Below are 57,671 nucleotides of genomic sequence, written 5' to 3' on the forward strand. Positions count from 1 at the left end.
CTTGAAATGCAAACGACAATCTTCCTCCGAACCGAAATGAGCCGTAAAACTGAATATGTTCATAATCCCTGCTTTTTGAGCGCTAATATACTAAAAATATTAGGTGTGTTTGCGGAGAATCAGTAATTTTTTAATTTATTCTTAATTCTATACATAAAATCCACGATCCGCCTGCTAAAGGGAAAACGAAACGTGTAGAAAAATGCCCCCCGCCACCAGTCAATTCGATACTGCCCAAAATCTCTCCAAGTGATTTTCTTAATGATATACCGGTTGTTGTTATTCATACACCCGACTCGTCTCCCAACCAATGCTTTCAGATAATGAGCCGATGGCGAACCAGCAAATTTCCCTAATACATCCAAGGATCTAAGTAATACAGATTCTATTTGCTTATACAAGTAATTATTCATGAATAAATCCGCATATATCATCATCACCAACTCGTGTTTACGAACGAGCTCCAACGTCTCTGCAGGCACAACCTCTCGAGTAAACATTGGCCGTACCTTTCCTTCCTTCCACATATAGCAGATAGTACGAGCGGTGGGAGCTGCCGAAAAATATTGCTCAAATACATTTCTCAACTCTACTATATACTTCAATCTTTGACTTTTTAGCATCCGCTCTTTATAAAGTAAAGCTTGGTAACTCCCTGCCTCTGTGATATTTTTCCGGTCATCTGCCACCTCTAGATAATATCCAAAAGTCGGTGGATAACCTGCATCTTGTAAAATCGTATTGATCACTTGATGGCAATGGCGGGTACCCCGCACATCAACAATAGCTGTTGAAGCATTCTCGTCGGCCAGCCCTTTCTCTCCAAAATAGGCCAAGATCAATGCTCGTTGCTCATCATGATATGTTTGAAGAATCTTTATTGCCTCCTCGGAATGGAGTAAAACTTCAAAAGCTTCCCTAGCCCGGCCACACTGTCCAACCATAGGCAACGTATCGACCAACCGGTCACACACATCATCGCAAATAAACTCAGATAACACATCACGCAGACTACTTGTCACCGCAATCATCTGATAATATGTTTGAAAAAAACATTCAAGATTATCCGTTGTTACCTCCCGAATTCCCGGGAAATAAAGGGAAGCTCGAGAAACATATAAATAGTCTAGTTCCAATTTAGGAAATTGTTTCGACAACCTCTTTGCTATTACATGGAGGATATAGCCATCCCGCGCCAAAAAAAATATTCTGTTAATCCCTCTTTTACTGGCGTCTGATAAAATACTGAAAACAAAAGGGACATAAAGTGGAGCTATCAAATCTGACGCAAAATCATTCACGACATCGTCTTGTAATGATAGCCGAACAGCCTTAGAAATCGCAGCCATGTGCTGACTGACAAACAAACCGGGAAAAATATCAGGTCGCAATAAACAGCACTCATATACAGAGAATTTATGCTTTATCAATTCCACCCTAATTCCCCACTGCTGAGGCATTTTATAATCACTATGCCTATTATCACCACAATGATACCATCGAGAGAAAGTAAGCTGATTCTCGTCCGCTATCAATTTATAAAGATTTCCCGATCGTTTAGTAACCCCATAGGTAGAAGACACATAGAGCCGATCGCCTTCTTTCCAAAAACCATGTGTCACCAACAAATCTTTCAAGAAAGAAGCAGGAAGGTACATGTCTGAGATATAATAAATATTCTCTCCTCTATCATGTAAATAATTTATCCGTTCCCATATCGAACGAACAGAGCACAATTGTTCTCGCTCTACTTCCATTTCAATCTCCGCTATTGCCTCATTCGATAAAGATGTTAAGCCTTTAAACGAACAATATTGATAGATATCCATCAAAGAGACCTCCTCTTTATCAGACAAGTTCCGAGCAGTTTGTTCTCCCTTCACTCGTATCAAAGCAAAATCGGCAAGCATACTTTCGTCGCAATTCTCTCCTAAAGTACGATAAGCCAACAAGTCGAACACATTTTTTGGAAAACCACATGCTCTAACAAAACATGTATCAAATAAATCAAATGAATAAGTTACTGAATTCATCTTTCAAAAATATAATCGGTCGAGCAAAAAATCCAAATATCACTTTCAAGCTGTAATTATCAAAAGATTTAAATGCAATCTGTATCAAATTATCACCTATCCCTACTAATTCCTAATTAAGACAAAGCAAATAGATTTTACATCATAAAATTGAATTTCAAACAGATATATTCTCAACCGTTACAAATTTTTTGTAATAAAACGCCATACATATAAAATAAATAATTGAGCTTACTACGCAAGTCAGTAATGCTCCATTCATATCCCATAAATACACCAAGAGACTAAATCCAAAAATCTTAAACGTACCACAAACAAAACTAGCATTTTTTATAAATTTACCTTCTCCATGAGATCCTAGATATCTGTTCAACATATCACCAACCCCATGTACACAATATCCTATCGCAAGCCACGAAGCATAAACACCAACTTGAGAATAGCTATCAGAGTATAAGAATTTGACAATAGGATGAATCAAAAGGATAAACGCTATACAACTCAGAATGGTCATTAATAAAGTCATCTTCAATACTTTATCTGGAATCCTAGATTGATGAGCAAACTCTTTAAAATACGTCGTTCCTATAATTGCAGGAAGCATAGACAAAGGACCTGTTACTGTTAATGCTAACGTGTAAAAACCAACATTGGTGTTGTCTTCGTTGAACATTCCCAAAGTAATGCCAGCGATATAGTTTGTTGCCACCATCACCAGCGAGCCATAATATAGCTGGATTCCATAATTTTTATTCTCTTCGTGCAGTTGTACAAATGTTGACCTTAAACCTTTAAAAGAGGGTTTAGTACTAATGATGACAATTACAGCGACAAGCGAATTAATTCCCCATTGTAATAATATCATTTTTGTGGACGTAGCTCCATAGGATGAGTAAATGATAAAACCTAAAGGAACATATAAGAGTACAGGAAGCAATGTGTTTATTGATATGCGCACTATATGATTATCCCCTTGTGCCGTAGTGTTTATATAATCATTAAAAAGAGGATATAGACAAACCGGCAATGAAACAAGAAACAAATATGCTAGCCGTGGATGAGTAATATGAAAGAAATAATTACAACCTGTTGCTATCAAAAGTATAATACTTGCAAAAATAAGGATTATTACCATACATCCTCTTATCTTCTTACTATTTTTCTCCTCACATGACAAAGCCAGTAGCCTACTACCTGACCTAGAATATCCAAATAACAACAATGATGCTATCAAGTTGATAATGTTCTGTACGTATCTCACATCCCCATAATCTATTGGGTCAAGGAATCTTGTATTAATAACAGAAGACAAGACTCCTAGCAATGTGCCTAATAATGTGGATGCATACAAGATAACGACTTGCTTGTTTTGCTTCGAAAGAGTATGATAGCTAAACATTATATCAGCTTTTTAAATCGGTACTTAAAGTATGCGACTTGCCCTACGAAATGTGCCTCTCTCAATCCTTTCCATCATTTTTGTGGGAACACTCGCTACTATACTATCGCCTAGAATATCATGAGTAGTAACTGCATTAGAAGCTACAAGAACAGATCACCGACAATTGGTGCCTGTTGATAGGATAGCATGATGCATCACCGATATTTACATTTTCACTTTCCGTTCCCTATTTCGCTTAATCAACCAATTCAAGCCAAAAGGCAGTAAACACTCAACAAGTTTATCACTAATTGAAAATCAATCACATAACAATTGAGCGGGTTTATTTTTCATGTTTAATTTGATCGTTTGAAGGGCTTTTACCCAGAAATAGACTTTCATAGTCCTTATTCCCTTCCAGTAACTGATGAAAAGCATGCGAGAGATAATCCATTGGAGACAAATTATTCAGTTTAGCCATTTCTATCAGAGTGTAATAAGTCGTAGCGACCATCATGTCGATAGTTGAGTAATTTCCCCCCATCCATTGATCATATAGTTCAACGCAGTGTTCATCATTTCACCTAAATGGATTCTTTTGTCTTTTAGCATCCGGCATGCCCTACCTAGTATCTTGTTTATCTCGGTGACATCTGCATGATTGCGTCTTTCTCTTATTTGTTCATTTGAATTTGGCTCTTACGTGACACCAACATAGACAATCTCTCCACCAAGGAGCGGTCCCCCGGTAGTCTATCACGGATAGGCTGTCCCGATCAACAATCTCTACCGGTACTTGCACCCGGTCTTGTTTATACCAACGTTCAATATGAGAATAAACGATGCCATTCATCTTATTTTTGACAATGACTAATAGCTATTGAGTGCTTACGAATGGCTCTACCTACGGTCTAAGCGGACAGATGTGAAAAACGCTTCCAATCACGATCTCAAAGCAGTGATAAGATAATCAAAATCTGGAAATGTAACTTTTAGCGTTTGCGTATCAAGCTTGGGAAACACCTTGACAAAATCTCTTACTTTGTGGTATTCTTTTCCATTTTCATTATAAATCCGAGACAATAGATCGCTCGGAAATCAAAGCTCCTCGTTTAAGGTTGCAAAAAACGGCCAACAAACAGAGATAGCGCAACGTTCCATCACTTATGTTGGAGACATGAAGGAACGCTCAAGCCCAGTCCCATCAAGCAGCAATTCTAAGTTATTGCCTATTACATTAAAGTCGAATCCTTTCACCATCGGATTGATCGGCACAAACGAACTCATTGCCTATCCCTCAGCTCGTTTAATAAATCATTTAAAATATAATCGTCACTCATCAAATGAAGTCCATACTTGCTATCATGCAACATAGAACAAGTACGCGTATCATAGAAGATGGCAAGCGCACGCTCCGGGGATATTTGCAAACGCTCCGCTAGTCGCATAATAATCCGGGCGACCTTTCTCCAAAGCACTTGCTCTCTCATACCGGCCTCCCTTCTCGTATATCATTAAGCCGCTCGCTATCAACAAAACGTAAATACTTATCGAGCAACGACTGACTCAATATACATATTTGATTATTAGGTGAGGTATATCGCAATTTACCCAATGCTTGATCAACCGTGATGATACAGAACAATCATAACTCACCTCCTCTCTCACCTCCGGATGCGGCGGCTTCCCAGTTTCGCAAGACCTCCACGACATCCTCCGCTACATGCCTCAGACTTTGGGTGTGCATGACATCATAACAATCCAACAGCAGGCGACGCACCAATCCGACCTTTTCCAAACGTCTACGCATTTCCATCGGAGAGATACTCATTTCCTTGGCAGAAGCTTCTATGGCCATCACCGCAAAATGGATCTTATCTCCTATTTCCGCTTGTCGAGTATCCATGAGTCTTATATTTATCCTTCTTTGTGGCAAAGATAATGACATTTACGATTCCTCCACACTGATCCCAATAATAATTCTTCACCTATCGCGGTTGTTCGCTCTCTTTCTGTTCCCGATTACGCCTAATCAGCCCATTCAAGCCTACATGCAATATACTCCAGCAAAAGAGATTCAAGAAAAACAAATAGGTTATATCCACACGCCATGCCAACGAGCTATTAAGCAGGATAAAGAAAGCGGAAATCGCAATGATACAAACCATCACCATCCGCACCCGCATCCCCGTGCGCAACAACTTATGATGAAAATGATTCTTATCCGGCAAGAACGGGTTCTTGTGCTCACGCAGGCGATGCAAGACCACACGGATCACGTCCAACAGCGGAACCAGCACCGTAGAGAAAGCGATCACCATGTACGGGTTGGACAATGTCGGAGAGACCTCGTTCGTCACGCTCATGTGGATGATCAGGAAACTGATCACGTAGCCCAGCGTAAGGCTGCCGGCATCCCCCATGAAAAGCTTATGCCCACGGTTGGCGTTGCCGAACACGTTGTAGCACCAAAAGGGCATAAGGATACCCAGCGTACAGATCGCCAACAAGGCGTAAACATACTGTCCACGAAGAAAGAATATAACGCTCAAGACCGACAAGGCGATACAACACAGACCCGAGGCCAAGCCGTCGATACCATCAATCAAGTTAATGGCATTTGTTATATATACCACGATAAACACCGTGAACGGCACCCCTACCCAAACCGGCACCGAGTAAATACCGAACAAGCCACCAAACGAGTCGAACCAGTTGCCTGACAGTACCAACAGAAACGCAGCGGCGATCTGCACGGCGAACTTATAGCGGTAGCCTACACCGACCAGATCGTCGCAAACACCCACCAGATAAAGTAGCGTCATGCCCACGAACAGGAACAGGTACTCATAAAGCATATTGAATGACAAGCTCGAGGTATCCATATCCCAAAAGTACAGACGAAAACCGATCACCAAGAACATCGACATCAGGATCACCGGAAAAAAGGACAGCCCACCCAGACGAGGAACCGGCATCGTATGCACCTTACGGGCGTCCGGGACATCATAGAGCCGTTTCTTATGGGAAATCACCAAGATCCTCGGGATGATCACCATGCCGAGCGATACGGCAAACAGGAAACCGAATAATAGAAACAAAGATGTTTGCATGATCCTAACGTATAAGATTAATTCTTTCCTTCATCCATCTTCCCCCGCATGTAAGCGATATACCGCTCCACGGCTTCATGGGCCAGTCGGCGGAACCGATCCTCGTCATCCAGATGTTCCCAAAGGAGGTCCAACAGACGGACATAGATGCTGAAATGCATGTCTATACCTTTTTTAAAGCGTTATAGGTACTGCCGCCCATACCTCCGGTTACGCAGACGATGGATTTGGTCAGCTTGGTGACTTTCAGCAGCGTGTCGATGTAATCACCCAGACGGGGAAAGAATTGTTGTCGGTACATATGTGATAATCGTATTAATTTCTCTGAAATCCGTACGTGTGGGGATACGGCAGTCCCGATACCTCCCGCTCGTGCCACGACCGGTAATCTTCCGCGGGGAAAACGGGGACGGTCAATCGCTTATAATCCGGCTCGTCGATCCGCAAGATATGCTTGCGGGCGTACGAACGCAGCGAGCGATCCGTTACGGACACCATCACGACCGGAAACGGATACCCGAACAGGCGCATCGGCGTGGTCTCGCTGTCCGGGAACGCACGACGCAACTGATAGGCCGAACGCTCGAAGGCGACCCAGTAAGGCCCCGTACAATACAAGTGCATGGAGGTATGGTTCGCACGCTCGCGCCCCATGATCTCGCGCAAATGGTCGTTCAGCAACGCCACCAAACGAACGCCGGAAGGAAGGGTAGACATCAAATTTGAATTATGAATTTTGGATTATGATTTAAACTGTCAACTGCCACTTCTCAACTGTCAACTGATTCGTGGCCCAGCCATCTATCATAGTCGCCCAGCCGGCGGATCAAGGATAATTTACTTTTCTTAGGCGAGGGATCGACTTGCCAAGGATCCACTAGCTCGTGTGCCATGCGACGGTAGAGAGCGTTATCCGTACAGCCGTACAAGGTGACCAGCAACAGGGCACGGGATTGCGGTGCTTTCACGACAGGCAATAAGCCGCGCATCGTGTCGTGCAAGCGAACGAAAGCCTCCTCATCGCCCGACAGCTTATAGGTCGGGAGGAGCAATGCGCACAGCTTGCAGCGCATCACGTCTGTCTCCGCACGCAAAGAGGCATATCCCCGCAGTACCTCGCCAGCCAATCGTCGATCCTCCTCACAGACACTGCCGGAAGCATGGTAACGTCCCAAGGCCTCGTGCAGGCCCTCCGACAGGCGGTCGTTGTCCAGATGGGTATAAACGTGCTTGCTCTTCGCGTTCAACTCGATCAACTCGTACTCACCCGCCTTTACCTCGAACAAGGGTACCCACATGCAATCCAGTATGCGTGCCATCACCTCCTTATGACCTCCGCCCGGCTGGATCACCACCTCGGCCTCCATCCCGGTAAAATAACCGGACGTGATGCGTACCCGATCCCCCTTCAACAAGCGGGTACTCTCCGGCACGTATACCGGGAGCTCGTTGGAGTAAGCCTCCGCCACCCAGCGCAAATTCGCCATCTCCTGATCCAAGAGGTGCGGAAAATAGGTCGTACTCCCGGAAGAGACACGGGGAAGGAAATTATACAAGGGGAGTGCCTGCTTCATGCGGAAGATTTCCTCGACCGAAGAACGGATAAACACGTAGTTGAACAGCAAAGGTCGCCTCGTGTTGACCAGCTTGCCACCCACCTTTCGTACCTCCACGTACGAGGGGGCGAAATACTCGAAAAGAGTCTCTCCCCGGCGTTCCCGCCGGGAAAGCTCCACGTCCAAGCCTTTGGAGGGACTGATCCGGTCACGCCGTCCACCCGCGGCGGTAGGAAGCGTGAGCACGTACCAGCGCACGGCTTTCAAGTCATGACGCTTGCCGACCTGTGTCAGGCCCCCCTTCGGACGATCGTTTCTCAAAATATGCGTCGGCATGATTCTCTTTTCCCTAAGATATACGAGGAGTTCCCCTCTGATTAAACGACAATTCAAAGCCCTGCCAAGCGTACCCTATTTACGCCTGACACACAGCACTTTAAGTTTTCAAATATGGCATTTCTGAAAATTACCATACCTAGTGAATATTTAGCTACTCGGGAAGTAGCGTAAAAGGAGGTGAAAATTACCCAGTTGTAGAGACGGAGCGTGCTCCGTCTCCCATCGTCTGACGGTAATTTAAATACCATTTTGAGGAGATGAGACGGGGCACGCCCCGTCTCTACAGGAATACACACAGGTTATGAGGCATGGTGGAATGATACCGGGAACAAGAGGTCATTTCACCCGCATCACCATGTCTATACGTTTAGGATAAAACGGGAAAATCAAAGAATAGAGAGGATCAAACGCCTACAATGAGTAAACAAGCGGATCTATTCGCTTGTTTTTAGTTATTTTTTACTATATTCGCGGCATGAAAGAATACGCTACTTCCCGAGTAGCTAATCTCTTACCCCACCTCGGATACCGGTTTATACACGCTCTCGAAGCAAGCCCGGTTCACCGCCGACAGACGTTCCAAGGAAAAGCTCTTCAAGTAAATTTGCGTGGTCTTGATAGACGTATGCCCCAACAGCTCGCTGATCATCTCGATCGGTACGTCCTGTTCCTTCAAGGTCGTGGCGAAAGAGTGACGGATCGTGTACGAGGTGACCGGCTCACCCACACCACAAGTCTCCGCCAGCGACCTCAAGTCGCGGTTAAAGCGCAGCAAGGCGCCGTTGTATTCCGCATAGGCCGCCTCACCCGTTTTCTTCCCGCTCAGAAACGGGAACAGGTAAGGCGAGTCCTTGTCCGTGCAAACCGCCAACTCATCCAACAAGAGCCGTACATCGGCCGGGATCTCCACCCGGATGAAAGACCCGCTCTTCTGACGGTGGTACGACAAGACCCCGTCCTTGACATTCTCTTTCCGCAAATGGGCGAAATCCACGAACGCCATCCCGCTGAACGAGAACATCAGGCAAAAACACAGCTGGGTTCTCCGCATCTCCGGCTCAACTCTCGGAGTCCCCATCAACGAGCGCAAGCTATCCAGAGGCAACGCCTTCTTCCGCTTGCTCTCCACGCCTGTAAACACCCCCTTGAACAGATTCGGGATATACGAAACCTCGCCAGCCTCCACCGCCAAGTTATAGATATGCCGGATTCGCCGCATATAGGTGGACACCGTATTGCGCATACAGCCCCGCTTCGACAGCCATGCCTGATAAAGCAAGAGCCTCTCTTTGTCTATATAGGCATAAGGGATTTCCTCCATCCCGCAAAAACACTTGAACGAGCGTAAAGCGTCCAGATAACTCTTCGCCGTGGAATAACGCCCCACCTCACGAAGGTGGGCTATATAAGCCAACATACCCCCCACCACGTCTTCTTTTTTCATATAAATCCTCCTTAAATCCTTGTTTATTCTGTTATCTTTTATTTAATCATGTCAACACCATTAACATTGGGACGAACTGTTCGTCCCGCACTTTATTTTATTAATCCGACCTTCACCGCCGTTAATCTAAGAAAAAGAATACATGAAAAATGAATTTAAAATGTCCCTTTTCGCAGCCCCGATCTCACCGGTCAAAGATAGCCTAACGGGACGAGTATCACGACCGGCTACCGTATATCCCAGTCGAGAAGTCACCTTACAGGAGGTGGTCCGACTCATCACCGGCGATCCGGCCCTCGAACGCCTCACCCGGCAGCTCCGCCTCCCGCTTGAGACGGGTGACAAGGAACGATTCAGCGAGCTGAAACGGCAAACGCTACCGTATGTCACGCCTTGCGGGACTTTCTCATACCGGAAAAGCGATCGGCTCCTGGCCCCGAGCGGATTGGTGGTTGTGGATGTAGACGGATTGGACTCTACCGCGGAGGCGGAAGCTCTCCGAAGACAGCTGTTCGACGATGCCTACCTATGCCCCGCCCTCTGCTTCATCAGCCCGAGCGAACGAGGCGTAAAGGCTTTCGTCCCCTATCCGGAACATCCCGGAAACGAGACACCCGCCTATATCTCCGAGCATATCCTAGGCGTAATGAACTACGTGGAATATGTGTATGGCGACGGAGAGACGCGAGGCTCCCAGAAAGTAGACCCGAGCGGCAAAGACATCGTCCGCTCCTGTTTCCTATGTCATGATCCCAACGCACTCTTCAGGATTTGAAATCATAACTCATAAATCATAAATTACATGTCAGACAGTTTATCCCGCTTAGTAGAAGCGGTTCGTTCGGCGGGTGTAGATATCGCCCCCGGATATTGTGAATACGTACGCTTGGCGTTTGCCATCGCCAACGATTGCGGCGAGGCAGGACGAGAAGGTTTCATCGCCCTGTGTTCCCTATCGGTGAAGTTTAACCGGGAGAAGGCCGAACGACTTTTCTCCAACTCCTTGAAAAAGGGAGACCACAGGATACACCTCGGTACGGCCTTCCATTTGGCCGAACTGGCGGGCGTACGCTTGGAGCCTCCAAGCCGCCCCCGCGATACGCACGCAAGTAATGCAAGTAATGCAAATAATGCAGCACCTGTTTCCCACACACGTGCGTGCGATAATAATGTAGAGATCGAGATCGAAGAGCAGGTCGATCCGTTCACCCACCTGCCCTTCTTCCCCGAGGGGCATGAGTGGCCCCGGATGTTGCGGCAGATCATGGCGTTCGGACAGAGCCGGGAGCAACGGGATGTACTCCTTCTGGGCGGGCTCACCACCTTGGGCGCCTCGCTCGCCCAGACGCTGCGGTTCCTATATGGAGGCAAATGGTTCTTCTCCAGTTTGCAAACCTTCGTCGTCGCTCCCCCCGCCTCCGGAAAAGGCGTGCTCGCATGGACGCGAATGCTCGTGCAACCGATCCACGACGAGATCCGGGCGACCGTGGCGGAGGAGATGAAAAGGTATAAGAAAGAGATGACCTCCTTCAATTCCTTGGGACGGGAAAAGGCGAAAGCCGAGGAGCCAGAAATGCCTCTCAACCGTATGTTTATATTCTCCGGCAACAACACCGGTACCGGTATCTTGCAGAATATCATCGACTCAGGCGGCGTGGGGATCATCTGCGAGACCGAGGCGGACATGGTCAGCAACTCCATCGCCTCGGATTATGGCCATTGGAGCGAGGTGATCCGCTGCTCGTTCGATCACGACCCGCTCAGTTACAACCGGCGGACAGACCGGGAGTATCGGGAGCTGCGGCACTCACACCTGTCGGTATTGATAAGCGGAACGCCCGGGCAGGTGAAGCCGCTGATCCCTTCCAGCGAGAACGGATTGTTCTCCCGGCAAATGTTCTATTATATGCCCCGTGTACTTCACTGGATCAACCAGTTCAGTCTACAGCGGACCGACACGTCGCTGGAGTTCCAGAAATTGGGCAAGGACTGGATCGCTCACTTGAGAGAGATCCAGAAACTGGGGGTGATCTCGCTTCGCTTGACCGACGCGCAAATCGTCTCCTTCAACGAGGTGTTCCAAACCTTGTTCGAGCGCTCCCGGAAGGGCACCGGCAACGAGATGAACAGCTCCGTCGTACGGATGGCCATCAATATCGGACGTATCCTGTCGATCGTCGCCCTATTGCGAATAACAGGGGAATGCGAGGAGGCGGGAGACTTCGCCGCCAGCCTGCGCAAGTCGCCCCGGCTCACGCCAGACCCGCAGACCTGCTCCGACAACATCAAGGACGGGATCATCACCCGCTGGGATCTCTCCATCCAAGAGGATGATTTCCAAGCGGTCCTTTCCTTGGCCGAGCCTATGTACCTACACGCCGTACACATACTCTCGTTCCTTCCCGCCAACGAGGTGAAGAACCGGGGCATGGCCGACCAAGAACGTCTCTTCATCACCTTGGATACGGGTTTCACCTATCAATCCCTCTTGGAAGAAGCCGAGAAGCTGAAGATACCCAAAAACACCGCATGCAGTTGCTTGCAACGTTGGCAGAAACAGAGAATCGTCCGAAAGGGAGAAAAACGAGGGGATTATAAGAAAACATAATCCCTCTTCCTCCTCTTCTTTTAAGTATGTACGCACGTGTGTGGGAAAACAGGTACTGCATTACTTGCATTATTTGCATTACTCGCATAAGTCGCACGCCCCACACGTACACCGGCATCGCCTCACGCCTACGCCCGTACAGGGCCACGCCGATATACGTGTGGGCTAACGTCAATATACGCATGAAGCGATGCCGATATACGCATGCGAAAGCGAACATGGAAGACCCTCGTTCAAGGACGGCCCAAATAGCGAAAGATCAGTTCCACTTGCAGGGAGGTGAAAATCCGCTGCCGGTTTTGGTAACCTGTCTCGTCCAGCTCATCGCTGAGCTTCTGATGATGTCGGACCCATCCCGCCAAGCGGTTGAGAGCGGAACTCGGACTGATATCGGGAGCATAGGCCATGGCCAACTCCCGTTTGCTATAAGGGCGCACCGGCCACCCTTCCTGATATTCGTTATTTGTCTGCATAAAATAGGTGTTTTTCAATTCATTTACAGGAATAAAGATACTGAAAAAGTACGAATCCGGCAACGATCCGATCCACTAATATTCATCTTTTATCACCTTATATACCCCGATTTCACACCGCCTCTACGAGACTCATTCCGGAGGAAACCGGAAGTCGTACATTCGTAATCGAAAACAGATCGATCCCATTTTCAATTATCAATTTTTAATTATTAAAACTATGGCATTAAATTACAGTGTGGCCCTTCGGCCCAACCCTTTGAAGAAAGACGAGCCGGCGAAAGCGTACGCCACGGCACAGGTCAATGGAGAGCTGTCGCTCAAGCAACTGAGTCGCCGGGTATCCATGCAAACCACCGTCAGCCGTGCGGACGTGGTAGCGGTATTGATCTCCACCGTCGAGAACCTGCTCGATGCCCTCCAAGAGGGAAAGCAGGTGGATTTCGGCGATTTAGGCAAATTCCGTCTACAGATACTCAACGAGGGGGCGGAGAGTCTTGAGAAATTCACATCTACAAACATCACCGGTGTCAACATCCAGTATATACCGGGTGAGGACCTGAAGAACATCTTCGCCGGACTGGAGTTCCAGCCGGTGGCCAGTCGCAAGGCTCAGCAAGCCGTGCTTCGTGCGGAGAAGGCTGGGGAGACCTCTGTCGATATCAGCAAGAAGCCCGCTTCCGGAGGGGACGACTCGGAATCGCCTGACGAGATCTAGCGTGTCACTTTTGGCTTGCACCCAATCGGTATGTCACTTTTGGCTTGACCCAAAAGTAACCAAAAGGTCAAGGCTGACGCTGACGGGCTACTTCGAGACCTGCGCTCGCTGTCGCATCCCAACTCGCTTCGCTCAAACAGGGACGCTCCTGTCGCTCACTTCGGCCGCCTCGCTTCACGCCCGTCCGCTGAGGCCGTCCAAAGGAAAGCGTCGCTTTCCTCTTATATCAGCCGGGATATCATTATTCATTGTTCACTATTAATTATTAATTATCATGAAGAAGTCTGTTTGGAGTACCATTCTCAAAGTGATCATCGCCGTTGCTACCGCCATCGCAGGGGCCTTCGGCCTGCAAGCTTGCCAATTGTTTTAGCAAGCCTCCCCCACCCGTTCCCACTCCCTAAAGAAGACAACCTCCCCAAAAGAGGACACCCTCTACCAGAAGGACAGTCTTTCTCAAGGGGCCGGCCTCTCCTCAAAGAGCCGGGAACGGCTCTCCATCCGGCCTTAGCGGGCGGGCGTAAAGCGAGGCGGCCGAAGTGAGCGACAGGAGCGTCCCTGTTTGAGCGAAGCGAGTTGGGATGCGACAGCGAGCGAAGGCCGACGAGTAGCCCGTCAGCGTCAGCCTTGAACTTTTGGTTACTTTTCTTTCAAGAGAAAAGTAACACACAAACTAAAAAAAGAATAAAAATGAAACAATATTGCTTTTACCAGAATTACAGGGAGGTTCGCCTCCTTGTAATTCATTGCAGCGCAACACGCTACGACCGGGATTTTCCCGTGGAAGCGCTTCGAAGCGCACATAAGGATCGTGGGTTCGCCGACATCGGCTATCATTACTATATCACCCGGGATGGTGAGCTGCACCGCTGCCGGCCGGAGAACCAGATCGGGGCACACGCCTCGGGCTGGAACGATCACAGTCTGGGTATTTGCTACGAGGGCGGATTGGATGAGCGAGGACTTCCCGCGGATACCCGGACGTATGCCCAGCGGTGTACCTTGATGGACCTGTTACGGCAATTACGAAGGGATTACCCGTCGGCACGTATCTTAGGACATTATCAACTCAGCACCAACATTCGCAAGGCTTGCCCCTGCTTCGACGCAGAGAAAGAATATGCGGAATTGTATTAGGCTTCGTGATATTTGAATAGGCAACAGATTTTTTCGTATGTTTGCGGACAATATAGAAAATAAACAAAAAGATACGACATGAACTACTACGAACTTAGTTTCACATACACCTCCCCTATCGAGAAAGAGATTATCAATGACGTGCTGGCCGCCGAGTTGGGGGAAATCGGTTTTGAGAGCTTTACGGAAAGCGAGAAGGGTTTGCTGGGATATATATCCGAGGCTTTATACGACAAAAAGACATTGGATGATAAACTGGTCGACTTTCCGCTAGAGAATACCCGGATCGATTACACCTCCAAATGGGTAGAAAGCAAGGACTGGAATGAGGAATGGGAGAAGAATTATTTCAAACCCATCCGGATCGGAAGCGAATGCATCATCCGTGCCTCCTTCCACGAGGCGGAGCCCGGCTATACATATAATATAATAATAGACCCGAAAATGGCTTTCGGCACCGGCAATCACGAAACGACTTATTTGATGATAAGCGAGATGCTGAAACTAGACCTAGAAGGCAAGGAGCTACTGGATATGGGATGCGGCACAGCCGTGCTGGCCATCTTGGCCCGGCTGAAAGGGGCGAAACGGGTAGCGGCCATCGACATCGACGAATGGGCTTATAACAACGCCCTAGAGAATATCCGCCTGAATCATACCGAAGACATACAAGTTGCCTTGGGCGGCGCCGAGAAAATCAAGGAATTCGGACTATTCGACATCGTCTTTGCCAATATCAACCGGAACATCCTCCTGAATGACATTTGTCAATATACAAACAGTATGAAACAGGGAAGCATCCTATTTATGAGCGGCTTTTATGTAGAAGATATCCCGGCGATAGAAGCTGAATGTCAGAAAAACGGGCTGAAATTGGATTCTTATAACGAAAGAAATAACTGGGTTGCCGTGAAGGTCTTAAAAGGATAACTTTTTTTAACAACAAAAGTTAAGACAAGGATAAACCTTAATCCAAATAAATACGTTATCTTAGTGGAAACTTCTAAAAAGAAAAAGTTATGAAAAGCGTAGATTCAAAATTATTACTTGGCCTTGTAGTAGGCGCGGCTGTTGGTGCCGCTGTAGGTTATTTGGCAGCGACAGATAAGAGAGAACAATTACTGGAAGAATTGAACGGTGTTGTCGGAAAAGTAAAAGAAGGTTTTAACTCCGCTCTTGCCAAATATAAAGAAGGAAAGCAAGAAGTAGTACAGGCAACAGAAGAAATCGTAGCTGAATAAGCTTTGTATGGAGAAAGATTCAGGAACAGTCTTCCGTGAGCTGAAAGAAGATGTATCGGCTTATGTGGAGTTAAAACTTGAGCTCCTAAAGTTGAGTACATATGAGAGAACGGGTAAAGTCATAGCCGTTCTCTCATATGGCTTGATATTATTGTTTTTGGCATTCTTCGCCATCTTGTTCATATTCTTGGCCTTGGGCTTCTTCCTAGGGGATTGGCTCGGCTCCTCCGGGTTCGGATTCGGTATCGTGGCGGTCTTGTACCTGCTACTTATCGGCATTATAATAATGAATAGGGACAGGATCAGCACAAAAGTATTAAATGAGGTAATAGCCGCCATGACGGCGAATGACGATAAAAATAATGCGACAAACGATGAACAACCAGCAAACCCCACTGGAGAAACTGATTTCTGACAAAGAACGCATACAGAGACAATGTAAGCGGCAGGAACAGAAATTGAATGAGGATTTCTCTTATATACAGGAGAACGCCGGAAGTTTGTTGTTATCCGGACTATCGTCTCTCCTTTTCCCTAGCAATAAGTCAACGACAAAAACAAACGACAAGAACACAGCTCCCGTAACGGCCGGACAACCCTCCATCGCTTTAGGGATCTCAGACTATTTATCCATAGCGAAAGGTATGATTCCCATCGCTTGGGATCTCGCTCAACCATTTATTATGACGTGGGGAATCAAAAAAGCGAAAAAATGGTTCTCAAATCTCTTATTCAAGAAAAAGAAATAACCTCCAACAATTAATTTATGTTAGAGGGCAGTTTTTTTCTCGCTATATTATAAGGCTCAATACAAAAAACATGACTACATTTGCAGTCGTTAAAGCAAGGATAAAATGAATATCTACTCCTTGCGATGGATAAGAGATAAAAATAAAGACTTATTATTAATAAACCCATAAAAAGTTTTATTACAATGATCAAACTAGGTATTAACGGTTTTGGCCGTATCGGACGTATGGTGTTCCGTGCTGCAGTTGCTAACTTTGGCAACGATATTCAAGTTGTAGGTATCAACGACCTTTTGGATGCTGATTACTTGGCATACATGTTGAAATATGACTCAGTACACGGTCGTTTCGACGGCGAAGTAGCTGTAGAAGACGGCGCTTTGGTTGTAAACGGTAACAAGATCCGTTTAACTGCTGAGATGGATCCTGCTAACTTGAAATGGAACGAGGTTGACGCTGACGTTGTTGTTGAGTCTACTGGTTTCTTCTTGACAGACGAGACAGCTCGCAAGCACATCCAAGCTGGCGCTAAGAAAGTTATCATGTCTGCTCCTTCTAAGGACGCTACTCCTATGTTCGTTTACGGTGTTAACCATACAACTTACGCAGGTCAAGACATTATCTCTAACGCTTCTTGTACTACAAACTGCTTGGCTCCTATCGCTAAGGTTTTGAACGACAAGTTCGGTATCGTTAAAGGTTTGATGACGACAGTTCACGCTGCTACAGCTACTCAGAAGACTGTAGACGGTCCTTCTAAGAAAGACTGGAGAGGTGGTCGTGGTATCCTTGAGAACATCATCCCTTCTTCAACGGGTGCCGCTAAGGCTGTAGGTAAAGTATTACCTGTATTGAACGGCAAATTGACAGGTATGGCTTTCCGTGTACCGACTTCTGATGTTTCTGTTGTTGACTTGACAGTAGTTCTTGAGAAAGAGGCTTCTATGGCTGACATCTGCGCTGCAATGAAGGAAGCTTCTGAAGGCGAATTGAAAGGTGTTCTTGGTTATACTGAAGACGCAGTTGTTTCAACTGACTTCCGTGGCTGTGCTAACACTTCTATCTTCGACGCTAAAGCTGGTATCTCTTTGGATTCTAACTTCGCTAAGATCGTATCTTGGTACGACAACGAGTGGGGTTATTCAAACAAAGTTTGTGAGATGGCTCGCGTTATCGCTGGTAAGTAATTTATTACCACTCTACATAGAAAAGGCTATCCTCTTTGAGGATGGCCTTTTTTTTCGTACGTTTGTATCATGAAATCATATGAACTTATCACGATTCTAGGGCCTACGGCTTCCGGAAAGACGACCTTCGCCGCCGCTCTCGCCGCCCAGTTGGATACGGAGATCATCAGCGCTGATTCCCGGCAGATCTATCGTTCTATGGATATCGGGACGGGTAAGGATTTGGCCGATTACAACGTGAATGGAAAACAAATCCCCTATCACTTGATCGATATCTGCGAGCCCGGCTATAAATATAACGTATTTGAGTATCAGCATGACTTTTTCCGGGTCTATGAGGATATGAAGCGGAGGGGTAAACTCCCGATCTTATGCGGAGGAACCGGGATGTACATAGAGGCCGTATTAAAAGGATATAAGCTATTAGACGTGCCTCAAAATCCTGAGCTAAGGGAATCCTTGAGGAATAAAACCTTGGAGGAGCTGGAAACCATCCTCGCCTCTTATAAGATATTACATAATAAAACGGACGTGGACACCGCCCAGCGGGCTATCCGTGCGATCGAGATCGAGGAGTATTATAAGACTCAGGCACCAGACGTAAATGAATATAATCCGATCAACAGCCTGATCATCGGTATCCACATCGACCGGGAATTACGTAGGGAAAAAATATCCAGACGCTTGCGGACCCGGTTGGACGAAGGAATGGTGGATGAGGTTCGTACGATCTTGGCTACGGGTGTTAAACCGGAGGACCTGATCTATTACGGATTGGAATATAAGTTTCTTACTTTATATATTATCGGGGAACTTTCTTTTGAGGAGATGGTCTCGCAACTCGAGATAGCGATCCATCAATTCGCCAAGAGGCAAATGACTTGGTTCCGGGGCATGGAACGCCGGGGTTGCGAGATTCATTGGATAGACGCCATCCTACCGACCGAAGAAAAAATAGCGACAACAATGCGAATTCTAAATAATCAGCTATGATAACAATAAACGATCTAAATAAAAGCGAGAACTTCTTCTTGATGGCAGGTCCTTGCGTAATCGAGGGGGAAGATATGGCGTTACGTATCGCCGAGAAAATAGTGGGTATCACGGAAAGACTGCATATACCCTATGTATTCAAAGGCTCCTATCGGAAAGCGAATCGCTCCCGTCTGGATTCTTTCACGGGCATCGGGGATGAGAAGGCGTTAAAGATCTTACGGAAGGTGGGCGAGACGTTCAATATTCCCACCGTTACCGACATCCATGAGACAACGGAAGCTGCCATGGCCGCCGAATATGTCGATGTCCTTCAAATCCCGGCTTTCCTATGCCGTCAAACTGACTTATTGGTAGCGGCGGCCGAGACCGGGAAAATCGTCAATATAAAGAAAGGACAGTTCCTTTCGCCGGGTGCCATGCAATTCGCCGTACAAAAGGTAGTGGACGCGGGAAATGATAATGTCATGATCACCGAGCGGGGAACGACATTCGGCTATACCGACCTTGTTGTCGATTTCCGGGGTATCCCGCAAATGCAAACATTCGGTTTCCCAGTCATTATGGATGTAACCCATTCCTTGCAGCAACCGAACCAAACCTCCGGCGTGACCGGTGGATTGCCCGCCCTTATCGAGACGATAGCGAAAGCCGCTATAGCCATAGGCACGGACGGCCTGTTTATAGAGACCCACCCGGAGCCAAGCCAAGCCAAATCCGACGGGGCCAATATGCTCAGACTGGATTTATTAGAAGATCTTTTGACACGTTTGGTACGTCTACGCCAAGCGATCCTATAAAAAATAAGGGGCCCTTACTAAAAAGGCCCCTTTATTTCTTATTTTTACGATCAATAATCTAATTATCCCATCTTGCTGATCTTCTTCAACCGATCTTCATCTATCAACTTAATCTTTCTACCGTCTAAAGCAATGATACGTTCCGCCACAAAGGTGGACAACGTGCGAATAGCATTCGATGTAGTCATATTAGATAGATTTGCCAGATCTTCACGAGCCAAATAGATGCTTAACGTAGCACCGTCTTCTTCCAGCCCGTAACTATCTTTCAGGAATAACAAAGATTCAGCCAATCGCCCACGAATATGTTTTTGCGTAAGGTTAACCGTACGTTCATCCGAGATACCGAGATCAATGGATAATTGTCGGATGAAAAACATAGCCAAATTCGGATTGCTCATTAAAAGGCCCGTAACCACTGTCATAGGAATCATGCAAACCGTAGAAGCCTCGAATGCGGAAGCGTTCGTCAAGTAATCTTCTTGAGCGAAACTAGCCCGGTAACCAAAATACTGCACAGGCTTAATCATTCGGATAATCTGGCTTCTGCCACCTACTCCATCCTTGTAAATCTTCACTTTACCCTTTAACAAGCACATCATGTCCTTTGGTTCGTCGCCCTCGCAATAAATCAACTCATTACGTTTGAAATGCTGGATCGTCGAATTACTACGGAGGATCTCACGTTCCTTATCAGTCAGAACCCTCCACACCTCTGATAAACTGGCCGATAAATCGACCTCTTCTTTTTGCTGTTTAACCACGACTGCTATATAACATACTTATGAAGCACAAATATACGATTTTTCTTTTGAAAAAATAAAAACTTTTGTACGATTAATTACACCATATTGTAACATTTTACTTTCTTTCACGTCTAAACTGAAATTTATTCATTATGTTTGTCTGAAAAGAATGTAAAATCGTTGAAAAAGTTATATTCGATACTTACCTTGATTTTAATCTCTATAAGTATTTTCGCAAAGAGCACTGATACTTATAGTGATAAGATCCTGTCTTTTGGCAAGGGGAATCGAGAAACGAGAGAACGGGCGGACTCGATCATGCACCTTGTTATCGAAAAGGCAACCCAATACCAAAATACGGTATCGAAATATGAGGCTGAGATCTATATCAAAGGACGTACAGAAATTTTAAAACAAAATATGTTAATACGTCTCGCCCACCATATCTTCCCTATCGACCGAAAAAATAAGGATATGCTTTTTGAGATGGTCAGCCAATCTAAATTTAACGCTCCGCAGAACTATCTTCATGATCTAAAGGCGGTCAACGGAAACAGCATACCCAACGGGAAAAAGCAGCAGGAGGCCTTGGCCTTCTTGAATTTGAACGTATACTCCCCCACCGCTTACGATGATGCCATCTTCATGCCGATAGCCAGCAACGCTTTTAAGTTTTATACGTTCAACTTGGAAGGGCTGGAGACTATCAACGGCTTGACGATTTACAAAATCCGTTTCCTGCCGAAGCAATGGAGCCAGAAATTGGTATGCGGGGATTTATATGTCATCGACCAGTCATGGACGATCGACAAGATCGATATGAACGGTCGTTACTCTTTCGCCGAATTCAACCTAGTCATGAGCTACGGACGGGATTTCAGGCGGTTCATCCTACCCGAGAAGGCGGATCTATTCCTCCGATACAGGGTATTGGGAAACGCGGTGGCAACCACCTACCATTCTTCCTTTAAGTATCAGGAAGTGGAATGGGTGGAGGAGGACAACGAAAGCCATAAGTGGAAATCCTTGGACCTGACCAATTATTACAAACTCTCGTCCGATACGGTTCCTATTATCAGGGATTCCACGTATTGGAATATCCATCGTGACAATCCCTTGAGTCCGGATGAAGCCCACTTATACAGTAAAGCCCAAGAGCAGAATATAAGTAAAATCGATACGGCCGATGATCTCCAGAAGTACGTTAAGCTAACGGAGCAGTTGACGAATACGGTCAATATGGATTATAAAACGACCCGTATTAAATATTCCGGCTTTCTAAATCCGTTCCAATTGGGTTATTCCGCCCGTAACGGCATCACTTACAAACAGCGATTCCGTATCAGCAAGACATTCGCCCGCGACAAACAAATTCGTTTCCGTCCGGAGATTGGTTACGTATTCAAGCGCAAGCAGATATTTTTCAAGGTCGGAGGCGATTGGGAATACTCGCCGCAGAAACGGGGAATTTTATCGGTAGAAGTAGGAAACAGTAATGAGAGTTATTCTTCCGAGATCACCCAAAAGATCAATGAGGAATTGAAGGATTCCACCTTCAATTTCGATGATTTAAACCTTGAGTATTTCAAGCATTACTATGCGGAAATAAAAAACTCCATTGAGTTATTCAATGGGTTTCAATTAACAACAGGCATCTCTTACCATCGCCGTATCCCCTCTAAAAAGAAAGTGGCGATTGATCCCGGGGATGATGTAGAGGAAATACTTAGCCAAAATTATAATGACTTTACGCCCACGCTCGGTTTCTCCTATACCCCCCGCCAATATTATCGCATGGACGGATACCGGAAGGAGTATGTCTATTCTTACTATCCCACGATATCAATCGAAATAGCGAGAGGTATCCCCGGAGTCGGGAAAAGCTCAGGAGATTACGGACGTATAGAGGCGGACGTGCATCAAAGCCTTATGCTTGGCCTGTGCAGACGATTGAACTATCATATCAGCGCCGGTCTTTATACACAACAGAAGTCTACCTATTTCGCAGACTTTAGGTATTTCACCCGCAGGAATTTCCCCGATACGTGGGATGATCAGATTGGCGGAGTCTTCAATCTACTGAAAGGCGAGTGGTTCAATGCCTCCGATAAGTATATACAAGCACATTTCATGTATGAAAGCCCTTTTATCTTATTTAAGGTTCTCCGCATCAACTCCACGAAAAAGTTCATGCAAACGGCCTCACGCTATATCCTCTCCGAACGCTTTTATTGGAGCCAGCTATGGACACCGGTCTTGCCTAGCTATACGGAAGTCGGATACGGGATAGGGAACCATATCTTTAATATCGGGATATTCGCCGGATTCGATCGCTGGCATTACCAAAGCATGGGATTCAAGTTTGCCTTCGAGTTATTTCAATGAATGGATAGCGGGCGGGCTACCAATACCCCTTTACAGCTCTTTATCCCCTCGGCGTAATCTCGTAAGGAGGATGCTTGGATGATTACCTTTTTAGCGGAAGAAGAGGCATGGATAAATGTCAGTTGTCCATCCTTCCAATAGGCGATCCCGACATGCGTCACGTCCAGCCCCTTGATAGAAGTAACAAAACAGAGGATATCGCCATTCTTGATTCCGGACGAACATTTCTCGATCTCCTGTTTAGGCACATAATAATGAGGACGTAGGTTTATCTCCATTTCCTTATCGGCCATCCTTCGAACTCTTTCCGGATGGTTCTTCAGTTGCTTATAGCTATCCGGATGCGTAGAGATAAAAGATAAATCCAAAGGTAGGGAGGCACCACCGATCTCCCGCCCCATATCTTTCACGATTCCTTTTCGCTCGTTCTCATAGAACCAGTCGGTCATATAATGCAAACGATCCGTGTAATCATGGATCGTGCCGTCTCTGTACCGGAGCTGCTGTAAATTCTCACAGAAGTTCTCAAAGGTAGGATTTTCTTCCCGTAGAGTGCAAGATAAAGCCAATACGGTCTCCGCGAATGTGGTACAATCCAGTTCCCGCAGATTGACCACCAAGCCCTCCGGCTCCTTTTCCAAGGTAGAGGCGACATAAGGAGTCCCCCGGAAGAAAAGGGCGGTATGGATCATTAGCTCGTCTAAGGGTAACGACTTCTTAGGCTCCATCTGAGTACAATACCGATCAAAAATAGCACGATCCTCATCCGTACAATACAACTTACGGGATGTAAGCTCTTGGGCGTTCACTAAAAACACCATACATACACACATCCAAAAACCGAGCAGTAGCATTCCCCTTCTCATAAGCTAATCCTTTTTCGTTTTCAGTAAATCCTCCAATTTCACCAGCTCGTCACGGAATTGGGCAGCCTCGATGAAATCCAGTTTCTTCGCCGCCTCTGTCATCTGTTTGCGAGTCCGCTCGATCGCCTTCTCAAGCTGCGTACGGTTCATGTATTGCACGACCGGGTCCGCTACCAAGCTTGGTTCCGGCTCTATATAAGCGTAAGGCTCCGCCGTTTGTTGTTTCTCGGCAAGCATGGATACACTGTTTTTCATGACTTGCTTCGGAGTAATGCCATGCGCCTCGTTATAAGCCATCTGTTTCTCCCGCCGGCGATTGGTCTCGTCCATGGTCTGTCGCATACTCGCCGTGATCTTATCGGCATAGAAGATAACCTTTCCGTTCACGTTTCGGGCGGCACGTCCGGCTGTCTGTGTCAAGGATCGGTGGGAACGCAAAAAGCCTTCCTTATCCGCATCCAAGATAGCGACCAACGAGACTTCCGGTAAATCCAGCCCCTCACGTAGCAGGTTGACACCGATCAGCACATCAAACAGGCCATTCCGCAGGTCGTCCATAATCTGTACACGCTCCAAGGTATCTACATCGCTATGTATATAGTTACATCGTACCCCCATGCGGGTCATATAAGTAGTCAGTTCCTCCGCCATACGCTTGGTCAAGGTAGTCACCAAGACCCGCTCGTTTTTCGCCGAGCGTTGCGTGATCTCCTCCATCAAGTCATCGATTTGGTTTAATGAAGGGCGGACATCGATAATCGGGTCCAGCAGGCCTGTCGGACGTATCACCTGCTCCACCACCACTCCCTCGCTCTTTATCAGCTCGTAATCGGCGGGAGTAGCGCTCACATAAATGCCTAGAGGCGTCAACGACTCGAACTCATCGAAGGTAAGCGGACGGTTATCCATCGCCGAGGGCAAACGGAAACCATACTCCACCAAGTTTTTCTTCCGGGCATAATCCCCGCCATACATCGCACGAATCTGCGGGATCGTCACATGGCTCTCGTCTACGACAAGCATGAAGTCTTTCGGGAAATAGTCCAACAAGCAGAAAGGACGATCTCCCGCCGCACGTCCGTCGAAATAGCGGGAATAGTTCTCGATACCCGAGCAATGCCCTAGCTCCCGGATCATTTCCAGATCAAAAGTGACACGCTCATACAGGCGTTTCGCCTCAAAGGGCTTACCGATCTCCTTCAAGAGATTCACCTGCGTACCCAAATCCACATCGATCTGGCCAATCGCCATATTAATACGATCTTGGGTGGTCACGAATAAATTAGTAGGATAAATATTCAACTCATCCTGCTCATCATACTCCTCGCCTGTCAACGGATTGAAAGAGGAGATACGGTCTATCTCATCATCCCAGAACTCGATACGATACGCCATACCGTCGAAAGTCTCGATCGCCGGGAAGATATCCACCGTATCGCCATTCACACGGAAACAGCCGCTTTTGAACTCCAGCTTATTATTCACGTACAGGGCGTCTACAAACCGGCGCAACAACTTATCCCGGTCGATACGCATACCCCGTTCCAGATGCGTCACTTTCTCGGCGAAAGCCGTAGGATCCGCCATACCATACAAGCAGGATACGGATGAGACCACGATCACGTCCTTACGACCCGACAATAAGGAAGCCGTAGCCCTCAAACGCAGCTTATCGATCTCCTCATTGATCGCCAAGTCTTTCTCTATATAGGTATCGGTAGAAGGTAGATAGGCCTCCGGTTGGTAATAATCATAATAAGAGACAAAGTACTCTACCGCATTATTGGGGAAAAACGCTTTAAACTCACTGTACAACTGAGCGGCAAGCGTCTTATTATGACTGAGTATCAAGGTCGGTCTCTGAACTTCCTTTATCACGTTAGCGATCGTAAACGTCTTACCGGAACCGGTAACACCTAAAAGTGTCTGGAAAGGAACGCCGTTCTTGATCCCTTCCGACAATGCCGCAATCGCCTCGGGTTGGTCACCCGTGGGACTGAACGAAGACGATATTTCAAAATTCATTCTTTATCCGATCTGTTGTTTAGGCATTATCAACCATAATATGACGTAAAGCAGTATACCGAATCCGGCGAAAAGAACCATCAATACCCATACGATCCGTACGATCGTCGGATCGATATCCAAGTATTCCGCAAGACCGGCACAAACGCCACCTATCATCTTATCATCCGAACGAGTCAATCTTTTCTTCTCTTCCATTATCCTCTATTTTAACAATTAGACAGTATACACGCAAAGATAATTTTTTCCTTCTAATAAAATAACAACTCCAGTCGATAATTCTTACAATTACGACAATGCCCATTGCAGGCTCTTTATAATGGGCATTATAAAGCACTTACAATGGGCATTCAACACCGCTTACAATTGCGGTTAAGCAGCCTATCGTTCCAGCAACTCTTGCAAATATTTACGAGTTTGGATCACATAATCATGGCGAGTACCATTCAGCTCACATTCAATTGTTATAGCGCCCTTGAATCCTTGTTTTTTCAACTCAGCGATCACAGCGGGGAAATCTACATCGCCCGTAGGGATCGGTACCTCACGGCCCAGCTCATACGGATTGCCAGGATCCGGATACTTGCCATCCTTCGCATGGAACTCCTTAATCAAGTTACCAAACAACTTGACCGCATCCAAGGAGTTCGACTTGCCATACATTAGTAAATTCGCCAAATCACAATTGATAAACAAATTACCCGTACCGATATCCCGGATCGCACGAATTAAAGTGATAGGAGTCTCCTGCCCTGTCTCGAAATAAATCATGACATTACGCTCCTTCGCATAAGTAGCCAAGCCACGCATCACCTCGATGAAATCCTTATACTGCACCGAAGACGGATCCTCTGGAATAAATCCAAAATGCGAGTGCATAGCCGGAATACCTGCCTGCACACAAAAATCGATCATTTTACGGTATACGTCCAACTTCTCGGAACGCTCATCGGTAGGTACCAGGCCGATCGTGGCCGGTCCTTGACGAAAATTCCACGTACTTTTACTTCCCGGCACACCAACCAACGTAGTTACCCGGATCCGATGCTTCTTGGAAGCGGCCTTCACCTGCTCCGCCAATTCCTTCGTAAATCTTTTTTCACTATAATTTAACTCACAAGAACCAAAGCCCTGCTCATGCAGGTCTTTGAAGCTCTTGTCTATATCGCATACATCATATTGGATGACACCGATCGTGATCTGTTCCTGCGCCTTCATGACTGGACCAATCAAGGCCATAGCCACCGCGCACGTCCATATATAATTCCTAATGCTCATATTCCTTATTATTCAATCTAAGAATCAATTAATTATTGTTCCATAGTCGGATTGAACGTACCTCCCCAATTATTATTCTGCTCCAAATTCGGGTTCTCGTCCAAGTAAGTTTTCTTGATCGGGAAGAAATAGAAGCTTTCCTCGATCACGAACTGGCGCTCAGCTGCCTCCGTATAAGGAACTTGATGGATTACGTAGCGGAAATCACCGGTAGTCAACTCATTCTTGGCGATCCGGTCGCGAGCGATGTTCAAGTCCATATCCGAGCCATCCGGGTTGACTGCGATCGCCTCGATACCATGTTTTGTCCAACCGGCCAACATCATCATATTACGCGTACGGCGCAAGTCCCAGAAACGATGTCCCTCATAGCACAACTCGATATGACGCTCATCCAAAATCGCCTGACGGATCTCCTCACGGCTACCCACCTTCAAGCCATACAAACCATCAGCTCCAGCCTCTATACCCGCACGCTTGCGGATCTGTTTCAACAAATCGATAGCTACATCTGAATGCCCGTTCTCATTAGCGGCCTCCGCATAGATGAACATCACTTCGGCAAAGCGCATCAAGATATAATCAATATCGAACGTCATCACCTTGTCTTGTGTCAAGGAAAGATCGGACACTTTGTAATTATACATTCCAGAAAAAATATCATTGTTGGCCGCATTGACACCCGCATTCGGATTGACACCATATTGATCGTCCGCATTGCTCACACCCAAGGCATTATACATACGGTTGTCGGCAGGTCTACCAGCAACCGGCCATTCGCGTCCGTTATACAAACAAGCCCTGTTGAAACGCGGATCGCGATTCTTCCAGAAAGCCTTCAGCAAAGCCTGCTCGTCGCCCACGTAATACTTACCCGTAGGATCGTCGTAACGCTTACCATCCAACATCGGGAAATCCTTTACGAATTCCCAAGTAGGATTATGATAAGGTTTATCACGGCTCACGGAAGCCGGACGCGTCCCATACTCCCAAGTAGCGACACGGTTCGGATTTGAATAAATAACCGGGAAGATTACCTCCGGACCTTTTTCTTGTAACCAAATATCCGCCGGATTCTCAGTCAATGCGATGCCATTCTGCACACAAAAATCATACGCCTCCTTAGCCGCCACGTAAGCCTCTTTCCAGTATGCGTTATCATACATACGTTTCGGATTGAACTGAGGAGAAGCTTTCAGTAACAAGGTCTTTGCTTTCCAAGACTTTGCGAAACACTGGTCTATACGCCCATAATCACTGGAACTACCAGCAATCTTGGCAGGCAACAAGGAAATCGCATGATCCAAATCCTCTATCATAAACTGGAAACATTCCGGCGTAGAGTTACGTTTCACGTACAAATCATCCTTATCTTTATCTTGCGGCACTTTCAAATAAGGTACGCCACCATGATGCAACACCATCCAATAATACATATAGGCACGCATGAAATAGGCTTGTCCCAACATGAAATCCACAGCATCCTTATCCTCTATCACGCTAGACTCCAGTTTAAAGATCGCCTCATTGATATGGCGGATCTTGGTATAGTCCCATTTTTTATAACTATCCCCGGTCTCCGTGATCGTACCCAAATACCAAGGAATACCCGTCACTTGATCCGAATTTTGGTCGGCAGAAACACTCCATCCCTCAAAACACTCCTCATACAGATTGTTCACGTAAGCCTGAGCCAGATTAAGGTCTCCCCAAACCATAGACTCATCGTAGGTCTCTAGGTTGTCGATATCCAACGTGTCACAGCCTGTTGTCATTCCACCTAACAAAAAGGCTGTACTAATTATCGCGTATTTAAATTGAATCATTTTCATATCTTCCTATATTATATTTAGAATGAGAAATTAAGACCAAAAGAGAACGTTCTCATCAAAGGATAAGAATCATAATATTCCTGTTCCGGATCCAAGAACTCGGTCACAGCTGAAATACAGAATAAGTTAGTAGCGTTCGCAAATACCTGAGCATGCGTGATTCCTAACGGACGAAGAATAGCCATAGGCAAATCGTAACCAATATTCAGATTCTTCAAACGCAAATAAGCGCCATTACGCATCCAGTAACTCGTATTACCCGCTCCAGACTCATACCAACTCGTACCCGTGATACGTGGATAAACTCCATCCGGATTAAGTTCCGGATCGTACACTTTATCACTCGTCCAAATCGGGAAATAAGGACGAATCGTACCACCATGTTGATAGAAACCTTTATCTACGCCACCTACGAAGCGATCATATTTTCCGACTCCTTGAAAATGCACATCCAGCGTGATTCCCTTCCACTTGATACTACCGCCAAAACCATAATTGATACGCGGCGTACCATTCTCACTCAACAAATTATACTCATCATTGCTATCAATCCGTCCGTCTGGTCCCTCCGAGTAGCCATCACCTCTCGTATCCTTATACAAGATACCACCCAGATAGGGATCTCGTCCGAATTGCTTGAAACCTTTCGCCTTCAAGGCTTCCACCTCAGCCGGATCCGTCAGCAAGTGATCGGCGATCAGACCCGTCAAGATTCCCTCAGCCTTGCCCAATTTCGACAATGCATGCAGGTTACCCCCTTCTCGATAAGTGGCATCCTCATCCAATACATCCCAACGATCACGTGCGAATCCCAGATTCAAATAGGCGGAGTAAGTAATCTCGCCATTCGCAGCCTTATCCATCCAAGTCAAGGCCAACTCACCGCCTCGCCAAGAACGTTCGGCATAGTTTTCCGGAGCCAAAGCCTGTCCGTACGTGCTTGGGAGTGTCACCGTACGCGGTCCGAGGATATCTACCTCTTTCCGATAAAAGGCATCGAACGTTCCAGACAAACGATTATTGAAGAAACCAAAATCCAAACCACCATTATAAGTAGTAGAGGTTGCCCATGTCAAGGCATAGTTCGGAGTCGCTCCAGCCACAATCGTATTTGCCAAGTTATTACCGAAGATATATTTTTCACCCAGTTTGTACTTTTGCAAATAAGAGAACGCATCCACCTTGTCTACCGGGTTCTTGCTCAAATCCATATCGTTACCCGTCGTACCATAAGAGGCACGGATCTTCAAATTACTCAACCAATCGGACGTCGACTCCATAAACGACTCTTGGCTGATACGCCATGCGGCGGACACTGAGGGGAAAAAGCCCCAACGCTTACCTTCCGGGAAGAGGGTGTTACCATCGTAACGGAAAGAGAACTCGGCGATATACTTCTGATCGAATGTATAGTTGAAACGGCCGATCCAAGAAAGGCGCCCTCCGGTCTTCTCCTTCGCCTCGCCCCAGCGCCGCAAAGCATCGGACGAATAGTTGAACATCTGGTCTAAATTCGTAAGCGGAGACTCACCTTTGGCCGATACCTCCTCGCCACCATTAGATGCCTGCTCGAATACCACCATGGCTGCCACATCATGCTTACCGAACGTATTGGCATAATTCACGAACCAGTTGAATTGCTCGGTCCACAATTGTTTAGTCTTATACTCCAGATTCTCGTAATTCTGCGAGAAGTTGAAGGTATTATATTCATTCAGATTCAATGGAGCCGGCAAGAAACGATTGCCTTGCGGATCCGCTTGCTGGAATTTATAGTTTTTCTGGAAGGTCATAAAGCGCTTCCGGTTGTAATCGTGGCCCAGATAAGAGGCCATCACTTTCGTGCTCAAACCTTTCGTTATGAAATCAAGGTTGATATTAAACGAAACGATACCGTTCAAGTTACGCCGACGTGTCTTCAAATAACGGTTTCCAACCACTTGATCCACGGGATTCCATCCCTGCCAAGAACCATAGTCTTGATAGATCGGATAGTCCGTGATGGTGTTAGCGGGCGTTCCGTCTAAGTAAGAGTAAAACGGCGTTGTCTTCATTGCGTTGAAGGTACAACGGTATAAATCGTACACCGCTTGGTCGTCATCGTCTGAGAAAGGCCAGTAGAAACGCTTATCGTTCGATTGATTCGCATCCAAGTTCACATTCATGGTTATATACTTGGTCAAATCGACAGAAAGGTTCGAACGTAAAGAAAATTTCTTATTCGCCAATGACACATACGATCCCTCCTCGGCCAAGAACGATCCCATCACATAATACTTTACCTTGTCCGTACCACCGTTCACGCTCAAGGAGTGTTTCGTATTCCAGGGATTCTGCCAAATATAATCGTTCACGTTATAGTTGATCTTATTGTCACGGAAATAGGCATACTCCTCCTCGCCATTTGGAAGCGGCGTACCTTGGAAACGAGCTACCGCATTCTGATAGTCCAAATCATCAATCGCATCCCAACGGTCGGCAAACAATTCCTGAGTCGGTTTACTAAACGCATAAGAACCTTGGTAATTAAATATCGGTTTCTGATTTTTCGTTCCTCCCTTGGTCGTTACCAACACGACACCATTTCCTGCAGCGGAACCATAGATTGAGGCGGTAGCCGCATCTTTCAAAAAGCTCATTTGGTCTATTTCATAAGGTTCCAGCAAGTCAAAAGCCTCTTTATCGCGAATCACCCCATCAATAACGAACAAAGGATCACCGAATCCTCCACGCATACGGATCTCGGATTTAGCTCCCATCAAACCAGAGTTACCCGTGATCGTAGCTCCCGGCGCACGTCCGGCCAAAGAGTTTGAAAGGTTTGTACTCGGGATCACTGATAGATCATCTGCTTTCACGTTCGATATAGACCCGGTCATGTTCACTTTTTTCTGCACGCCATAACCTACGACAACGACCTCATCCAACTTCTGTGTATCCTCTTTCAAACGGATTTCCAACGTACTTTTCCCTGCCACAGGAATCTCGCGGTCTAGATATCCGATATAAGAAACCACCAAGATTGCGTTTTCAGGGACATTGATTAACGTAAACCTACCATCCATATCGGTAATCGTTCCGTTTGTCGTCCCTTTTACAAGAATGTTCGCACCAATCACAGGTATACCGGCTTCATCAATAACGGTACCCGTAAATCTTATATCACCCTGATTTACAGAATAATTATGGGGGGGGGGGGGTATTTTGCACACCATACAACGGAGAGAACGCTCCTAACACTAAAAGCACCGTTGCTAAGTAATATTTATTATTCATAAAACTAGATTTAAGTCTCTTTTGCACTTGAATTATACTATAGATTGTTTCGAAAACATCTCATCTAAATGAGATTACCCACACGCTATTCTATCCATCTCTCACCATACCTAAAATTTTAGATTTAATTTATTAAACATCAAGGTTAACTCGCCTCAAAATCTTGTTTGTATTGAGAAGCATTTTTTTCGGCTGCAAATATAAATAAAAACCACAAAAAAACAAACAACACGATCAGGATCAACAATCCGATCCCAATCCGCGGATAGTAATTACACCCACGAACAAATCTGGCAATTAAACAACGAGAAAAAACCGGCTTCACACTTTCAGAAAGAATATAGCAAGGTTCACCAAAGAAAAGGCGAACAAACACAAAAGTGAATACACACACATATTCCTCTATCATCTCAAGCTAAATTACACACAAATTAGTTGTATTTAAATTCAGACTTTGAAGTGAAATTAAGCCTACTCATCCTCTCATTTTTTCAATTCATATAATAATAGGATTATCGTCCGGAGACAGGTCTTGTAATTCCTTGGACTCTAAAAGTACAGGAAAATACTCACACAACATTCCCGCATTGATCTCTTTCAGTAAATACTTCTCATTCCCCCAATGCGGAAAGAAGCGATACCCCTGAATGATCGACATCGGAACAGGAGCAAAGCAATAATACGATGACTAATATACAATATTTCATATCCTATTTTCCATTTTACAAGTTGAACCAATAATTCATCTTAATCATGAACGTATTCGTAGCGGGGAGTCCCCACATACGATCCAGATTACTTCCCCAGCCGGGCGAGTACCAGTTATCCCGGTTGGACATCCGGTGTTCCCATACGAAATAAAGCGTGGAGCCGGGCAAGTATTCCCAGCGGGCTACCAAGTTGGAACGGAACTCGTTGAACCGGAAATCCGGGTTGTTGAAAGCCATCCGCCCCTCTCCCTCACCGAGCGTGTAGACACCATCCGCATACGTCAAATGATCCGGATCGATACGCAGGAAACGGTTCTCAAAGGTATGCGACTTCGTATCCGCCGCTAATTTAAAATCATCGTATTTAGCGATAGAGGTGAACGGGGCGCCATAGAATTGAATGGAAATATCGGGGGTCACGTTCACTTGTAATTTCAGCGTGAGACCATAGGTCTTCTGATCCATGTGGCCCATAACATAAGCAGGGGCAGAGCCACGTGCGCCAAGCGGATGCGTCGTAGCCACATATTGCATCTCATCCGTATTCCATGCGTAATCCAGTTGCCCGGACAAATAGACATGGTTTCCCAAGCGGAAGGTCAGGCTCGGCGAGATCGTATTGAAGCGATTTCCCTCGAAATTATGATCGCCCTCGTATTTGAGCATGAACATCATTCGTTTCGCCTTATCGGTATTGAACTTAGCGGAAGTTAAGAAATAAGAACCGAAGCGAACATCCGGTCCCCCTCGCAGCAAGCGGCTATCCAGCCAATTCCAAGCGAAGGTTTCCTTGACATCCCATTCATACCGGTTCATCGTCATACTTTGCCAACGCAAGGAAGCGTTGTTGCTAAAAGGAGTACCGCCGTAATTCCACATATTCTTTTGGGACAGGGTAAAGGCGTTGTACCGGAATATCTTCCAGATATCGGTCTGCCGATACATGATCTCCGTCTCATTCATCAGATAATCTGTCTCCTTCATATATCCCATATCATTCAAGTCGAAACCGGGTGACGACCAAGTAAAGGTCTCCGAGAAGTTCCATTTGGCGTTTCCTTTCCGTCCCACTTTCACATAACCACCCGTTCCGGTCAGGGAGCGACGGGTAGGATCCACCCCCAGATAATCGGCGGAGGAAGCCCTTTGATAATAATGCGCCACGCTATTCTGCAAGGCCGTGATCGCTCCGGCGCTACCATGCAAGGAACTCAACATTCCCTTTACATCTATATAATAAAGGCGATTCTTGAAATACTGGGTAAAATCAATACCCGCCGTGAAAGCGTTACGCACCATAAAATCTTCCAGATAAGGCTGATCCAAGGCACGGTTTACCGAAGTCACCATACCGCCCAGCAAGGTATTCCCCTTCCAGTTCTTTTGCACACGGGCCACGGTATAGTTTGTCAAAGGCTCCACGACTTCCACATCCTCCACCCCATTACGGGTAACCTTGGAGGAGGAACGTGCCGTCACACTCTCGATCACTCCGATCGTCAAGCCCCGTTTATTCGTACCCGTCAGTTTCAAAGCACCAATAATCGGCACATTCTCTTTCGTCTCGGCATAACTGCCTACGTTGTCTATACCCCGTGGCGTATAAGAGGGAGAGGCGCCGATCCTACGGGTATAAAACATCATATCGCTACCGTTCGCGAAATCCAAGATATGTTTTCCTTCCAAGAAGAAGGGGCGTTTCTCATCGTAAAACGTCTCGTAAGCCGTAAGGTTCATTACGGAGGGGTCCAACTCCACTTGTCCGTAATCCGGATTGATCGTCATATCCAACGTATAATCCGAGAGGGCGAACTTAGCGTCCAAGCCCACGTTTCCTCCCCAGCTATGTCCTTTTTGATAAGGGCTGCCATCTATCCGGGGTTCCTGCCTGTATTTACCCATTACATACGGCAAGAACTCGATGCCGCGAGGCTTGGGAACAGAGTCCATGCCGCTCATGTTACCGAACGAAAAGACATGTCCGTTATTCTTCAAGGGAATCATGCTCCAATTTTGCACCTCGTTATTCCTACGTATGATACGGCGTACGTGCAAGCCCCAAACGCCATCCTCCGATTGCTGGTTATAGCGCAACTGGCTGAACGGGATACGCAGCTCGGCGGTCCAACTGGAATCCGCCCGATCAATATGCGTCCGGCCCTCCCAAACGGCGTTCCAGCTCTTATTGACATCCAACTTGTCGGTAACGATTAAATCGGTCTTATTCCCTCCCAGATTGATATTGAATTCCGGCGCCGCCCGATAATCATGGTAGGTGTCGAAAGCGACGCTGATCAAATCGCCCAGACTATTATCATCCCGGTTCCCGATAAAACGATTCATCTTATCCGGCACGGCGTCCTTACAATACACGCCTATATAGATATATTTATCATCATAGAAAAGTTTCACCCGGGTCGGAGATTGGGTGATCGCCCGCTCATAGGGGATAATCTGTACGAAACGATCCGACCATTCGCCTTGCTTCGTCCAAAAGTCCTCATCCAGCTTACCGTCAATCGTAGGTTTCACTCCCGATACTTTCCGGATATTATAGGTACGCTTATAAGCTTTCTCAAAAGGGACGATCGAATCTTGCTGGGCTTCGCACAACAACGAGATTCCTAAAAACACGAGTAGAGTCAGATATTTCATAATGGTCTAGACTATAAGATAACAATAAGCCTCAAAGATACACACTTCTTTTCAGAAAAGAACACATCTTCCTTAGATTTATCGCAACGAAGCCGAAGGCATACGATATCAAGTACTCACTGCACCCCGTTTTGCAGTATTACCGCGACGCACGTGCAGCGCTACTGCAACCCACGTGCAGTAACACTGCAATGCGGATTGCAGTACAATAACAATAGCGTCACGATAAAACTCAACAACCGCCTCCCAACGCCCGATACAGCAATATCTTCTTCCGGCATAAATCGGTGACGATATCGATATGCTCCAGCTCGCTATCCAGATAACGCTCCTCGGCGGAAAGAACCTCCAAGAAACCGGTATAGCTTAATTGGAACATCTCGCCGGCATTCACCACGGAACGTTGGTGGGCAAGGGATTCTTTCTCTTTCAAGCGGATACGCTCCGTTTGGGTCTGGCTGGCGCAATAGAGATCGAGCACCTCGGTGTAAGCGTTCAAAGCGGTCTCGTGGTATTGGGATAAAGCGATACGCTGGGAAGCCTTCGCCTCGTTCCACATCGAACGGATCTCATTGCGACGGAAGATAGGAGCCGTGATACCCGCCGCCAAGTCGTACACCAAAGAGGCCGGCGAATGAAACCACTTACCCACGTCAAACGCGTTGAAACCGCCACTGGCGCCAAGCACCAACGAGGGATAGAAAGCTGCCTTCGCCGCTATCACATCCGCCTTGGAGGCGATCAGCTCCATCTCGGCGGAGCGTACATCCGGACGCAACGTCAAAAGGTTCGCCGGAATCCCTTCCGACAAGGGAATCGGCAACTTACGCAACTCATCGAATCCCATCCGGCGAATCTCGAAGGGGAAAACACCCAACAGGCAAGCGATCGCCCGCTCCTTCTCACCGATCAACTGATCGTTTTCCAGCAACTTACTCTCGATCGACAGCACACGGGCATAAAACTGATCGACCGCCAACTGCGTCTCCGCCCCTTCCTTCTTCAACTGGCGGGTCAGCTCATGGGAACAACGGGCACTGGCCAGCGCGTTCCGCAACACCTCCTTACGCCGGTCCAAGCCGATCAACTCATAATATTGAATCGCCAAATCGGAGATCAACATCGACTGGGCAAAACGGGTAGCCTCCACGGAAGCCATCCAGCGAGCGGCGGCGGCCTGCTTCTTCCGGGTCAGTTTGCCCCAGATATCCGCTTCCCATTGAAAGCTCAAGCTCAAGCCGAAATCCCGGTAAGGGTCCGGTATATGCTTATCCTTTGGCAAAGAAGGCACGTTCGTCTCGCTATTCCCCACACCATCCATCGTATATTCACCGAAACGGTTCACGGAGGCTCCGATGTTCAAATTCACGTCCGGCAGCAAAAGCCCTTTCGCCCGTTGCAAGGCCGCGCGGCTCATGGCGATGCGCTCCATGCTCTGCCGGAAGGAATGGTTATTGCGTAAAGCCACATCCACATAGCCTCGCAATAAGGTATCTTGGAAAAAGACATCCCACGACAGCGGTTTCACGAACGTAGTGTCGTTCATTCCCATCTCGCCGGATTCCGGAAGCGAGATCCGCTCGTCCATCGATAGCTCGGGAGTCTTACAACCGGCCAAAGCAATCAGAGCCAAGGCGCAGCCTATCATTATATATCTCATCTTATTAATACACATACTCGTCTTCTTTAATTTGCTCTTTCTCTTTTCTCTTTTTAAAATAAGTAGCCAGCGACTCGAAGATCACGTAAAGCCCCGGGATCAAGAAGATACCGACAAACGTACCGATCAACATACCTCCGGCCGCCGCCGTACCGATCGAACGGTTCCCCAAGGCACCGGCTCCCGAGGCGATCGTCAACGGAATCAAGCCACTGATAAAAGCGAAGGAGGTCATCAAGATCGGGCGCAAACGACTGGTAGCCCCTTGAATAGCGGCCCCCATCACGCTGATACCTTCCTTACGGCACTGGTTCGCCACCTCGATAATCAAGATCGCGTTCTTTCCCAGCAAACCAATCAACATCACCAACGCCACCTGCGCATAGATGTTATTCTCCAGACCTACCACGTACAGCAAGAAGAACGAGCCGAACACACCCGCCGGAAGCGACAGGATGACCGGAAGCGGAAGCAATAAGCTCTCGTATTGGGCGGCAAGCAACAGATAGACGAATGCCAAACAAATAGCGAAAATTACCAACGTTTGCCCACCGGACTCTTTCTCCTCCTTCGCCACACCGGACCATTCGGTATCATAACCACGGGGCAATACCTCGGAAGCGATCTCCTCAACAGCCGCCAAAGCCTCACCCGAGCTGACACCCGGGGCGGCCTCGCCGGTAATCATGGCCGAGGTAAACAGGTTGTAACGGGTAATCTGGCTCGGGCCATACACACGCTCCATCGTCATGAAGTTGGAGTAAGGCACCATATTCCCCTCCTTATTCTTAGCATACAGGCTGAACAAATCCTCCGGATTCATACGATACTCCGGCGCCGCTTGCAACATGACTTTGTACATCTGGCCGAAACGGACGAAGTTGGAGGAATAGAAACTACCTACATAGGATTGCAAGGTTTCCATGGACTCGTTCACGTTGATGCCCAACTTAGCCGCCTTCGCCAAATCCACCCGGAGCAGATATTGCGGGAAATTCGGGTTGAAGCCGGAAGTGACACCGGTCAGGCGAGGATCAGCGTTCAGCTTCGCCACGAAGTTCTTGGCGACCTCATCCAGCTCGGCGAACGTACCGGCGGTCTTATCTTGCAGACGAAGCTCGAAGCCGCTCGCGTTACCGAATCCCGGAACCGTAGGCGGCAGGAAGAACTGGATGTCCGCATCCTTGATATGGGCGACACGATCGGCATACACGCTCATCAACTCCGCCGCCGTCTGCTCCCGTTGATCCCAAGGGGTTAGGTTAATCATACCCATACCGAAGCTGGCACCCTCCGTCTCGGTCATCAAGCTATAGCCGGCCAAGGTAGAGATCGTCTCCACCTCTTCCAACGGCAACAAAGCCGCTTGCACCTTGTTCAAGGCAGCTTCCGAACGCTCCAAGGTAGCTCCGGGAGGTGCGTCTACGTTCACATAGATCATACCTTGGTCCTCGTTCGGGATAAAGCCGGAAGGCAACACGAACGTCATGCCCCACGTGGCCAGACAGAAAAGGATCAAGGTTGCGTACGTCAGCATCCGACGGTTCAAGAACCATCTTAAATTCAAGCGGTAACGACGCTCCAAGAAATCATAACGGCTATTGAACCCATCAAAGAAACGAGCCAGCAGATTTTTCTTTTGCTTCTTCGAGTGGGATACCGGTTTCAGCAACAAGGCGCAAAGAGCCGGAGACAACGTCAAGGCGTTCACGCCGGAGATCACGATCGCCACGGCAAGCGTCAACGAGAACTGGCGATAGAAGATACCCACCGTTCCATCCATGAAACCGACCGGGATAAACACGGCGGACATCACCAGCGTAATAGCGATAATCGCCCCTCCGATCTCACCGATCGCTTTTTTCGTCGCCTTCAACGGGGGCAGCTTCTCGTTGTGCATCTTCACGTGGACCGCCTCTACCACCACGATCGCATTATCCACCACGATACCGATAGCGAGCACCAAGGCAAACAAAGTCAGCATATTGATTGAGAAACCCAGCATCTGCATAAAGAAGAACGTACCGATCAACGATACCGGAACGGCGATAGCGGGTATCAACGTAGACCGGAAATCCTGCAAGAAAAGATACACCACGATAAATACCAAGATAAACGCCTCCAGCAAGGTCTTGAGCACGACCGATATGGAAGCGTCCAAGAAACGGGATACGTCGTACGAGATATTATATTCCATACCCGGGGCAAACGTCGTTTCCTTCAATTCCTCCATCTTCGCTTTGATCTGCTGGATCACCTCACGGGCGTTCGAGCCCGGACGCTGCTTGATCATGATAGAGGCCGAGGGCTTTCCGTCCGTCATGGAGATCATATTATAATCCTCGGAATCAAACTCGATCGTAGCCACGTCTTTCAGGCGAAGCACGGAACCGTCCGGCAGGGCTTTCAAGACGATCTCGCCATATTCCTCCGGCGTGCTGAACTTACCGCTATATTGCAAGACGTATTGCAATTGCTGCGGGATCTTGTCGGAGCTGATACCCGTCTTACCCGGCGCCGCCTCGATATTCTGCGAGCGGATCGCCTCCGTAACCTCTTGCGGCGACATATTATAAGCCGCCAATCGGTTTGGGTTCAGCCATACACGCATCGCATAGTCGCGGCTACCCATGATCTCCACGAATCCCACGCCGTCGATGCGCTTCAACTCACGCAAGATATTGATATCGGCAAAGTTATATACGAATTTCTCCGTATGGGTACTATCCGAGCTCATGATGTTCAAGTACATCAACATACTGTTCACCTCCTTCTCCGTGATCACGCCGGCACGGATCACCTCTTCCGGAAGCTCATCCAGCACGGTGGTCACACGGTTCTGCACATTCACGGAAGCTACGTCCGGGTCGGTACCGACCTTGAAATAGATCGTAGTCAAGGACATACCGTCGTTCGTACAAACAGAGGTCATATAGGTCATTCCGGGCACGCCGTTGATGGCACGCTCCAGCGGGGTCGCCACCGTTTTCGCCATCACGTCGGCGTTCGCTCCGGTATAACGGGCGGTAACGGTAACGGATGGAGGCACGATATCCGGGAATTGGGTGATCGGCAAGGAGTTGATCGCCAGCAATCCCAAGAAGACAATTACCACCGAGATCACGCCCGATAAGATAGGGCGTCTGATAAATATTTCAAACATAGGGCTTACTTATTATTCTCGATTTCATTAGACGATTCCAATTGGCGACGGATCGTGGCTCCATCTACCATATCGGGATTGATAGTCATGCCGTCCGTGATCATCTGAACACCCTCGTAGACGATAACGGTCTGGTCCGGCAAATCCTGTGTCACGTAATAAGAACCGTGGCGGGCCAACGGCTCGAAGCTGCGTACGCTCACCTTTCCATCTTCCGCTACCGTATATACATAGGTGAAATCCTGAATCTCGAAAGTGGATTGCTGGGGAACCAAGACCACGTTCTCCATCTTGGTCAGCATCCGGATCTTACCGGATACGCCATGTCGCAGCAAACGTTCCGGGTTCGCGAAACGGGCACGGAAAGCGATCGATCCGGTACCCCGCTCAAAGTCGCCCTCCACGGTCTCTACCTTCCCTTTATACCGATAGGTGGATTGGTCGGAAAGGATCAGTTCCAGATTATTATACTCCGGCTGGTCGATACCGCTCAACTGCGTCCGTTTATATTCCAGATACTCCTTCTCGTTGATCTTGAAATAAGCGAACATATCCGATACGTCCGTCAAGGAGGTCAATAAGCTGCTCGGCGTAACCAAACTTCCCACCTTAAAGGGGATGCGGTCCACGTATCCCTCGAAAGGAGCCGTGATCGTCGTGTACGAGAAATTAGTCTCCGCACGTTGCAAACGGGATTTGGCCTGTTGCACCTGCAAGCGTGCCACGTCCGCCTCGGCCATCGCCTGCTCCAGACGGATCGGCGAGATGATATCTTTCTCCACCAAACGCTTGATGCGGTCTACCTCTACCTCCGCCATCTTCAACTCGGCTTGGGCCTGTTTGTGATTGGCTTGCGCCTCTTTCACCTCCTCGTACAATTCCGCCGAGGAAAGCTTGAAAAGCACCTGTCCTTTCTTCACATGCTCGCCCTCGTCCACAAGGACGGCCTCCACGAACCCTTCCACTTTCGGTTTCACCTCCACGAACTGTACGGCTTGTACATCCGCTACATACGACTGCGGCACCTCGATCGTGGTCGTGGTTAACCGCATCACCGGCGTATGATCTTTCTTCCCGGACTTTTTCTCCCGGTTTTGGCTACAAGATACCCATACACAAGCCGTTAAGCATAGTAAGGGTAAATAGTTAGAAAACAATTTTATCCTCATAAAACTTATAGATTTATAATTATTTGAATACAACGAAAAGCACATGGCGAATCACCCCATGCGCGACAATAAGAAACAGGTAAGTTCTACTAAATCAGATAGGAACAGAACCAAACGAAATTCTGTGCTTTGTGTAGGTTATAAAATAAAGGAAGCTTGGCGCATTGCCGTAGTTCCAAGGAATGAATTAATTCATGTAAATCCAGAATCGTAAACAGGTCCCATATCAAATCGATCTCCAAGGCACGGATTTGCACTTGCTCTTGACGTACCGTTCGCAAGGAGGCGTTATCGTCAAAATCCAACAATACATCGGGCGCCTCTTGATCGACCATTTCCATTGAGGTAGTGGTAATATTCTCCGGAAAGAAATCGCTTCCAATGGAATAAAACTGTAACAGCACCAACATGATCATAAGCATGATACGCTGGTGAAGCCCAAAACGATTATTCACTGTTACATTTAGCATCTTTTATCCAATGGAGGCGCAAAGATAAACAATCTTTTTGGGAAGAAAAAACATTTCACCCGCATACGAGTATTGGTATCGCCCCACGCCAGTATAGGCATGAGGCGATGCCGGTATAGGCGTAGGGCTACACCAATACCGACACAGGCTCACGCCTATACCAGCACTTAAATATATGCCTTTACCTTCTCCCGATCCGTTTGCACCGTCTCGAATTCGGAGGAGACGATACAGCTTCCCATCGGGACATTTTCATTGCGGTATTCCATTTTACTATATACGATACTTCGGGCGGACGTATGAAACTCTTTCGCTCCTGTCTCCGCCTCTATTTTCCCGATATTATTCTCACGTACGCCACATCCCGGCATGATGATGATCCGTCCGTCCGCACGTTTCACCAGCTCGGCGATCAAGGGGATTCCTTTCACGGCATCCGATTGCTGGCCGGAGGTCAAGATACGGTCGCATCCCAACTCGATTAGCTGCTCCAACGCAGTGAATGGGTCCCGGCAAACATCGAAAGCACGATGACAAGTTACGGACAGAGGTTTTGCCGCCTCGATCAAGCGCCGCATCAAGGGTACATCGATATCCCCGTCTTTCGTAAGACAGCCGAAAACGACGCCATGCACTTTTAGCTCCTTGCACAGTTCTATATCCAATAGCATGGATTGCACCTCGGCTTCCGTATACAAGAAATCACCGCCTCTCGGACGGATAATCACATTGATATCGATCTTGGAAGTCAGAGCCTTCGCCGTCTTGATCTCTCCATAACTAGGTGTAGTTCCCCCTTCGGGTATCCCGGCGCAAAGCTCTACACGGGTAGCGCCTCCCGCCTCCGCCTCCACACAGCTTTGAGCGGAGTTCGCGCATATCTCAATAATTCGTTTCATGTTTATTTAGTATTGTTGACGTACAAAATTACATAAATATCACCACTTGCTCAACAGAACCACAAATAACTATCCGATACCATTAAAAACACCCCTATTATGGATTAACAAAATAAAACAGAACTGTCACCTTTACTATCAAAAAGGTAGCAAATTCGTATCTCCTTATCTATCTATGCCTTAGAAATTTGACTATAGCTTTCTGATTCGTCCAAATAAGAAACAAATTGGTCTATTTCGGAACTATAGCTAAATAGTTTAAAGTTTAACTAATCTCAAAAAGACACAAAAAGTTCTATTTTCAAGGATCGAAACGCCATAAAACGTAATATTGCAACGACATTTTAATAGGTTAAGATAAATAACAAATAGGCTTTATGGGAGAAATAAAAGGCTATATCTCACAGGTTATCGGCCCGGTAGTGGATATCCACTTTGATTATGGGACAGAAGAAACAGTAACCCTCCCCCGTATCCACGACGCCATGGAGATTTCCCGCCCGAACGGAAAGATCTTGATCGTCGAAGTTCAGCAACACATCGGGGAAAACACCGTCCGTACCGTAGCGATGGATACGACCGACGGATTGAGACGAGGCATGGAGGCCGTGTCATACGGAATGCCCATCACCATGCCGACCGGCGACCAAGTCAAAGGACGTTTAATGAATGTCACCGGCGACCCTATCGATGGCATGGCCCAGCTTACTAAAGACGGGGCTCTTCCCATCCATCGTGAGCCTCCTAAATTCGAGGATCTGACAACGACCCAAGAGGTCTTGTACACGGGTATTAAAGTAATCGATTTATTGGAACCTTACGCCAAAGGAGGTAAGATCGGACTTTTCGGAGGAGCCGGAGTGGGCAAAACGGTATTGATCATGGAATTGATCAACAACATCGCAAAGAAAAACAACGGATTCTCCGTCTTCGCCGGTGTGGGTGAACGTACACGTGAAGGAAATGACCTATTGCGTGAAATGATCCAATCCGGTGTCATCCGATACGGCGAGGAGTTTAAGAAGAGTATGGAGGCAGGCAACTGGGACTTGTCGAAGATCGATTACGATGAATTGGCTAAGTCGCAAGCTACCTTGGTATTCGGGCAGATGAACGAACCGCCGGGCGCCCGCTCGTCCGTGGCCTTATCCGGTTTGACGATCGCCGAATCCTTCCGTGACAAAGCCTCTGAGGGAGAAAGAAAAGATATATTATTCTTCATCGATAATATCTTCCGTTTCACCCAAGCCGGTTCCGAGGTTTCCGCCTTGCTGGGGCGTATGCCTTCCGCCGTAGGTTACCAACCGACATTGGCCACGGAGATGGGTGCCATGCAAGAACGTATCACTTCAACCAAGAAGGGCTCCATCACCTCCGTACAGGCGGTGTATGTTCCTGCCGATGACTTGACGGACCCGGCTCCGGCGACTACCTTTACGCACTTGGACGCAACAACCGTCCTCAGCCGCAAGATCACGGAACTCGGTATCTATCCGGCCGTAGACCCGCTGGAATCTACATCCCGCATCCTTGATCCGCTGATCGTAGGCAAGGAGCATTACGACACAGCGCAACGGGTAAAACAAATCCTGCAACGGAACAAGGAACTTCAAGATATCATATCCATCCTCGGTATGGAAGAACTTTCCGACGAGGACAGGCTAACGGTCAACCGGGCCCGCCGTGTACAACGTTTTCTGTCCCAGCCCTTCTCCGTGGCGGAACAATTCACTGGCGTACCCGGTGTCATGGTCTCTATAGAGGATACGATCCGGGGATTCAAGATGATCATGGACGGGGAAACGGATGACATACCCGAACAGGCATTCTTAAACGTAGGAACCATCGAGGATGTCTTGGAGAAGGCCAAGCAGCTGAAAGAACAAGCAAATTAATCGATATGAAACTGGAAATTGTATCACCGGACGGCATTCTTTTCGAAGGCGAGACCGAATCTGTCTCATTCCCGGGAGTTGCCGGTTCATTCGATATCTTGCCTCATCACGCCCCATTGATAGCAGCGTTGAAGGCGGGTACGATCCGGTTCGAGGCAAACGGCAAAAGACAAGAACAAACGATACAAAGCGGATTCGTAGAGGTAAAAGACGACATCCTATCCGTTTGCGTCGAATAAAAACATACGACAATGAATGGCAGATTAAAAATGAGGTTAATGGGTTTGATCACGTTTATCAACGTGGCAATAGGCGTTTCATTGGGTGGTTTATTATATACCATCTGGCCGGAACACTATTTCTCGTGGTATCCGTCCATTCCCTTCTTTTACTGGGTCATGGCCATGGCGATGACTTTCTTCCTAGACCGGGTAAAAAGGAAAAACGGAGATGTGACCGTAACCATGTACATGCTAGTCCGGTTGTGTAAGTTCACGCTCGCTTTCGTCTTCTTATGGATGTATGCGGCGTTTGTCGGGCAACAATTAAAGACATTTGGTTTCACGTTGATGTTATTCTATTTCATTTACCTCGGACTGGAGACTTACATTTTATATCTGTTTGAAAAGAAAAGAATGAAAAGAGAGAAAAGGGAAAAGGATGATGAGTACAATCAAAGATAACAAATACATATGGATCGCTTTCTGGATGTGGCTCAGCTTTCTCACTCCGGCAAAAGCGGCGTCCGGCGAGATAGACGTGCAGGATATCGTCTTCTCCCACATTCAAGACGCCTATACATGGCATATCACGGAATGGAACGGACAAGAGATTGCGATTCCCCTGCCTATCTTGGTAAAAAGCGAGGAAAGAGGATGGGATTTATTCCTGTCATCCCATCTACATCAAGGCCGGACGCATCACAATTATTATATCGCCGAGGAAGGTGAGCATGCGGGAAAGGTTGTTGAGAAGAACAGTGCCGGAGAAGAGGTTCGCCCGATGGATTTCTCATTGACCAAGAATGTTTGCGGACTGTTCCTCAGTTGCGGTCTCTTGCTTTTCATCGTTCTCCGAACCGCCCATTGGTATAAAAAGCACCCGAACGAGGCGCCGGGCGGATTTATCGGATTGATGGAAATGGCCATCTCCTACATACAAGACGGGGTGATCAAAGAGGCGATCGGAAAAGAATATAAGCCGTTCTCGTCCTATTTGCTGACGGTATTTTTCTTTATCTTGATCAACAACCTGATCGGGATCATACCGGTTTTCCCGGGAGGCGCTAATATTACGGGAAATATAGCGGTAACAGGCGTATTGGCACTTTGTACGTTTATAGCGGTCAACCTGTTCGCCACGAAAGCGTACTGGAAAGAGATCTTTTGGCCCAAAGCGCCGATCTACTTGAAACTGCCCTTGCCGATCATGCCGTTCGTGGAGTTCTTCGGGGTATTCACCAAGCCGTTCGCATTGATGATCCGTCTGTTCGCCAACATCATGGCGGGCCATACGATTATCTTGGCGCTAACCTGTTTGATATTCATAACGGCAACCATGGGAGTAGCCGTGAATTTCGGTATGACGATCGTATCCGTCTTGTTCTGTGCGTTCATGAACTGTCTGGAATTGTTAGTGGCTTGCTTGCAAGCTTATATTTTCACCCTGCTGTCGGCCAACTATATCGGATTGGCCAAGGTAAGGGAATAAATCCAAAGAAATTAAAGTATTAGAATTATATTATTAAGGTTACTAATTTAAAATTAAACACTATGTTATCGACTATTTTATTACAAGCGGCAGCCGGGATGGGCGTAGCGAAGATGGGAGCCACTATAGGAGCGGGATTCGCCGCCATAGGTGCAGGTATCGGAATCGGATTGATCGGTAAAGGTGCCGTTGAAGCTATTGGACGCCAGCCGTCGGCCGCAGGAGAGATCCGTACCTCGATGTTGATTATGGGAGCGTTGGTAGAAGGTGTGGCATTGTTCGCTATTGTCGTATGTTTCTTAGCGTTGTTCCAATAAAAAAGTAACAAACTATGTCTTTATTAACACCGGATTCAGGGCTTCTATTCTGGATGATCGTTTCATTCGGGATTGTCTTCGTGATCCTTTCCAAATACGGTTTTCCCGTGATCGTCAAGGCAATCGAACAACGGAAAGCTTACATTGACAATTCCTTAGAGACGGCACGTCAGGCGAATGAGCGACTTGCCCATATCCAAGCCGAGGGCGAGAAGATGCTAGCCGAGGCCAAGGAAAAGCAAAACGCCGTCCTGAAGGAAGCCTTTGCCGAAAAGGAGCGGATCATCGAGGAGGTACGTAAAAAGGCCGTCTCCGAGGCACATCTGCAGATAGAGGAGGCTACCCGGCGTATCCGCGAAGAAAAAGAGAAAGCTATTCGCGAAGTCCGCTCGGAGATAGCGGATCTGTCTATCGCTATCGCAGAGAAAGTAATGAAAGAGAAAATCGGCCGGGATAAGGAACAACAACAGATGATCGACCGGCTGCTGGATGAGGTATCGTTTAGTAAATCGTAAGGTATGGATATAGGAACTATTTCTTCCCGGTATGCCAAGGCGCTTTTCTCCCTAGCGAAAGACAAGGGACAGGAAAGCCGGGTATATGATGATATGAAGATGTTGGCGGACAGCTTCTCGATGGAGCCGGAGCTTAGGGGTGCCTTGAGCAACCCGATCGTTTCCGTACCGGAGAAAGTGAAATTGCTTACGGCGGCGGGAGGTATCGAGGTATGCGAGCTATATACACGTTTTATCAATCTGGTATTAGCCCATAAACGGGAGACGTTACTGCCCTTCATCGCATACATTTATATCCATTTGTACCGGAAAGAGAAGAAGATTACCCGGGTACGATTCGACACGGCCGTAACGGTAGACGATGCGGTCAAGTCTCACCTGCAAGACAAGCTGCGGAAAGAGACGGGATGCACGATCGAGTTCTCCGGCCATGTGGAACCGGAACTAATCGGGGGCTTCCGCCTACGCATCGGCAATTACCGGATAGACGCTAGCTATGCGACGCAACTACGGGATATCCGTACCGGGCTACTCGAAAACAGATAAAAAAGAAGAAGTATGACAGAACAGATAAAAGTGAGTGAAGTCTCCTCCATCCTGCGCCAGCAATTGGAAGGAATCCATACCAGCATCAAGCTGGAGGAGGTCGGGACCGTATTGCAGGTGAGTGACGGCGTGGCCCGCATCTACGGGCTGGATAATGCGGAGGCGAACGAGTTGCTTCAATTCGATAACGGGATGGAAGCGATCGTGATGAACTTGGAGGAAGATAATGTAGGCGCCGTCCTTTTAGGTCCGACCGACCGAATCAAGGAGGGCGACACCGTAAAACGCACGGGCCGCATCGCCTCTATCGATGTCAGCGAGGGGATGATCGGGCGTGTGATCGACCCGTTGGGAAACCCGATCGACGGGAAAGGCGAGATCCTTGGCGAGACTTGCGAGATGCCGCTTGAGCGCAAGGCTCCGGGCGTGATCTTCCGTCAGCCGGTAAACGAGCCTTTGCAAACCGGTATCAAGGCCGTAGACGCTATGATCCCTATCGGAAGGGGGCAACGTGAGTTGATCATCGGCGACCGGCAGACGGGAAAGACCTCGATCGCTATCGATACCATCATCAACCAACGTAGCAACTACGAGGCAGGGAACCCGGTTTACTGTATTTACGTGGCGATCGGGCAAAAGGGTTCCACGGTAGCGGCCTTGGTGAACACCTTGCAAGAGAAAGGCGCCATGGACTATACGATTGTCGTAAGCGCGACCGCCTCCGACCCGGCAGCCATGCAATATTTCGCCCCGTTCGCCGGAGCGGCCATCGGAGAGTACTTCCGGGATAGCGGACGACACGCCTTGGTGGTCTACGACGATCTGTCCAAGCAAGCGGTCGCCTACCGTGAGGTTTCCTTAATCCTTCGCCGCCCTTCCGGGCGTGAGGCGTACCCGGGTGATATCTTTTACCTGCACTCCCGCCTATTGGAACGTGCCGCCAAGATCATCAATCAGCCGGAGGTAGCCCGTGAGATGAACGATCTCCCCGAAAGCATGAGAGACAAGGTGAAAGGCGGTGGCTCCTTGACCGCTTTACCGATCATCGAGACTCAGGCGGGAGACGTATCGGCTTATATCCCGACCAACGTGATCTCTATCACCGACGGACAGATATTCCTTGAGACCGATTTATTCAACCAAGGGAACCGCCCGGCTATCAACGTCGGAATCTCTGTTTCCCGTGTAGGCGGTAACGCGCAATTAAAGGCGATGAAAAAGGTAGCGGGTACCTTGAAAATCGATCAGGCTCAGTTCCGTGAATTGGAATCATTCTCCAAGTTCGGGGGCGAGATGGATGCCGTCACCGCTTTCACGATCGATAAGGGGCAGAAGAATACCCAGTTACTGATACAGCCTCAATATAGCCCGATGCCGGTGGAAGAGCAAATCTCGATCCTTTATTGCGGAACGCAAGGTCTGCTGAAAGAGGTTCCATTGGACAAGGTGCATGAGTTCGAGGCAAGGTTCTTGCAAGAATTACGGACCTCTCATCAACGGGACGTACTGGATGTCTTAAAGACCGGCGTTATCAATGATGAGATACGAGGCATATTGGAAAAAACAGCGAAGGAGCTATGGGTTCATTGAAAGAAATAAAAGTCAGGATCGCCTCTATACGGAGCACGCAGAAGATCACCGCCGCCATGAAAATGGTATCGTCGGCCAAGCTTCATCATGCCCAGACGCAAACCGAGCATACACTTACATATGCTAATAAACTATCCGCTATCTTAAACGGTCTTCTTTCGGCGGAATGCGACCTAGACTCACCTTACACCGAACAGCGTAAGGTGAGCAAGGTGGCTATCGCCGTATTCGCCTCGAGCACGGGTTTATGCGGGACATTCAATGCCAATATATGGAAAGAGTTATCCGCCACGATCCAGACTTATAAGAACCAGCAAATAGAGGTAGGCCTCTACCCTATCGGCAAGAAAATAGCGGATGAGCTTCATAAAGCGGGGTATAGCTTCGACACTGATTTCGTCACGATCGGCGAAAAGCCGTCTTATGAAAGCGCCGTATCCTTGGCGAACCGTCTCATGGAGCTGTTCGTCACGGGTAAAGCGGACCGGGTGGAATTACTGTATCACCATTTCAAGAACATGGCGACACAAGTCGTAACCCACAAGACGTATCTTCCCCTTTCCCTCTCGGATACGGAAGCGGCGGAAACGGCCACCGACTACATCCTTGAGCCCTCGGCGGAAGAGTTGCGTAACCGGCTTTTCCCGAAATTGCTGAACCTAACCATCTATACGATCCTACTCGACACCTCGACCGCCGAGCACGCCGCCCGTATGATGGCTATGCAGACCGCCAACGACAACGCGAACGATTTAATCCAACAATTAACTTTGCAATATAATAAAACCCGCCAGCAAGCCATCACCAACGAATTGCTGGATATCATGGGAGGAGCGGCCGTTTCATCGTAATAAAAACGGGATGCATCCTTGACTAAACAGACAATGATCCGTATGTAAAACACTTTACTAACGGATCATTTCTTATTTACAAAAAAAAGTAAGACCTTTGCTCACCAAAACATAAGCCTGTATACATTATATTATACCAATCTAGGATCGTACTCATGATGAATCAAGAAAAGCTAAAAGGGCATCTCCTTATTTTAGCGGCCAACATCCTGTTCGCCATTAATATGCCCGTATCCAAATATCTACTCCCCGAGCATGTGCAACCCGAGGCGTTAACCAGTATGCGGATGAGCTTCGCTTGCGTGATGTTCTGGATCACCTCCCTATTCGTTCCCTATGAGAAAGTGCCGTTGAAGGACTTGGGACTTCTATGCCTTTGCGCCCTTTGCGGAGTAGGCTTGAACCAAGGGCTGTTTATCTGGGGATTGAATACCACGTCGCCAGTAGACGCTTCCATCATAGCGACCGCCGTCCCCATCTTTGTCATGATCTTGGCGGCCTTGATCCTAAAGGAACCTATCACACGGATGAAAACGTTCGGGGTACTGCTTGGTATATGCGGGGCGATCTCCTTAATACTACAATCCACGCAAGGTTCCAATCAAGCGAGCAGTCTAGGGGGAAACCTCTTGATTACGGTTAGCGGATTCATGTACTCGATCTATTTGGTAGTATCCAAGCCACTAACACTCAAGTACTCATCCGTCACGATGATGAAATGGATGTTCCTGTTCTCCACGCTGATTACCCTGCCTTTCGCTATCGAATCCATCTGGAATACCCCGGCTTTCCATAAAGAGGTCTTCGACGGCCAAGAGCTGGGAGCCATTTTCTTCGTGCTATTCGGGGCCACGTTCGTACCCTATTTATTAATACCGCTGGCCTTAAAGCGAATCCGCCCGACTACCGTCAGCATGTACAATTATATCCAACCGATCGTAGCTTCCTTTATCGCCGTATTCATCGGTCAGGATAGTTTTAGCGTAACGAAACTAGTATCGGCCGCACTTGTTTTCTCCGGTGTCTATTTAGTGACCCAAAGCAAGAGCCGGGCGGACCTTGAACAACAAAATAGTCAATCTTTTAGCAAAAACGCTTGCAATATGAAAAATAATGCGTAATATTGCCCCCATAATATAAAAGAATAAGTAGCATACAAAATCAATGATGAGTGTAGAGTCCTCATATTATACATGGGCATTGATGACCCCTTGGGGGGTTAGAATCTATTAATAAGCATTCGCGTAGACCACGTCACGCTATGTCGCAATCTCGTATTGCATCCTTTTTTATTTCTCCTTTTACATAAATAAGTTTAATCAATCGGTTATTGTCGGTTGCTAATCATGAAAAAGCCTTTTTTTGATTGTCAATCCTCGATGAACCATTAAAAATACATATCGATGAAAGTATTAAAATTCGGCGGAACATCCGTAGGTTCCGTGAATAGTATCTTAAGTGTAAAGAAAATAGTAGAGGCTATCGAAGAGCCCGTAATCGTGGTTGTCTCCGCCTTAGGGGGCATCACCGATAAATTACTGGCCACTTCTACCATGGCTTCTAAAGGCGACCTTGCCTACGAGAAAGAATTATCGGAGATCATCGCCCGCCATCTGGACGTGATCGAGGGAGTGATAGAGGACAAGGAGGTACGCATAGATGTCCAGAAGAAAGTGATGGCTTTACTGGATGAATTGAGCAATATTTTCAAAGGTGTTTATTTGATTAACGATTTATCCGCCAAGACATCCGATACGATCGTAAGTTATGGCGAGCGCCTATCTTCCTTGATCGTCTCGAACGTGATCAAGGACGCTAAGTTGTTCGACTCACGCAAATATATCAAGACAGTCAAGCAATTCAACAAGCATATCGTGGATTTCGACTTGACCAACAAGCTCATAAAAGAGACCTTCTCGCCGCTGCCCAAGGTTTCCTTGGTGCCCGGATTCATCTCTTCCAGCACGGAAACCGGAGAGGTTACGAACCTCGGACGAGGGGGATCGGATTATACCGCCTCCATCTTGGCGACCGCCTTAGACGCTAACACCTTGGAGATATGGACGGACGTGGATGGTTTCATGACCGCTGATCCCCGTGTGATCAGCTCCGCCTACGTAATCGACCGGCTTACTTTCACGGAGGCGATGGAGTTGTGTAACTTCGGGGCGAAAGTAATCTATCCGCCGACGATCTATCCGGTTTATCATAAGAATATCCCGATCCGTATCTTGAATACCTTCAACCCGACCGCTCCCGGAACCTATATCTCGAAAGAGCGGGTGAAAGAGGAAGGCAAGGCCATCATCAAGGGTATCTCCTCCATCAACGATACCTGTTTGATCACGGTACAAGGTTTAGGTATGGTGGGCGTGATCGGCGTGAACTACCGGATCTTTAAGACGCTCGCCAAGAATGGCATCAGCGTATTTATGGTATCGCAGGCCAGCTCCGAGAACAACACGACTTTCGCCGTACGTAACGCCGACGCTGATTTGGCCGTACAAGTATTGAACGACGAGTTCGCCTTGGAACGTGCGCAGGGTGATATGAACGATACCGTAGCGGAGAAAGATCTGGCTACCGTCGCTATTGTAGGCGAGAACATGAAACGTACCCCGGGTATCGCCGGGAAGCTGTTCGGTACGCTGGGACGTGCGGGCATCAGCGTGATCGCTTGCGCCCAAGGCGCTTCCGAGACGAATATCTCTTTCGTTATCAAGCATAAATACCTTCGCAAGGCGTTGAACTCCATTCATGACTCTTTTTTCCTATCCGAATATAAGGTATTGAACCTTTTCATCGCCGGTGTAGGAACCGTAGGCGGCAATTTATTGGAACAGATACGCATCCAGCAACCGAAACTGATGCGGCAAAACGGTTTGAAGCTGAATGTCGTAGGTATCTCAAACTCCAAGAAAGCCCTTTTATGCCGGGAAGGGATCAACCTCGACAATTATCTGGAGGAGCTGAAGGAGAACGGGGAAGAGAGCAACCCGGAGCATCTGTGCGAAGAGATCGTAAAGATGAATATCTTCAACTCCGTATTCGTGGATTGCACGGCAAGCCCGGACGTGGCGGCTCTTTACGAGACGTTGATGAACAATAACGTATCCGTCGTGGCGGCTAATAAAGAAGCGGCCTCCTCCTCCTACGATAATTATACCAAGCTCAAGGAGACCGCCCGCCACCGAGACATCAAGTTCTTGTTCGAGACGAACGTAGGCGCCGGCCTCCCGATCATCAATACGATGAACGACTTGATCAATAGCGGCGACCATATATTGAAACTGGAGGCCGTACTTTCCGGTACGCTGAATTATATCTTTAATACGATCAGCGCCGATATCCCTTTCAGCGAGGCGATCCATATGGCAAAGGAAGCCGGATACGCCGAGCCGGACCCACGTATCGACCTTAGCGGCAAAGACGTAATCCGTAAGCTGGTTATCTTGGCCCGTGAGGCCGGTTATCCGGTGGAGCAAGCCGACGTAAAACGGAACCTGTTCATCCCGGAAAAGTACTTCGAGGGTTCCCTTGAGGACTTCTGGAAGAATATCAAGGATACAGATGCCGGTTTCGAGGAGAAACGCCAGCTACTGGAAGCGGAAGGCAAACGCTTCCGTTTCGTGGCGAAGATGGAGAACGGCGCTTGCGAGGTAGGCCTACAAGCCGTAGACAGCCACCATCCGTTCTATGAACTGGAGGGCAGCAACAATATTATCATGATCTCCACCGAGAGATATCATGAATATCCAATGATCATCAAGGGATATGGTGCCGGAGCCGACGTGACAGCCGCAGGCGTATTCGCCGACATCATATCCATTGCTAATATTCGATAGGTATGAAGCACATTATCATTTTAGGCGATGGAATGGCCGACGAGCCGATAGAGGCTCTGGGAGGCAAGACCCCGATGCAATACGCCAAGACTCCTTATATGGATAAATTGGCGGAACTGGGAGTAACCGGGCAGATGAAAACCGTAGCGGATGGTTTCCATCCCGGTAGCGAGGTCGCGAACATGGCGGTATTAGGCTATGACCTGCCCTCCGTATACGAGGGACGGGGTGTATTGGAAGCCGCCAGTATAGGCGTCGCCCTGCAGCCCGGCGAGATGGCGATGCGTTGTAACTTAATCTGCGTAGAAGGCGACATCTTGAAGAATCACTCTTCCGGCCATATCTCCACGGAGGAAGCGGACGAGTTGATCCAATGCCTGAACGAGCGATTAGGTTCCGACCGTGTCAAGTTCTATACGGGTGTCTCCTATCGCCACCTATTGGTAATCAAAGGAGGCGATAAGCGTCTGGATTGCACGCCACCACACGACGTACCCCTCCATCCTTTCCGGCCTTTAATGATAAAACCGGAAGTTCCGGAAGCACGAGAGACCGCCGATTTATTAAACGAATTAATCCTCAAGTCCCAAGAGATCTTAAAGGATCACCCGGTGAACCTCAAACGTATGGCAGCGGGGAAAGATCCGGCGAACAGTATCTGGCCTTGGTCTCCGGGCTACCGTCCGGCCATGCGAACGATGCGGGAGATGTACGGCTTCGGGAAGGGCTCCGTGATCTCCGCCGTCGATCTCATCCGGGGAATCGGCGTTTACGCCGGCCTCGAGGTGCTTCACGTAGAGGGAGCTACCGGATTATACGACACGAACTACGAGGGAAAAGCGCACGCCGCCCTTGAGGCCCTCAAGACAAACGACTTCGTCTACCTGCATATCGAGGCTAGCGACGAGGCCGGGCATGAAGGAGACGTAGACCTAAAGATCAAGACGATAGAGTATCTGGACAACCGTGCCGTACGTATCATCTACGAGGAAACGCAAAAATGGGACGAGCCGGTAGCAATCGCTATCCTTCCGGACCACCCCACTCCTTGCTCCATACGTACGCATACGAATACCCCGGTTCCATTCCTGATTTACAAGCCGGGCGAGCAACCCGACTCCGTTACCACATTTGATGAGTTCTCCGTATCAAACGGCAAATATGGCATACTGGAAAAAGATCAATTTATAAAAGAATTTCTAAACGATTAGAGCATGAAATATTACAGCACAAACAAACAAGCCCCTGTAGCCAGCCTAGAAGAGGCCGTCGTAAAAGGTCTGGCCGGCGATAAGGGATTATATATGCCCGAGTATATCGACTCCTTGGACGAGGAGGTGATAGCCAACATGAAGAACCAGTCCTTCCACGAGATCGCCTGCACGGTAGCACGGATGTTCTTCGGGGAAGACATAGAACCGGAGGTATTGGACGGTATCGTAAAAGATACGCTCTCCTTCGAGACCCCGGTGGTACCCGTAAAGGATAATATCTATAGCTTAGAGTTATTTCACGGGCCTACATTGGCCTTTAAGGATGTAGGAGGGCGCTTCATGGCTCGTCTGCTCGGTTATTTCATAAAGCAAGAGGGATTGAAACAAGTAAACGTATTGGTAGCTACTTCCGGCGATACGGGAAGCGCCGTCGCCAACGGATTCCTAGGCGTTCCGGGCATTCACGTGTATGTGCTTTATCCCAAGGGAAAGGTCAGCCCGATCCAAGAATGCCAGTTCACGACATTAGGACAAAACATCACGGCATTGGAGATAGACGGCACGTTCGACGATTGCCAAGCGCTGGTTAAATCCGCCTTTATGGACGAGGAATTAAACCGTCATATGAAACTGACCTCGGCGAACTCCATCAACGTAGCCCGTTTCTTGCCCCAATCGTTCTACTATTTCAACGCTTACGCTCAGCTGGACAAACTGGGAAAAGCGGACGAGCTGGTCGTTTGCGTGCCGAGCGGTAATTTCGGAAACATCACCGCCGGATTGTTCGCCTATTGGATGGGGCTCCCTATCAAGCGTTTCGTAGCGGCAAACAACCGTAACGACGTATTCTTGGAATACCTGAATACAGGAACTTATACACCCCGCCCATCAGTCGCCACCCTAGCGAACGCCATGGATGTAGGCGATCCGAGTAATTTCGCCCGTATCATCGACCTATTCGGCGCATTCAATGATCCTCATAAAGAAATATGCGCACTGATCTCCGGACATCGCTATACGGACGAGGAAATCGCCTCTACGATGCGAGCCGTCTATAAAGAGACGGGATATATCCTCGACCCGCACGGAGCCTGTGGCTACCAAGGATTACTAGACAGCGACCTAAGCGAGACCGAGACGGGTCTATTCCTCGAGACCGCCCATCCCGCCAAATTCAAAGGAACGGTCGATAAGATATTGGAGGCAGATATCGAGATCCCGGCGAAACTGAAAGCCTTCATGGAAGGAACCAAGCAAAGCATCGAGCTGGCAAAAGATTTCGAGGGATTCAAATCTTTCTTGATGAGCCGGTAAAAAGAAGAATAGTTTTCGTAATTGATATAAAATGGAAGGTGTAGCAAATTGATATTATCGATATTTGCCACACCTTCCATTTTTATCACCTAGGACATACAAAAACAGGCGAGAATTTCAAAAAGAAATTCCGTAGGCAAGCTATCGCCGATTGGCACAAGTCTACCACCAATAAATAGTGAGCTACCTATATTCTCACGAACGAGATAGCTCTTTTCTTTATTTAACTAAATTATAACCAAGCTTTTCTTCCGAAAAGTCATGTTGTTAAATTCGATTAATTATAAGCCAAATGTATAATTATTGGAGAAATAGAGTTTTTATAGGATCAGTTGATAATTGGTGGGGATAATTATTTTCATCTATTTAAAATCTCTACCTTTGCTCTATGGAAACGAATCAACTTTATACATTAGCTCAGATAGTACTACCAAGTGCAGTTCTTACGTATTTTTAATGTCGTCAACATAGAAAGCACATCCACCGAGATTTTCATCCATCTTGATGAAAAGATGAGTGACAGTCTTAATATACATTAACCATCTCTCCCCCGATGGTTATCGGGAAATGGCAGAGGAACTATAGATACAAGTGACACATTTGTCTTTTTGACAACTTGTAATCTGAAGTCCCGGAGAATCGATTATTCCGTACCCAAGTGCGTCTCGCTTCCAAATTCGAGAGAAAAAAACAGCAATTCTCTGTTTGATAGCTGTTTGCTAAAAAACGGCCTTTCGTTCCAGCCGAAATAATTCACCCTAGTTCATGTTTTACGGTCGTAAGGCGGTAGTAATGCCCAACGCTACCGCATGTGAGAGTCGATGCCTATATATGTGTAGGCTTACGCCACTATATGTGTAGCTTGACGCGACTATATGTGTGGGTTGACACTGCTATATATGTGAGTTGATACAGCCATATGTGTAGGTTGATACGTATATATTCGTTAAAAAGCGACGCTTATCGTG

52 protein-coding genes are annotated in these 57,671 nt (G+C 47.6%); 26 read left to right on the plus strand and 26 right to left on the minus strand.

Annotation, left to right across the window (positions count from 1 at the left end):
- Positions 1–119 precede the first annotated feature (119 nt).
- The 11 genes from NBH16_RS06485 to NBH16_RS06535 form a co-directional block, all read right to left on the minus strand.
- Positions 120–2,033, minus strand: a complete 1,914-nt coding sequence (locus NBH16_RS06485; RefSeq protein WP_250788243.1) for a hypothetical protein — start codon at positions 2,031–2,033, stop codon at positions 120–122.
- A gap of 157 nt (positions 2,034–2,190) precedes the next feature.
- Positions 2,191–3,432, minus strand: coding sequence for a lipopolysaccharide biosynthesis protein (locus tag NBH16_RS06490; protein ID WP_122144297.1), 1,242 nt, complete (start codon positions 3,430–3,432; stop codon positions 2,191–2,193).
- 664 nt (positions 3,433–4,096) lie between these two features.
- Positions 4,097–4,267: a hypothetical protein gene (locus NBH16_RS06495; protein ID WP_158532955.1), complete on the minus strand. Its 171-nt coding sequence runs from the start codon at positions 4,265–4,267 to the stop codon at positions 4,097–4,099.
- Between the two features lie 430 nt (positions 4,268–4,697).
- On the minus strand, positions 4,698–4,904 hold the full coding sequence (locus NBH16_RS06500) for a DUF3791 domain-containing protein (protein ID WP_122144295.1): 207 nt from the start codon (positions 4,902–4,904) through the stop codon (positions 4,698–4,700).
- Positions 4,905–5,059: 155 nt separating this feature from the next.
- The gene (locus NBH16_RS06505) at positions 5,060–5,320 is read right to left on the minus strand and encodes a DUF3791 domain-containing protein (RefSeq protein WP_122144294.1); all 261 of its coding nucleotides are present in this window, start codon (positions 5,318–5,320) and stop codon (positions 5,060–5,062) included.
- 82 nt (positions 5,321–5,402) lie between these two features.
- A complete protein-coding gene (locus NBH16_RS06510; RefSeq protein WP_122144293.1) occupies positions 5,403–6,527 on the minus strand; it encodes an MraY family glycosyltransferase in 1,125 nt (374 codons plus the stop codon).
- A gap of 17 nt (positions 6,528–6,544) precedes the next feature.
- On the minus strand, positions 6,545–6,688 hold the full coding sequence (locus tag NBH16_RS06515) for a hypothetical protein (protein WP_005865985.1): 144 nt from the start codon (positions 6,686–6,688) through the stop codon (positions 6,545–6,547).
- A gap of 2 nt (positions 6,689–6,690) precedes the next feature.
- Positions 6,691–6,828, minus strand: coding sequence for a hypothetical protein (locus tag NBH16_RS06520; RefSeq protein WP_005861865.1), 138 nt, complete (start codon positions 6,826–6,828; stop codon positions 6,691–6,693).
- Positions 6,829–6,842: 14 nt separating this feature from the next.
- Positions 6,843–7,244, minus strand: a complete 402-nt coding sequence (locus NBH16_RS06525) for a hypothetical protein (RefSeq protein WP_005865983.1) — start codon at positions 7,242–7,244, stop codon at positions 6,843–6,845.
- A 53-nt stretch (positions 7,245–7,297) separates the two neighbouring features.
- Positions 7,298–8,419, minus strand: a complete 1,122-nt coding sequence (locus tag NBH16_RS06530) for a transcriptional regulator (protein ID WP_227713782.1) — start codon at positions 8,417–8,419, stop codon at positions 7,298–7,300.
- A 514-nt stretch (positions 8,420–8,933) separates the two neighbouring features.
- Positions 8,934–9,866 carry a tyrosine-type recombinase/integrase gene (locus NBH16_RS06535; protein ID WP_044545355.1) on the minus strand — a complete coding sequence of 311 codons (933 nt, stop codon included), beginning with the start codon at positions 9,864–9,866 and terminating at the stop codon, positions 8,934–8,936.
- 142 nt (positions 9,867–10,008) lie between these two features.
- Between NBH16_RS06535 and NBH16_RS06540 the strand changes: the two genes are divergently transcribed.
- Both NBH16_RS06540 and NBH16_RS06545 read left to right on the plus strand, forming a co-directional pair.
- Positions 10,009–10,641 carry a BT4734/BF3469 family protein gene (locus NBH16_RS06540; RefSeq protein ID WP_008778054.1) on the plus strand — a complete coding sequence of 211 codons (633 nt, stop codon included), beginning with the start codon at positions 10,009–10,011 and terminating at the stop codon, positions 10,639–10,641.
- 27 nt (positions 10,642–10,668) lie between these two features.
- Positions 10,669–12,474 (plus strand): DUF3987 domain-containing protein, encoded by a 1,806-nt coding sequence (locus NBH16_RS06545; RefSeq protein ID WP_005865975.1) that lies wholly within the window; start codon positions 10,669–10,671, stop codon positions 12,472–12,474.
- A gap of 233 nt (positions 12,475–12,707) precedes the next feature.
- Here NBH16_RS06545 and NBH16_RS06550 read toward each other — a convergent pair whose 3' ends face one another.
- A complete protein-coding gene (locus tag NBH16_RS06550) occupies positions 12,708–12,947 on the minus strand; it encodes a DUF4248 domain-containing protein (RefSeq protein ID WP_005865973.1) in 240 nt (79 codons plus the stop codon).
- Positions 12,948–13,167: 220 nt separating this feature from the next.
- Here NBH16_RS06550 and NBH16_RS06555 point away from each other — a divergent pair, with 220 nt between their 5' ends.
- From NBH16_RS06555 to kdsA, 10 genes are all read left to right on the plus strand, one after another.
- Entirely contained in the window at positions 13,168–13,665 is a 498-nt protein-coding gene (locus tag NBH16_RS06555; protein WP_005865971.1) for an HU family DNA-binding protein, read from the plus strand.
- A 274-nt stretch (positions 13,666–13,939) separates the two neighbouring features.
- Complete coding sequence (locus NBH16_RS06560) at positions 13,940–14,038, plus strand: smalltalk protein (protein WP_005861849.1); 99 nt, start codon at positions 13,940–13,942, stop codon at positions 14,036–14,038.
- 317 nt (positions 14,039–14,355) lie between these two features.
- Positions 14,356–14,802 carry an N-acetylmuramoyl-L-alanine amidase gene (locus NBH16_RS06565; RefSeq protein WP_005865969.1) on the plus strand — a complete coding sequence of 149 codons (447 nt, stop codon included), beginning with the start codon at positions 14,356–14,358 and terminating at the stop codon, positions 14,800–14,802.
- Positions 14,803–14,880: 78 nt separating this feature from the next.
- On the plus strand, positions 14,881–15,732 hold the full coding sequence (prmA, locus tag NBH16_RS06570; RefSeq protein WP_005865966.1) for a 50S ribosomal protein L11 methyltransferase: 852 nt from the start codon (positions 14,881–14,883) through the stop codon (positions 15,730–15,732).
- A gap of 89 nt (positions 15,733–15,821) precedes the next feature.
- Positions 15,822–16,043, plus strand: coding sequence for a YtxH domain-containing protein (locus NBH16_RS06575; protein WP_005861840.1), 222 nt, complete (start codon positions 15,822–15,824; stop codon positions 16,041–16,043).
- Positions 16,044–16,050: 7 nt separating this feature from the next.
- Complete coding sequence (locus NBH16_RS06580; protein ID WP_005861838.1) at positions 16,051–16,458, plus strand: phage holin family protein; 408 nt, start codon at positions 16,051–16,053, stop codon at positions 16,456–16,458.
- The gene (locus NBH16_RS06585; RefSeq protein ID WP_005865964.1) at positions 16,418–16,792 is read left to right on the plus strand and encodes a hypothetical protein; all 375 of its coding nucleotides are present in this window, start codon (positions 16,418–16,420) and stop codon (positions 16,790–16,792) included. Before NBH16_RS06580 ends, NBH16_RS06585 begins: the two co-directional genes overlap by 41 nt.
- 185 nt (positions 16,793–16,977) lie before the next feature.
- Positions 16,978–17,979, plus strand: a complete 1,002-nt coding sequence (gap, locus tag NBH16_RS06590) for a type I glyceraldehyde-3-phosphate dehydrogenase (RefSeq protein WP_005861834.1) — start codon at positions 16,978–16,980, stop codon at positions 17,977–17,979.
- Positions 17,980–18,048: 69 nt separating this feature from the next.
- Positions 18,049–18,972 carry a tRNA (adenosine(37)-N6)-dimethylallyltransferase MiaA gene (gene miaA / locus NBH16_RS06595; RefSeq protein WP_154395334.1) on the plus strand — a complete coding sequence of 308 codons (924 nt, stop codon included), beginning with the start codon at positions 18,049–18,051 and terminating at the stop codon, positions 18,970–18,972.
- Positions 18,969–19,772: a 3-deoxy-8-phosphooctulonate synthase gene (gene kdsA / locus NBH16_RS06600; protein WP_009018552.1), complete on the plus strand. Its 804-nt coding sequence runs from the start codon at positions 18,969–18,971 to the stop codon at positions 19,770–19,772. The genes miaA and kdsA overlap by 4 nt, the downstream gene beginning before the upstream one ends.
- A 62-nt stretch (positions 19,773–19,834) precedes the next feature.
- Here kdsA and NBH16_RS06605 read toward each other — a convergent pair whose 3' ends face one another.
- Complete coding sequence (locus NBH16_RS06605) at positions 19,835–20,485, minus strand: Crp/Fnr family transcriptional regulator (RefSeq protein WP_369799702.1); 651 nt, start codon at positions 20,483–20,485, stop codon at positions 19,835–19,837.
- Positions 20,486–20,698: 213 nt separating this feature from the next.
- On the opposite strand from NBH16_RS06605, the gene NBH16_RS06610 reads away from it, so the two are divergent.
- Complete coding sequence (locus tag NBH16_RS06610) at positions 20,699–22,903, plus strand: DUF5686 family protein (RefSeq protein WP_057329071.1); 2,205 nt, start codon at positions 20,699–20,701, stop codon at positions 22,901–22,903.
- Here the strand turns inward: NBH16_RS06610 and NBH16_RS06615 are convergent.
- The 13 genes from NBH16_RS06615 to NBH16_RS06675 form a co-directional block, all read right to left on the minus strand.
- The gene (locus NBH16_RS06615) at positions 22,897–23,769 is read right to left on the minus strand and encodes an N-acetylmuramoyl-L-alanine amidase-like domain-containing protein (RefSeq protein WP_122378828.1); all 873 of its coding nucleotides are present in this window, start codon (positions 23,767–23,769) and stop codon (positions 22,897–22,899) included. The two genes, NBH16_RS06610 and NBH16_RS06615, sit on opposite strands and share 7 nt — an antisense overlap.
- A gap of 3 nt (positions 23,770–23,772) precedes the next feature.
- Positions 23,773–25,794, minus strand: coding sequence for an excinuclease ABC subunit UvrB (uvrB, locus tag NBH16_RS06620; protein WP_250788244.1), 2,022 nt, complete (start codon positions 25,792–25,794; stop codon positions 23,773–23,775).
- A gap of 3 nt (positions 25,795–25,797) precedes the next feature.
- Positions 25,798–25,992: a PspC domain-containing protein gene (locus NBH16_RS06625; RefSeq protein WP_005865954.1), complete on the minus strand. Its 195-nt coding sequence runs from the start codon at positions 25,990–25,992 to the stop codon at positions 25,798–25,800.
- Positions 25,993–26,175: 183 nt separating this feature from the next.
- Positions 26,176–27,072: a sugar phosphate isomerase/epimerase family protein gene (locus NBH16_RS06630; RefSeq protein WP_005865953.1), complete on the minus strand. Its 897-nt coding sequence runs from the start codon at positions 27,070–27,072 to the stop codon at positions 26,176–26,178.
- A gap of 32 nt (positions 27,073–27,104) precedes the next feature.
- Positions 27,105–28,904 (minus strand): RagB/SusD family nutrient uptake outer membrane protein, encoded by a 1,800-nt coding sequence (locus NBH16_RS06635; protein ID WP_005865951.1) that lies wholly within the window; start codon positions 28,902–28,904, stop codon positions 27,105–27,107.
- Between the two features lie 17 nt (positions 28,905–28,921).
- Positions 28,922–32,119, minus strand: a complete 3,198-nt coding sequence (locus NBH16_RS06640; protein ID WP_250788245.1) for a SusC/RagA family TonB-linked outer membrane protein — start codon at positions 32,117–32,119, stop codon at positions 28,922–28,924.
- A 557-nt stretch (positions 32,120–32,676) separates the two neighbouring features.
- Entirely contained in the window at positions 32,677–32,838 is a 162-nt protein-coding gene (locus NBH16_RS06645; RefSeq protein ID WP_008778049.1) for a hypothetical protein, read from the minus strand.
- 64 nt (positions 32,839–32,902) lie between these two features.
- Complete coding sequence (locus NBH16_RS06650) at positions 32,903–35,545, minus strand: DUF5916 domain-containing protein (protein ID WP_195320071.1); 2,643 nt, start codon at positions 35,543–35,545, stop codon at positions 32,903–32,905.
- A gap of 232 nt (positions 35,546–35,777) precedes the next feature.
- Entirely contained in the window at positions 35,778–37,220 is a 1,443-nt protein-coding gene (locus NBH16_RS06655; protein WP_250788246.1) for an efflux transporter outer membrane subunit, read from the minus strand.
- Entirely contained in the window at positions 37,210–40,368 is a 3,159-nt protein-coding gene (locus tag NBH16_RS06660) for an efflux RND transporter permease subunit (protein WP_121772730.1), read from the minus strand. Before NBH16_RS06660 ends, NBH16_RS06655 begins: the two co-directional genes overlap by 11 nt.
- Before the next feature lie 5 nt (positions 40,369–40,373).
- Complete coding sequence (locus NBH16_RS06665) at positions 40,374–41,537, minus strand: efflux RND transporter periplasmic adaptor subunit (RefSeq protein WP_005861805.1); 1,164 nt, start codon at positions 41,535–41,537, stop codon at positions 40,374–40,376.
- Positions 41,538–41,626: 89 nt separating this feature from the next.
- Positions 41,627–42,007, minus strand: coding sequence for a hypothetical protein (locus NBH16_RS06670; RefSeq protein ID WP_048928036.1), 381 nt, complete (start codon positions 42,005–42,007; stop codon positions 41,627–41,629).
- A 167-nt stretch (positions 42,008–42,174) separates the two neighbouring features.
- On the minus strand, positions 42,175–42,906 hold the full coding sequence (locus tag NBH16_RS06675; RefSeq protein WP_048928035.1) for a copper homeostasis protein CutC: 732 nt from the start codon (positions 42,904–42,906) through the stop codon (positions 42,175–42,177).
- Between the two features lie 377 nt (positions 42,907–43,283).
- Here NBH16_RS06675 and atpD point away from each other — a divergent pair, with 377 nt between their 5' ends.
- From atpD to thrC, 13 genes are all read left to right on the plus strand, one after another.
- Entirely contained in the window at positions 43,284–44,801 is a 1,518-nt protein-coding gene (gene atpD / locus NBH16_RS06680; protein WP_005861799.1) for a F0F1 ATP synthase subunit beta, read from the plus strand.
- A 5-nt stretch (positions 44,802–44,806) separates the two neighbouring features.
- Entirely contained in the window at positions 44,807–45,040 is a 234-nt protein-coding gene (gene atpC / locus NBH16_RS06685) for an ATP synthase F1 subunit epsilon (protein ID WP_005861798.1), read from the plus strand.
- Between the two features lie 12 nt (positions 45,041–45,052).
- Positions 45,053–45,484 carry a hypothetical protein gene (locus tag NBH16_RS06690; RefSeq protein ID WP_008774073.1) on the plus strand — a complete coding sequence of 144 codons (432 nt, stop codon included), beginning with the start codon at positions 45,053–45,055 and terminating at the stop codon, positions 45,482–45,484.
- Complete coding sequence (atpB, locus tag NBH16_RS06695) at positions 45,462–46,511, plus strand: F0F1 ATP synthase subunit A (protein ID WP_250788247.1); 1,050 nt, start codon at positions 45,462–45,464, stop codon at positions 46,509–46,511. Before NBH16_RS06690 ends, atpB begins: the two co-directional genes overlap by 23 nt.
- Before the next feature lie 62 nt (positions 46,512–46,573).
- Complete coding sequence (atpE, locus tag NBH16_RS06700; protein WP_005861792.1) at positions 46,574–46,828, plus strand: ATP synthase F0 subunit C; 255 nt, start codon at positions 46,574–46,576, stop codon at positions 46,826–46,828.
- A 14-nt stretch (positions 46,829–46,842) separates the two neighbouring features.
- Entirely contained in the window at positions 46,843–47,343 is a 501-nt protein-coding gene (gene atpF / locus NBH16_RS06705) for a F0F1 ATP synthase subunit B (protein WP_250788248.1), read from the plus strand.
- Positions 47,344–47,346: 3 nt separating this feature from the next.
- On the plus strand, positions 47,347–47,889 hold the full coding sequence (locus tag NBH16_RS06710; protein ID WP_005865923.1) for a F0F1 ATP synthase subunit delta: 543 nt from the start codon (positions 47,347–47,349) through the stop codon (positions 47,887–47,889).
- Between the two features lie 12 nt (positions 47,890–47,901).
- Positions 47,902–49,479 (plus strand): F0F1 ATP synthase subunit alpha, encoded by a 1,578-nt coding sequence (atpA, locus tag NBH16_RS06715; protein ID WP_005865921.1) that lies wholly within the window; start codon positions 47,902–47,904, stop codon positions 49,477–49,479.
- A complete protein-coding gene (locus NBH16_RS06720; protein ID WP_122380995.1) occupies positions 49,467–50,330 on the plus strand; it encodes a F0F1 ATP synthase subunit gamma in 864 nt (287 codons plus the stop codon). Before atpA ends, NBH16_RS06720 begins: the two co-directional genes overlap by 13 nt.
- Before the next feature lie 155 nt (positions 50,331–50,485).
- Complete coding sequence (locus NBH16_RS06725) at positions 50,486–51,451, plus strand: DMT family transporter (RefSeq protein WP_005861782.1); 966 nt, start codon at positions 50,486–50,488, stop codon at positions 51,449–51,451.
- A gap of 282 nt (positions 51,452–51,733) precedes the next feature.
- On the plus strand, positions 51,734–54,175 hold the full coding sequence (gene thrA / locus NBH16_RS06730) for a bifunctional aspartate kinase/homoserine dehydrogenase I (protein ID WP_057329079.1): 2,442 nt from the start codon (positions 51,734–51,736) through the stop codon (positions 54,173–54,175).
- A gap of 2 nt (positions 54,176–54,177) precedes the next feature.
- Positions 54,178–55,386, plus strand: a complete 1,209-nt coding sequence (locus NBH16_RS06735) for a cofactor-independent phosphoglycerate mutase (protein ID WP_005861778.1) — start codon at positions 54,178–54,180, stop codon at positions 55,384–55,386.
- A gap of 3 nt (positions 55,387–55,389) precedes the next feature.
- On the plus strand, positions 55,390–56,703 hold the full coding sequence (gene thrC, locus NBH16_RS06740) for a threonine synthase (RefSeq protein WP_250788249.1): 1,314 nt from the start codon (positions 55,390–55,392) through the stop codon (positions 56,701–56,703).
- The last annotated feature ends 968 nt before the right edge of the window (positions 56,704–57,671 follow it).

Source organism: Parabacteroides sp. Y3-G-102 (genome assembly GCF_023656845.1).
In the GTDB taxonomy this organism is placed as follows: Bacteria; Bacteroidota; Bacteroidia; order Bacteroidales; family Tannerellaceae; genus Parabacteroides; species Parabacteroides distasonis.

Bases quoted from the DNA above. Each gene is read 5' to 3' on its own strand.
- NBH16_RS06520 (WP_005861865.1), bottom strand. From the start codon at position 6,828: ATGTACCGACAACAATTCTTTCCCCGTCTGGGTGATTACATCGACACG.
- NBH16_RS06670 (WP_048928036.1), bottom strand. From the start codon at position 42,007: ATGCTAAATGTAACAGTGAATAATCGTTTTGGGCTTCACCAGCGTATC.
- atpD (WP_005861799.1), top strand. From the start codon at position 43,284: ATGGGAGAAATAAAAGGCTATATCTCACAGGTTATCGGCCCGGTAGTG.
- thrA (WP_057329079.1), top strand. From the start codon at position 51,734: ATGAAAGTATTAAAATTCGGCGGAACATCCGTAGGTTCCGTGAATAGT.
- gap (WP_005861834.1), top strand. From the start codon at position 16,978: ATGATCAAACTAGGTATTAACGGTTTTGGCCGTATCGGACGTATGGTG.
- kdsA (WP_009018552.1), top strand. From the start codon at position 18,969: ATGATAACAATAAACGATCTAAATAAAAGCGAGAACTTCTTCTTGATG.
- NBH16_RS06555 (WP_005865971.1), top strand. From the start codon at position 13,168: ATGGCATTAAATTACAGTGTGGCCCTTCGGCCCAACCCTTTGAAGAAA.
- NBH16_RS06550 (WP_005865973.1), bottom strand. From the start codon at position 12,947: ATGCAGACAAATAACGAATATCAGGAAGGGTGGCCGGTGCGCCCTTAT.
- NBH16_RS06495 (WP_158532955.1), bottom strand. From the start codon at position 4,267: ATGAATGGCATCGTTTATTCTCATATTGAACGTTGGTATAAACAAGAC.
- NBH16_RS06725 (WP_005861782.1), top strand. From the start codon at position 50,486: ATGATGAATCAAGAAAAGCTAAAAGGGCATCTCCTTATTTTAGCGGCC.
- atpE (WP_005861792.1), top strand. From the start codon at position 46,574: ATGTTATCGACTATTTTATTACAAGCGGCAGCCGGGATGGGCGTAGCG.
- NBH16_RS06655 (WP_250788246.1), bottom strand. From the start codon at position 37,220: ATGTGTATTAATAAGATGAGATATATAATGATAGGCTGCGCCTTGGCT.
- NBH16_RS06485 (WP_250788243.1), bottom strand. From the start codon at position 2,033: ATGAATTCAGTAACTTATTCATTTGATTTATTTGATACATGTTTTGTT.
- NBH16_RS06490 (WP_122144297.1), bottom strand. From the start codon at position 3,432: ATGTTTAGCTATCATACTCTTTCGAAGCAAAACAAGCAAGTCGTTATC.
- NBH16_RS06635 (WP_005865951.1), bottom strand. From the start codon at position 28,904: ATGAAAATGATTCAATTTAAATACGCGATAATTAGTACAGCCTTTTTG.
- NBH16_RS06565 (WP_005865969.1), top strand. From the start codon at position 14,356: ATGAAACAATATTGCTTTTACCAGAATTACAGGGAGGTTCGCCTCCTT.
- NBH16_RS06665 (WP_005861805.1), bottom strand. From the start codon at position 41,537: ATGAGGATAAAATTGTTTTCTAACTATTTACCCTTACTATGCTTAACG.
- NBH16_RS06525 (WP_005865983.1), bottom strand. From the start codon at position 7,244: ATGTCTACCCTTCCTTCCGGCGTTCGTTTGGTGGCGTTGCTGAACGAC.
- NBH16_RS06660 (WP_121772730.1), bottom strand. From the start codon at position 40,368: ATGTTTGAAATATTTATCAGACGCCCTATCTTATCGGGCGTGATCTCG.
- NBH16_RS06675 (WP_048928035.1), bottom strand. From the start codon at position 42,906: ATGAAACGAATTATTGAGATATGCGCGAACTCCGCTCAAAGCTGTGTG.
- NBH16_RS06615 (WP_122378828.1), bottom strand. From the start codon at position 23,769: ATGAGAAGGGGAATGCTACTGCTCGGTTTTTGGATGTGTGTATGTATG.
- thrC (WP_250788249.1), top strand. From the start codon at position 55,390: ATGAAATATTACAGCACAAACAAACAAGCCCCTGTAGCCAGCCTAGAA.
- NBH16_RS06505 (WP_122144294.1), bottom strand. From the start codon at position 5,320: ATGGATACTCGACAAGCGGAAATAGGAGATAAGATCCATTTTGCGGTG.
- NBH16_RS06545 (WP_005865975.1), top strand. From the start codon at position 10,669: ATGTCAGACAGTTTATCCCGCTTAGTAGAAGCGGTTCGTTCGGCGGGT.
- prmA (WP_005865966.1), top strand. From the start codon at position 14,881: ATGAACTACTACGAACTTAGTTTCACATACACCTCCCCTATCGAGAAA.
- NBH16_RS06720 (WP_122380995.1), top strand. From the start codon at position 49,467: ATGGGTTCATTGAAAGAAATAAAAGTCAGGATCGCCTCTATACGGAGC.
- NBH16_RS06585 (WP_005865964.1), top strand. From the start codon at position 16,418: ATGAACAACCAGCAAACCCCACTGGAGAAACTGATTTCTGACAAAGAA.
- atpF (WP_250788248.1), top strand. From the start codon at position 46,843: ATGTCTTTATTAACACCGGATTCAGGGCTTCTATTCTGGATGATCGTT.
- NBH16_RS06500 (WP_122144295.1), bottom strand. From the start codon at position 4,904: ATGAGAGAGCAAGTGCTTTGGAGAAAGGTCGCCCGGATTATTATGCGA.
- NBH16_RS06560 (WP_005861849.1), top strand. From the start codon at position 13,940: ATGAAGAAGTCTGTTTGGAGTACCATTCTCAAAGTGATCATCGCCGTT.
- NBH16_RS06580 (WP_005861838.1), top strand. From the start codon at position 16,051: ATGGAGAAAGATTCAGGAACAGTCTTCCGTGAGCTGAAAGAAGATGTA.
- NBH16_RS06575 (WP_005861840.1), top strand. From the start codon at position 15,822: ATGAAAAGCGTAGATTCAAAATTATTACTTGGCCTTGTAGTAGGCGCG.
- NBH16_RS06630 (WP_005865953.1), bottom strand. From the start codon at position 27,072: ATGAGCATTAGGAATTATATATGGACGTGCGCGGTGGCTATGGCCTTG.
- NBH16_RS06535 (WP_044545355.1), bottom strand. From the start codon at position 9,866: ATGAAAAAAGAAGACGTGGTGGGGGGTATGTTGGCTTATATAGCCCAC.
- NBH16_RS06710 (WP_005865923.1), top strand. From the start codon at position 47,347: ATGGATATAGGAACTATTTCTTCCCGGTATGCCAAGGCGCTTTTCTCC.
- NBH16_RS06645 (WP_008778049.1), bottom strand. From the start codon at position 32,838: ATGTCGATCATTCAGGGGTATCGCTTCTTTCCGCATTGGGGGAATGAG.
- uvrB (WP_250788244.1), bottom strand. From the start codon at position 25,794: ATGAATTTTGAAATATCGTCTTCGTTCAGTCCCACGGGTGACCAACCC.
- NBH16_RS06510 (WP_122144293.1), bottom strand. From the start codon at position 6,527: ATGCAAACATCTTTGTTTCTATTATTCGGTTTCCTGTTTGCCGTATCG.
- NBH16_RS06540 (WP_008778054.1), top strand. From the start codon at position 10,009: ATGAAAAATGAATTTAAAATGTCCCTTTTCGCAGCCCCGATCTCACCG.
- NBH16_RS06650 (WP_195320071.1), bottom strand. From the start codon at position 35,545: ATGAAATATCTGACTCTACTCGTGTTTTTAGGAATCTCGTTGTTGTGC.
- NBH16_RS06625 (WP_005865954.1), bottom strand. From the start codon at position 25,992: ATGGAAGAGAAGAAAAGATTGACTCGTTCGGATGATAAGATGATAGGT.
- atpC (WP_005861798.1), top strand. From the start codon at position 44,807: ATGAAACTGGAAATTGTATCACCGGACGGCATTCTTTTCGAAGGCGAG.
- NBH16_RS06530 (WP_227713782.1), bottom strand. From the start codon at position 8,419: ATGCCGACGCATATTTTGAGAAACGATCGTCCGAAGGGGGGCCTGACA.
- atpA (WP_005865921.1), top strand. From the start codon at position 47,902: ATGACAGAACAGATAAAAGTGAGTGAAGTCTCCTCCATCCTGCGCCAG.
- NBH16_RS06640 (WP_250788245.1), bottom strand. From the start codon at position 32,119: ATGGTGTGCAAAATACCCCCCCCCCCCCATAATTATTCTGTAAATCAG.
- miaA (WP_154395334.1), top strand. From the start codon at position 18,049: ATGAAATCATATGAACTTATCACGATTCTAGGGCCTACGGCTTCCGGA.
- NBH16_RS06690 (WP_008774073.1), top strand. From the start codon at position 45,053: ATGAATGGCAGATTAAAAATGAGGTTAATGGGTTTGATCACGTTTATC.
- atpB (WP_250788247.1), top strand. From the start codon at position 45,462: ATGATGAGTACAATCAAAGATAACAAATACATATGGATCGCTTTCTGG.
- NBH16_RS06735 (WP_005861778.1), top strand. From the start codon at position 54,178: ATGAAGCACATTATCATTTTAGGCGATGGAATGGCCGACGAGCCGATA.
- NBH16_RS06515 (WP_005865985.1), bottom strand. From the start codon at position 6,688: ATGCATTTCAGCATCTATGTCCGTCTGTTGGACCTCCTTTGGGAACAT.